General features: G+C 56.8%; 55 protein-coding genes, 3 tRNA genes and 1 rRNA gene (1 of these 59 running past the window's edge). 41 read left to right on the forward strand and 18 right to left on the reverse strand.

What is annotated here, in order from left to right:
* Positions 1-662: the 5' portion of a crotonase/enoyl-CoA hydratase family protein gene (locus KCG46_RS05590; RefSeq protein WP_218404296.1), read on the reverse strand. 106 nt of this gene lie to the left of the window's left edge; 662 of the gene's 768 nt are visible here — the first part of the coding sequence; the start codon lies at positions 660-662; the stop codon falls past the left edge of the window.
* Positions 663-779: 117 nt separating this feature from the next.
* Between KCG46_RS05590 and KCG46_RS05595 the strand changes: the two genes are divergently transcribed.
* The 4 genes from KCG46_RS05595 (at position 780) to KCG46_RS05610 (ending at position 5360) form a co-directional block, all read left to right on the forward strand.
* A complete protein-coding gene (locus KCG46_RS05595; protein ID WP_218404297.1) occupies positions 780-2048 on the forward strand; it encodes an acetyl-CoA C-acetyltransferase in 1269 nt (422 codons plus the stop codon).
* A gap of 11 nt (positions 2049-2059) precedes the next feature.
* Positions 2060-3586 carry an acetyl-CoA acetyltransferase gene (locus tag KCG46_RS05600; protein WP_218404298.1) on the forward strand — a complete coding sequence of 509 codons (1527 nt, stop codon included), beginning with the start codon at positions 2060-2062 and terminating at the stop codon, positions 3584-3586.
* A gap of 95 nt (positions 3587-3681) precedes the next feature.
* Positions 3682-4806: a 4-hydroxyphenylpyruvate dioxygenase gene (gene hppD / locus KCG46_RS05605; protein WP_218404299.1), complete on the forward strand. Its 1125-nt coding sequence runs from the start codon at positions 3682-3684 to the stop codon at positions 4804-4806.
* Entirely contained in the window at positions 4803-5360 is a 558-nt protein-coding gene (locus tag KCG46_RS05610) for a VOC family protein (protein ID WP_218404300.1), read from the forward strand. The genes hppD and KCG46_RS05610 overlap by 4 nt, the downstream gene beginning before the upstream one ends.
* A gap of 130 nt (positions 5361-5490) precedes the next feature.
* On the opposite strand, the gene KCG46_RS05615 is transcribed toward KCG46_RS05610, so the two are convergent.
* Entirely contained in the window at positions 5491-7902 is a 2412-nt protein-coding gene (locus KCG46_RS05615) for a glycoside hydrolase family 3 N-terminal domain-containing protein (protein WP_218404301.1), read from the reverse strand.
* A gap of 84 nt (positions 7903-7986) precedes the next feature.
* Here KCG46_RS05615 and KCG46_RS05620 point away from each other — a divergent pair, with 84 nt between their 5' ends.
* The 5 genes from KCG46_RS05620 to xylA all read left to right on the forward strand — a co-directional run bounded on the left by KCG46_RS05620 (position 7987) and on the right by xylA (position 14108).
* The gene (locus tag KCG46_RS05620) at positions 7987-9051 is read left to right on the forward strand and encodes a LacI family DNA-binding transcriptional regulator (protein ID WP_218404302.1); all 1065 of its coding nucleotides are present in this window, start codon (positions 7987-7989) and stop codon (positions 9049-9051) included.
* 67 nt (positions 9052-9118) lie between these two features.
* Positions 9119-10519, forward strand: a complete 1401-nt coding sequence (locus KCG46_RS05625; RefSeq protein WP_369410170.1) for a sugar porter family MFS transporter — start codon at positions 9119-9121, stop codon at positions 10517-10519.
* A gap of 6 nt (positions 10520-10525) precedes the next feature.
* Positions 10526-11368 carry an aldose 1-epimerase gene (locus KCG46_RS05630; protein WP_218404303.1) on the forward strand — a complete coding sequence of 281 codons (843 nt, stop codon included), beginning with the start codon at positions 10526-10528 and terminating at the stop codon, positions 11366-11368.
* Positions 11368-12795 (forward strand): xylulokinase, encoded by a 1428-nt coding sequence (gene xylB, locus KCG46_RS05635; RefSeq protein ID WP_218404304.1) that lies wholly within the window; start codon positions 11368-11370, stop codon positions 12793-12795. Before KCG46_RS05630 ends, xylB begins: the two co-directional genes overlap by 1 nt.
* Positions 12795-14108 (forward strand): xylose isomerase, encoded by a 1314-nt coding sequence (xylA, locus tag KCG46_RS05640; protein ID WP_439648819.1) that lies wholly within the window; start codon positions 12795-12797, stop codon positions 14106-14108. The genes xylB and xylA overlap by 1 nt, the downstream gene beginning before the upstream one ends.
* Positions 14109-14126: 18 nt before the next feature.
* Here xylA and KCG46_RS05645 read toward each other — a convergent pair whose 3' ends face one another.
* Positions 14127-15596, reverse strand: coding sequence for an alpha/beta fold hydrolase (locus KCG46_RS05645; protein ID WP_218404305.1), 1470 nt, complete (start codon positions 15594-15596; stop codon positions 14127-14129).
* Positions 15597-15760: 164 nt separating this feature from the next.
* Here KCG46_RS05645 and KCG46_RS05650 point away from each other — a divergent pair, with 164 nt between their 5' ends.
* The 5 genes from KCG46_RS05650 (at position 15761) to KCG46_RS05670 (ending at position 18673) form a co-directional block, all read left to right on the forward strand.
* A complete protein-coding gene (locus KCG46_RS05650; protein ID WP_218404306.1) occupies positions 15761-17197 on the forward strand; it encodes a LytTR family DNA-binding domain-containing protein in 1437 nt (478 codons plus the stop codon).
* Positions 17198-17557: 360 nt separating this feature from the next.
* Positions 17558-17968, forward strand: a complete 411-nt coding sequence (locus tag KCG46_RS05655) for a hypothetical protein (RefSeq protein ID WP_218404307.1) — start codon at positions 17558-17560, stop codon at positions 17966-17968.
* 32 nt (positions 17969-18000) lie between these two features.
* Entirely contained in the window at positions 18001-18219 is a 219-nt protein-coding gene (locus KCG46_RS05660; RefSeq protein WP_218404308.1) for a hypothetical protein, read from the forward strand.
* 77 nt (positions 18220-18296) lie between these two features.
* Positions 18297-18518: a hypothetical protein gene (locus KCG46_RS05665; protein ID WP_218404309.1), complete on the forward strand. Its 222-nt coding sequence runs from the start codon at positions 18297-18299 to the stop codon at positions 18516-18518.
* Positions 18497-18673 (forward strand): hypothetical protein, encoded by a 177-nt coding sequence (locus KCG46_RS05670; protein ID WP_218404310.1) that lies wholly within the window; start codon positions 18497-18499, stop codon positions 18671-18673. The genes KCG46_RS05665 and KCG46_RS05670 overlap by 22 nt, the downstream gene beginning before the upstream one ends.
* A gap of 154 nt (positions 18674-18827) precedes the next feature.
* Here the strand turns inward: KCG46_RS05670 and KCG46_RS05675 are convergent, their stop codons facing one another.
* Together KCG46_RS05675 and KCG46_RS05680 are read right to left on the reverse strand one after the other, a co-directional pair.
* Positions 18828-19616: a DUF2189 domain-containing protein gene (locus tag KCG46_RS05675; protein WP_255551782.1), complete on the reverse strand. Its 789-nt coding sequence runs from the start codon at positions 19614-19616 to the stop codon at positions 18828-18830.
* A 22-nt stretch (positions 19617-19638) separates the two neighbouring features.
* On the reverse strand, positions 19639-20322 hold the full coding sequence (locus tag KCG46_RS05680) for an OmpW/AlkL family protein (protein WP_218404311.1): 684 nt from the start codon (positions 20320-20322) through the stop codon (positions 19639-19641).
* Positions 20323-20542: 220 nt separating this feature from the next.
* On the opposite strand from KCG46_RS05680, the gene KCG46_RS05685 reads away from it, so the two are divergent.
* The 11 genes from KCG46_RS05685 (at position 20543) to hemN (ending at position 30917) form a co-directional block, all read left to right on the forward strand.
* On the forward strand, positions 20543-21187 hold the full coding sequence (locus KCG46_RS05685) for a Crp/Fnr family transcriptional regulator (protein ID WP_218404312.1): 645 nt from the start codon (positions 20543-20545) through the stop codon (positions 21185-21187).
* A gap of 316 nt (positions 21188-21503) precedes the next feature.
* Positions 21504-23171: a cytochrome-c oxidase, cbb3-type subunit I gene (gene ccoN / locus KCG46_RS05690; RefSeq protein ID WP_218404313.1), complete on the forward strand. Its 1668-nt coding sequence runs from the start codon at positions 21504-21506 to the stop codon at positions 23169-23171.
* A gap of 11 nt (positions 23172-23182) precedes the next feature.
* Positions 23183-23950 carry a cytochrome-c oxidase, cbb3-type subunit II gene (gene ccoO / locus KCG46_RS05695; protein ID WP_218404314.1) on the forward strand — a complete coding sequence of 256 codons (768 nt, stop codon included), beginning with the start codon at positions 23183-23185 and terminating at the stop codon, positions 23948-23950.
* A complete protein-coding gene (locus tag KCG46_RS05700) occupies positions 23947-24108 on the forward strand; it encodes a cbb3-type cytochrome oxidase subunit 3 (protein WP_218404315.1) in 162 nt (53 codons plus the stop codon). The genes ccoO and KCG46_RS05700 overlap by 4 nt, the downstream gene beginning before the upstream one ends.
* Entirely contained in the window at positions 24101-25042 is a 942-nt protein-coding gene (gene ccoP / locus KCG46_RS05705; RefSeq protein ID WP_218404316.1) for a cytochrome-c oxidase, cbb3-type subunit III, read from the forward strand. Before KCG46_RS05700 ends, ccoP begins: the two co-directional genes overlap by 8 nt.
* On the forward strand, positions 25029-26597 hold the full coding sequence (ccoG, locus tag KCG46_RS05710; protein WP_218404317.1) for a cytochrome c oxidase accessory protein CcoG: 1569 nt from the start codon (positions 25029-25031) through the stop codon (positions 26595-26597). Before ccoP ends, ccoG begins: the two co-directional genes overlap by 14 nt.
* Positions 26597-27052, forward strand: coding sequence for a FixH family protein (locus tag KCG46_RS05715; RefSeq protein WP_369410198.1), 456 nt, complete (start codon positions 26597-26599; stop codon positions 27050-27052). The genes ccoG and KCG46_RS05715 overlap by 1 nt, the downstream gene beginning before the upstream one ends.
* A complete protein-coding gene (locus KCG46_RS05720) occupies positions 27053-29176 on the forward strand; it encodes a heavy metal translocating P-type ATPase (RefSeq protein WP_369410171.1) in 2124 nt (707 codons plus the stop codon).
* Complete coding sequence (gene ccoS / locus KCG46_RS05725; protein ID WP_218404319.1) at positions 29173-29334, forward strand: cbb3-type cytochrome oxidase assembly protein CcoS; 162 nt, start codon at positions 29173-29175, stop codon at positions 29332-29334. The genes KCG46_RS05720 and ccoS overlap by 4 nt, the downstream gene beginning before the upstream one ends.
* Positions 29331-29552: a hypothetical protein gene (locus KCG46_RS05730; protein WP_218404320.1), complete on the forward strand. Its 222-nt coding sequence runs from the start codon at positions 29331-29333 to the stop codon at positions 29550-29552. Before ccoS ends, KCG46_RS05730 begins: the two co-directional genes overlap by 4 nt.
* Before the next feature lie 54 nt (positions 29553-29606).
* Entirely contained in the window at positions 29607-30917 is a 1311-nt protein-coding gene (hemN, locus tag KCG46_RS05735) for an oxygen-independent coproporphyrinogen III oxidase (protein WP_218404321.1), read from the forward strand.
* 219 nt (positions 30918-31136) lie between these two features.
* Here the strand turns inward: hemN and KCG46_RS05740 are convergent.
* A tRNA-Ser gene (locus tag KCG46_RS05740) sits at positions 31137-31227 on the reverse strand.
* A 44-nt stretch (positions 31228-31271) separates the two neighbouring features.
* Between KCG46_RS05740 and KCG46_RS05745 the strand changes: the two genes are divergently transcribed.
* The 4 genes from KCG46_RS05745 to KCG46_RS05760 all read left to right on the forward strand — a co-directional run bounded on the left by KCG46_RS05745 (position 31272) and on the right by KCG46_RS05760 (position 34248).
* Positions 31272-31505, forward strand: coding sequence for a hypothetical protein (locus tag KCG46_RS05745; protein ID WP_218404322.1), 234 nt, complete (start codon positions 31272-31274; stop codon positions 31503-31505).
* 29 nt (positions 31506-31534) lie between these two features.
* The gene (locus KCG46_RS05750) at positions 31535-32434 is read left to right on the forward strand and encodes a DUF1134 domain-containing protein (RefSeq protein WP_218404323.1); all 900 of its coding nucleotides are present in this window, start codon (positions 31535-31537) and stop codon (positions 32432-32434) included.
* 93 nt (positions 32435-32527) lie between these two features.
* The gene (locus KCG46_RS05755) at positions 32528-33709 is read left to right on the forward strand and encodes an amino acid aminotransferase (RefSeq protein ID WP_218405329.1); all 1182 of its coding nucleotides are present in this window, start codon (positions 32528-32530) and stop codon (positions 33707-33709) included.
* Complete coding sequence (locus KCG46_RS05760; protein ID WP_218404324.1) at positions 33706-34248, forward strand: GNAT family N-acetyltransferase; 543 nt, start codon at positions 33706-33708, stop codon at positions 34246-34248. Before KCG46_RS05755 ends, KCG46_RS05760 begins: the two co-directional genes overlap by 4 nt.
* A gap of 265 nt (positions 34249-34513) precedes the next feature.
* Here the strand turns inward: KCG46_RS05760 and KCG46_RS05765 are convergent, their stop codons facing one another.
* Positions 34514-34984 carry an Lrp/AsnC family transcriptional regulator gene (locus KCG46_RS05765; protein WP_218404325.1) on the reverse strand — a complete coding sequence of 157 codons (471 nt, stop codon included), beginning with the start codon at positions 34982-34984 and terminating at the stop codon, positions 34514-34516.
* Between the two features lie 119 nt (positions 34985-35103).
* On the opposite strand from KCG46_RS05765, the gene KCG46_RS05770 reads away from it, so the two are divergent.
* Positions 35104-36111 (forward strand): TolB family protein, encoded by a 1008-nt coding sequence (locus KCG46_RS05770; protein ID WP_218404326.1) that lies wholly within the window; start codon positions 35104-35106, stop codon positions 36109-36111.
* A 15-nt stretch (positions 36112-36126) separates the two neighbouring features.
* Here KCG46_RS05770 and KCG46_RS05775 read toward each other — a convergent pair whose 3' ends face one another.
* The 6 genes from KCG46_RS05775 to KCG46_RS05800 are packed head-to-tail and all read right to left on the reverse strand — an operon-like array spanning position 36127 to position 40063.
* Positions 36127-36750 carry a riboflavin synthase gene (locus KCG46_RS05775; protein ID WP_218404327.1) on the reverse strand — a complete coding sequence of 208 codons (624 nt, stop codon included), beginning with the start codon at positions 36748-36750 and terminating at the stop codon, positions 36127-36129.
* 13 nt (positions 36751-36763) lie between these two features.
* A complete protein-coding gene (gene ribD, locus KCG46_RS05780) occupies positions 36764-37729 on the reverse strand; it encodes a bifunctional diaminohydroxyphosphoribosylaminopyrimidine deaminase/5-amino-6-(5-phosphoribosylamino)uracil reductase RibD (protein ID WP_439648833.1) in 966 nt (321 codons plus the stop codon).
* Between the two features lie 11 nt (positions 37730-37740).
* Positions 37741-38223: a hypothetical protein gene (locus tag KCG46_RS05785; RefSeq protein WP_218404329.1), complete on the reverse strand. Its 483-nt coding sequence runs from the start codon at positions 38221-38223 to the stop codon at positions 37741-37743.
* 51 nt (positions 38224-38274) lie between these two features.
* Complete coding sequence (locus tag KCG46_RS05790) at positions 38275-38997, reverse strand: M48 family metallopeptidase (protein WP_218404330.1); 723 nt, start codon at positions 38995-38997, stop codon at positions 38275-38277.
* Positions 38994-39452: a YcgN family cysteine cluster protein gene (locus KCG46_RS05795; protein WP_218404331.1), complete on the reverse strand. Its 459-nt coding sequence runs from the start codon at positions 39450-39452 to the stop codon at positions 38994-38996. Before KCG46_RS05795 ends, KCG46_RS05790 begins: the two co-directional genes overlap by 4 nt.
* Positions 39440-40063, reverse strand: coding sequence for an SCO family protein (locus tag KCG46_RS05800; RefSeq protein ID WP_218404332.1), 624 nt, complete (start codon positions 40061-40063; stop codon positions 39440-39442). The genes KCG46_RS05795 and KCG46_RS05800 overlap by 13 nt, the downstream gene beginning before the upstream one ends.
* Before the next feature lie 103 nt (positions 40064-40166).
* On the opposite strand from KCG46_RS05800, the gene KCG46_RS05805 reads away from it, so the two are divergent.
* The 3 genes from KCG46_RS05805 (at position 40167) to ssb (ending at position 42174) form a co-directional block, all read left to right on the forward strand.
* Entirely contained in the window at positions 40167-40814 is a 648-nt protein-coding gene (locus KCG46_RS05805) for an ankyrin repeat domain-containing protein (protein ID WP_255551787.1), read from the forward strand.
* Between the two features lies 1 nt (position 40815).
* Positions 40816-41487: a COQ9 family protein gene (locus KCG46_RS05810; RefSeq protein ID WP_218404333.1), complete on the forward strand. Its 672-nt coding sequence runs from the start codon at positions 40816-40818 to the stop codon at positions 41485-41487.
* A gap of 132 nt (positions 41488-41619) precedes the next feature.
* Positions 41620-42174, forward strand: a complete 555-nt coding sequence (ssb, locus tag KCG46_RS05815) for a single-stranded DNA-binding protein (RefSeq protein ID WP_218404334.1) — start codon at positions 41620-41622, stop codon at positions 42172-42174.
* A gap of 61 nt (positions 42175-42235) precedes the next feature.
* On the opposite strand, the gene KCG46_RS05820 is transcribed toward ssb, so the two are convergent.
* Both KCG46_RS05820 and KCG46_RS05825 read right to left on the reverse strand, forming a co-directional pair.
* Positions 42236-42757 carry a YceD family protein gene (locus tag KCG46_RS05820; protein ID WP_369410172.1) on the reverse strand — a complete coding sequence of 174 codons (522 nt, stop codon included), beginning with the start codon at positions 42755-42757 and terminating at the stop codon, positions 42236-42238.
* A complete protein-coding gene (locus KCG46_RS05825; RefSeq protein WP_218404336.1) occupies positions 42754-43275 on the reverse strand; it encodes a ubiquinol-cytochrome C chaperone family protein in 522 nt (173 codons plus the stop codon). The genes KCG46_RS05820 and KCG46_RS05825 overlap by 4 nt, the downstream gene beginning before the upstream one ends.
* A 225-nt stretch (positions 43276-43500) precedes the next feature.
* Here KCG46_RS05825 and KCG46_RS05830 point away from each other — a divergent pair, with 225 nt between their 5' ends.
* The 5 genes from KCG46_RS05830 (at position 43501) to KCG46_RS05850 (ending at position 49290) form a co-directional block, all read left to right on the forward strand.
* Complete coding sequence (locus KCG46_RS05830) at positions 43501-43974, forward strand: outer membrane protein assembly factor BamE (protein ID WP_255551788.1); 474 nt, start codon at positions 43501-43503, stop codon at positions 43972-43974.
* Positions 43975-44033: 59 nt separating this feature from the next.
* The gene (gene hslV / locus KCG46_RS05835) at positions 44034-44594 is read left to right on the forward strand and encodes an ATP-dependent protease subunit HslV (protein ID WP_255551789.1); all 561 of its coding nucleotides are present in this window, start codon (positions 44034-44036) and stop codon (positions 44592-44594) included.
* Between the two features lie 43 nt (positions 44595-44637).
* Positions 44638-45939 (forward strand): ATP-dependent protease ATPase subunit HslU, encoded by a 1302-nt coding sequence (hslU, locus tag KCG46_RS05840; protein WP_218404337.1) that lies wholly within the window; start codon positions 44638-44640, stop codon positions 45937-45939.
* On the forward strand, positions 45939-46337 hold the full coding sequence (locus KCG46_RS05845) for an ACT domain-containing protein (protein WP_218404338.1): 399 nt from the start codon (positions 45939-45941) through the stop codon (positions 46335-46337). Before hslU ends, KCG46_RS05845 begins: the two co-directional genes overlap by 1 nt.
* Before the next feature lie 97 nt (positions 46338-46434).
* Positions 46435-49290 carry a M16 family metallopeptidase gene (locus KCG46_RS05850; RefSeq protein ID WP_218404339.1) on the forward strand — a complete coding sequence of 952 codons (2856 nt, stop codon included), beginning with the start codon at positions 46435-46437 and terminating at the stop codon, positions 49288-49290.
* Between the two features lie 21 nt (positions 49291-49311).
* Here KCG46_RS05850 and KCG46_RS05855 read toward each other — a convergent pair whose 3' ends face one another.
* The 3 genes from KCG46_RS05855 to KCG46_RS05865 form a co-directional block, all read right to left on the reverse strand.
* Entirely contained in the window at positions 49312-51135 is a 1824-nt protein-coding gene (locus KCG46_RS05855; protein WP_218404340.1) for an ABCB family ABC transporter ATP-binding protein/permease, read from the reverse strand.
* Positions 51136-51203: 68 nt separating this feature from the next.
* On the reverse strand, positions 51204-52202 hold the full coding sequence (locus tag KCG46_RS05860) for an aspartyl protease family protein (protein WP_218404341.1): 999 nt from the start codon (positions 52200-52202) through the stop codon (positions 51204-51206).
* 90 nt (positions 52203-52292) lie between these two features.
* Positions 52293-53903 carry a lipopolysaccharide biosynthesis protein gene (locus KCG46_RS05865; RefSeq protein WP_218404342.1) on the reverse strand — a complete coding sequence of 537 codons (1611 nt, stop codon included), beginning with the start codon at positions 53901-53903 and terminating at the stop codon, positions 52293-52295.
* A gap of 608 nt (positions 53904-54511) precedes the next feature.
* Between KCG46_RS05865 and KCG46_RS05870 the strand changes: the two genes are divergently transcribed.
* The 3 genes from KCG46_RS05870 to KCG46_RS05880 all read left to right on the forward strand — a co-directional run bounded on the left by KCG46_RS05870 (position 54512) and on the right by KCG46_RS05880 (position 56357).
* Positions 54512-55997, forward strand: a 16S ribosomal RNA gene (locus KCG46_RS05870).
* A 189-nt stretch (positions 55998-56186) separates the two neighbouring features.
* Positions 56187-56263 (forward strand) — tRNA-Ile (locus KCG46_RS05875).
* A gap of 18 nt (positions 56264-56281) precedes the next feature.
* A tRNA-Ala gene (locus KCG46_RS05880) sits at positions 56282-56357 on the forward strand.
* Positions 56358-56591 lie beyond the last annotated feature (234 nt).

The following is a 56591-nucleotide window of genomic DNA, read 5'->3' on the forward strand; positions in this document are numbered from 1 at the left end:
TAGCGGTCATCCATCGCCCATCCGCGCGAATCTTTGACGATCTGCTTGGAGACTTTGACAGCAAGCGGGCCGTTGGCTGCGATCTTGGCCGCAAGCGCCTTTGCTGCCTCCAACGCCGAGCCTTCGGTCACTTCATTGATCAGACCAAGCTCATAGGCGCGCGGTGCATCGATAAACTCACCGGTCAGCGCCAATTCCATGGCGATCCGTTCAGGGATCTGGTCTGGGAGCATCATGACGCCGCCCGCTGCGGCAACAAGACCGCGTTTCACTTCAGGGACACCGAATTTCGAACCGTTCTTCGCGACCACCAGATCACAGGCGATCATCAGTTCGAGGCCGCCGGCCAGCGCGTAACCTTCGACGGCTGCGATCAGAGGCTTGGCAGGCGGTGCTTGAACCACGCCGCCAAAACCCCGCCCTTCGACCGATGGCGTTTCGCCGCGCAGGAAGCCTTTCAGATCCATGCCCGAGCAGAACGTGCCGCCTGCGCCAGTTAGAATGCCAACACGAAGATCCTCTTCGCTGTCGAGCCGGTCCATCGCCGCTGCGATTCCCTCGGCCGCCGCTTTGGTCATGGCGTTCTTTGCCTCTGGCCGGTTGATGGTGACGATCAATACGCCGTTATCGACTTCGGTCAGGACTTCTTGTGTGTCGGACACTTGTGCTCTCCCTAGCTCAATAGTGATTTCGTTTTGAAACTGAATTCTTGTGCAAGTGGTGAAGGCGGTTTACGGATACGTCAACTGCAATTTCAGCAAGTGAGAGAGGATTCCCCCATGGGCGAGGCATATATTATCGACGCGGTGCGTACCCCGCGCGGCATTGGCAAACAGGGCAAGGGTTCATTGGCAGCGGAGCACCCGCAGCATCTGGCGGCGACTGTTCTGAAAGCCATCGCGGCGCGCAACGGTCTCGACACTTCGACCGTCGATGATGTGATTTGGTCAGTCTCGACGCAGGACGGCATGCAGGCGGGCGATCTGGGCCGGATGGCCGCTCTCGACGCAGGCTATGACGTGACCTCGTCGGGCACGACCTTGGATCGGTTCTGCGGCGGCGGCATTACCTCTGTGAACCTTGCGGCGGCCCAGATTATGAGCGGTATGGAAGACTGCATCGTTGCGGGCGGCACAGAAATGATGAGCCTCACCGCAGCAATGGCCAAAGAGAAAATGCAGGCCGGTCTCAAGCCGCCAATGATGGGCAGCTACAATGAGCGGCTTCAGGCGGTTCACCCGCAATCGCACCAGGGCATTTGCGGCGATGCGATTGCCACGATGGAGGGCTTCACCCGCGAAGACCTCGACGCGGTCGGTTATCGGTCGCAACAGCGCGCTGCTGAGGCGCTCAGCGAAGGCCGCTTTGAAAAGTCGGTCATCGCGGTAACCGATGATGATGGCAATGTATTGCTGGAACAAGACGAGTATCCGCGCCCGCAGACAACCCTCGAAGGGCTGGCGGAGCTAGAGCCTGCCTTCACAAAAATCGCTGACGTTCCTCTGGATGCAAACGGCACCACATTCCGCAAGCTGATCAATCAAAAATATCCTGACCTCGACATTCAGCACTTTCATCACGCGGGCAATTCATCCGGCGTTGTCGATGGCGCGGCGGCTGTCCTCGTCGTGAGCAAAGAGTATGCGCAAAAGCACGGGCTGAAGCCGCGTGCGCGAATCGTCCAGACCGCAAATATGGGCGATGATCCCACACTGATGCTCAATGCGCCTGTCCCGGCTGCCAAGAAGGTCTTGGAGCGCGCAGGTATGACCGTCGATGATATCGATCTGTTCGAAATCAACGAAGCCTTCGCTGTTGTCGCTGCGAAGTTTGTGCGCGACCTCGGTCTCGATTGGGACAAGGTCAATGTGAACGGCGGCTCGATCGCTTTGGGCCACCCGATTGGCGCAACCGGTTCGATCCTGATCGGCACCGTGCTTGATGAGCTAGAGCGCCGCGACCTCAAAACCGGTCTCGTCACAATGTGCGCAGCGGGCGGCATGGCCCCCGCTATCATTGTAGAACGCGTTGACGGTTTCGTAGACTAAGCGAGGCACGAATGGTCGCTGACAACACGCCCGTCATTATCGGGGTCGGACAATATTCGGAACGGGTGGATCAGCCCGGTTATGAAGCATTGTCATATATGGACCTCGCCGGACGGGCGCTGGCGGCGGCAATTGCGGATAGCAGTGCCAGCGAGCCGGTCTCACAAGAGATCGACACGCTGGCCGCCATCCGCGCTTTCGAGATGTCGCGGCCAGATCGCAAGCCGCCTTTCGGCGCGGCAAATAATGTGCCGCGCGCGATTGCGGGCCGCGTGGGTGCTAATCCGAAACGCGCGATCCTGACGACGACCGGCGGACAGACCAACCAAAAGCTGGTTGGCGAATTCGCGCGTGATATTGCTGCGGGTGAGAGCCAATGCGCTGTGGTAGTCGGGTCGGAGGCTATCTCGACGGTGCTGGCGCTTTCCGCGAAAGGCGAAAAGCCGGATTGGTCCGAGGAGGTCGACGGCGATTTTGACGATCAGGGCTTTGGCGTCGAAGGACTGATGGAGCCTGCTCTGTTCGCGCACGGCGCAACGGGCGCAATCCCGCTTTACGCGCTGGCCGAAAATGCACGGCGTGCGAAGCTTGGGAAAAGCCTTGATGAGTATCGCTGCGATATTGGCGAGCTGTTTGAACCCTTCACGAAGGTCGCGGCTGCCAATGTTCACGCTGCGGCCCCTGTCGAACGCAGCGCCGAAGAGCTGGCGACGGTGACAGAGCGCAATCGGATCGTGGCAGAGCCCTATACAAGGATGACCGTCGCCCGTGATCAGGTGAATCAGGCTGCTGCAGTGATCATTGCCAGCGCTGGCCTTGCGCGCAAACTCGGCATTCCTGAACGCAAATGGGTGCATATCCACGCTGTGACCTCGGCAACCGAGCTAATGCTTTCCCAGCGCCCTGATTTGTCCGCCAACCCAGCTTCGCTAGCCAGCGTCGATGTAGCGCTGACTAAAGCAGGGAAGGGCATGTCGGATATAAGGTACATCGATTTCTATTCATGCTTTGCGATCCCGGTCTTCAATCAGATCGACCATTTTGGACTGACTGCCGATGACCCGCGCGGACTGACGCTAACGGGTGGTCTCCCATTCTTTGGCGGGGCAGGAAACAATTACTCGGCCCATGCGATTTGTGAGGCTGTACAGGCGGCACGCGGTGATCGCGGCGCTTACGCTCTGGTCGGCGCGAATGGCGGCTGGATGAGCAAATACGCCACGGGCATATATTCAACCGAGCCTGCCGACTGGTCTGCCAATGATCGCTATGAAAAACTGCCGACAGCTGACGACGCTGTGCCAACAGGCGTGGGCGCATTCGAAAGCGCGACGGTAGAAACCTACACGATCAACAATACGAAGTCTGGGAGCGTCGCCATCTGGCTTGGCCGGAATGACGCGGGTGAGCGCGTTTGCGGCAATGCCGACCTGACACATCAAGCGACGCGCGTAGCGTTTGAGGGAGGCAGGCCGTTTGGCGCAACTCTTTCTGTCACGCAGGACGACAAAGGTCGCAACATTGGCCGCATCGCCTGACACGAAGCGCATACGAAAGCGTCCTCTTGTCAAAACTCCAGCTTTCGGGTATTTAGTTTCAATCGTAACTAAATTGACATATCAGAGGCTACCCGATGACCAAGCACCCCGGCGATCTGTTCGATAATCCAGCTGGCCTTGATGGCTTTGAATTTGTGGAATTCTGCGCACCTGAAAAAGGCGTCCTGGAGCCGGTCTTCGAAGCGATGGGCTTCACTCTGGTCGCAAAGCACCGCAGCAAAGACGTCGATTTATGGCGTCAGGGTGGGATCAATCTGATCGCCAATTATGAGCCGCGCAGCGCAGCTTGGTATTTCGCACGCGAACATGGCCCTTCGGCCTGCGGTATGGCTTTCCGCGTTCGCAACGCTGTTGAGGCTTATGATCATCTGATCGCACAAGGTGCAGAGCCGGTAGCAAACGACCCTGGCCCTATGGAACTTCGCATCCCTGCGATCCGGGGCATTGGCGGGGCAATCCTCTACCTCGTCGATCGCTACGCTGATGAAGCTGGCGAGGGCCTCTCGATCTACGATATCGATTTTGCGTATCTACCGGGTGTCGAGCGTTATCCTGAAGGCTGCGGCTTCCAACTGATCGATCACCTGACCCACAACGTCTATGGCGGACGCATGAAATACTGGGCGGACTTTTATGAAAAGCTCTTCAATTTTCAGGAGATCCGTTATTTCGATATCAAGGGCGAATATACCGGTCTGACCTCAAAAGCGCTCACCGCGCCCGACGGTAAAATCCGCATTCCGCTGAACGAAGAAGGCGAGAATGGTAAAGGACAAATTGAGGAGTATCTGCGCGAATATAATGGCGAGGGCATTCAGCATATCGCCCTGATTTGCGATGATCTGGTAGCGTGCTGGGACCGGCTTAAGAAACACGGCGTGCCGTTTATGACTGCTCCGCCGGAAACCTATTATGAGATGCTTTCTGAGCGCCTGCCCGGCCATGGCCGGGACGAAGCGGAGCTGAAGACGCGCGGAATCTTGCTCGATGGGTCCACAGAAGGTGGCAATCCGCGCTTGCTGCTTCAGATTTTCGCCGAACCGCGCATCGGCCCTGTTTTCTTCGAATTCATCCAGAGGGTTGGAGATTACAAAGACGGCTTTGGCGAAGGCAACTTTAAGGCACTGTTCGAGAGTATCGAACGCGATCAGGTTGCACGCGGGGTGCTCGATACGAAGGCTAAGGAGCCTGCCGAATGAGCGCGGTAAAGCCATCAGGAATTCACCACGCAGCCTATCGGTGCAAGGATGCAAAAGAGACGGTTGAATGGTATGGCCGCGTGCTTGGCATGGAGTACACGACCGCTTTTGCCGAGGATCACGTGCCATCAACCGGCGACTATGATCCCTACATGCATGTCTTCCTTGATGCAGGGAATGACAACATTCTGGCGTTCTTCGAGCTGCCCAATCAACCGGATATGGGCCGCGACGAAAACACGCCTGCATGGGTTCAACATCTGGCCTTTCGCGTTTCATCCGAAGCAGAACTGCTGACCGCGAAAGAGCATGTCGAAGCGCAAGGGATCGATGTCCTCGGCCCGACCCATCACGGGATATTCAAATCGATCTATTTCTTTGATCCAAACGGGCACCGAGTGGAATTGGCAGCGGATATTGGCACCGATGATCAGTATGCCGAGCTAAAGCGTGTTGCGCCGATGATGCTGGAAGAGTGGAGCGAAACCAAAACCGCTCCGCGTCATGCAGATTGGCTGCACGAAATCGCCCGGGCTGAACACGGCAAGAGTTGAACCGGAGTTGGAGCGCGGGAAGGCGCTCTATGCTCTCCCATCGGAGCGATCTGCTGGATTTCCAAACCAGAAAGGGCGCGGGCCATATTGGCGCCGCGCCCTGCTTTTTTCGAAGCGCGCCTATCCGCTCCTATTTGATGACAAGTTCAGTTTCCTTGACGTCGCGGCTGTTGCTGCCTGACATCAGGACAAATTGACCGGGTTCAACCACGCGCTCCATCCGATCGTTCCAGAGGCTAAAGTCGCTAGGCGCGAGTTCGAATTTCACGGTCCGCGTTTCGCCTGGTTCAAGTGTGACCCGTTCAAAACGGACCAGTTGTTTTACGGGTGTGGTGACGGAAGCATGCACGTCGCGCAGGTAGAGTTGAACGACTTCGTCGCCTGCGAAACGCCCCGTGTTGGAAACGCTCACTTCGACTGAAACCGGTCCGGTCGTCGTATGCTGCTCGCCCAATACATTTGGAGCCGAAATTTCGAAACTCGAGTAACTCAATCCGAATCCGAACGGGTAGAGCGGCTTGATAGTGTCGAACAAGTAACCTCGCCGCGCTTGCGGCTTGTGGTTGTAGAAGACGGGAACCTGCCCGACATTGCGCGCGACGGTTACCGGCATTTTCCCCCCGGGATTGGACTTGCCGAATAGAACATCTGCAACCGCGTTTCCTGTCTCCTGACCGAGATACCACCCTTCGATAATCGCGGGTGCGGTATCCTGAAGTTCAACAATGGAAAGTGGGCGGCCATTGAGAAGGAGGGTGACCACAGGTTTGCCGGTAGCCAGCATTGCCCGGGCAAGCTCCATTTGTTGCCCGACGAGCGTGATGTCGGTCCTGTCGCCTAGATGTGTCGTTGCCCAAGCTTCTCGGCTTGTCTGCTCGTTCCCGCCTATCACCAAGACAATCGTGTCCGCACTTTCCGCCGCTTTCACAGCTTCGGCGATTAATCGGCTATTCTCTTCTTCCGGCACCAAATCGACAGGATCTGCGGCCCATTCACGGCTTTCTGTAATTCTTACACCTTCTGAATAGGCGACGTCGAATTTGCCTTTGGCAGCGTTCTCGATGCCTTCAAGGACGCTTACGACCTTGCGCGGCACATCGCTGTACCCACCAAGAGGCGTGTCTTTTGCATGCGTGCCGACGACCAATAATTTCTCGATCTTATCTGCGTTTAGGGGGAGCAGACCGTCGTTTTTGAGCAGAACCATTGATTTGCGCGCCGCTTCAAGGGCGAGGGCGATTGCCTCTGGATTTGCTTCGATGCGTTCAGCATGGTCGGCATCGGCATATGGGTTCTCAAACATCCCGGCGATGAATTTGAGCCGCAATATGCGGCGCACCGCATCATCGATAAGGGCGCCATCAACGCGGCCCTCTGCAACCAATGACGGCAGTTCTTTGAATGCGTCCGCATCGGCCATCTCACTATCCACACCGGCCTTGATTGCGCGCTCTGCTGCCTGTTTGGCGTCCGCCAGCATTTGATGTCTGGTTACCATTTCGCGGATCGCAAAATAATCACTTACTACGGCGCCATCAAAGCCCCATTCGTCTTTCAATATGTCATTGAGCAACCAGCCATTGGCGTGGCTGGGTACGCCTCCAATTTCGTTGTACGAAGGCATGACAGATAGCGCGTTACCCTCTTTGATAGCGCGCTCGAATGGCGGGAAGAAATATGTCCTGAGTGTGTGCTCGGTCAACTCCGCAGGGGCGACATTGGTGCCGCTTTCGGGTTGTCCGTGGCCGGTCATATGTTTCAAAGTGACCAGCACTTTATCATCCGCAAGCGGAAGGGTTTGGCCCTGAAAACCGCGAATGGCAGCCAGGCCGATCTCGGAAACAAGATACGGGTCTTCGCCATATGTTTCCTCGATCCGGCCCCAGCGCGGATCGCGTGCGATGTCGACCACCGGTGACAGAGCAATCTGAGCGCCCCGAGACCGCATTTCGCGCGAGGCCACGCTGTACACTTGCTCAATGAGGTCTTTATCCCACGTGCTGGCTAGGCCAATCGCTTGAGGAAAGCTGGTCGCGCCTCTGGCGACATACCCGTGTAGACCTTCTTCATGCATCAGGATCGGAATTCCGAGACGCGTTTCGTTTACGGCCCAGCGCTGCGCGGCGTTCACATATTCGACCGTTTCTCGGGCGGTGCGATTGCGCGCGCCAGCGGAAGCACCGGCATCACCGCTATTTGATTGGTCGACGCCGCGAAAATCCGAAGGCCTGGCGATCATACCAATGCCGTGCGGCCATACTTCACTCGCTTTGGCCGGATCGAAGTCGCCTTGCGCGGTCTGGACCTGTTCTTTCTGCTCCCAAATTGTGAGCATCTGAGCGACCTTTTCTTCAAGGGTCATCCGCGAAAGCAAATCTTCGATACGCGTGTCTATCGGAGCGGCTGGGTCCTTATAGATCGCAGGAGCGCTGGATTGGACTTCTTGCGCCGCCGCTGCTTGCGTTAGAACGGCCCCTGCCGAGAAAAGCCCAATCGAGGCAATTGCAACCCATCCTGATGCACTCCGTGAGCCAATACGCATATCTTTCTCCGCCCTAATGGTAGCGCTACCATAGAATGCTCTAGCGACATTGCAATGGCTTGCTGGCGCAGCTACGGTTTGAGTGTGAAAAAGCAGATGACGCGAACAAAGAGACGCACGACCCAGGCGGTCAAGATTGATGACGTGGCGCGGCAAGCGGGCGTTTCGGCCATGACTGTTTCGCGCGTGATGAATCGGGAAAGCGGCGTTCGCGAGGGTACGCGTGACAAAGTCCTGAAAGCGGTAGAGGCACTGAACTACCAACCCAATCGATCGGCTCGGCGACTGGCAAAAGGCGCGGAAGTGCACATCGGATTGATTTACGCGAACCCATCGGACAATTACCTTGGGCGGTTTCTGCATGGTGCGCTTGGCGCGGCTCAGCGTTCGGACAACCACCTGATTGTCGATATCTGTGATGAGAACCTGCCAGCATCTTATGTCAGTTCTGCATTGCGCTTGGCGAAGGCCAATATTGCGGGCGTTATCCTGCCGCCGCCCATATCGGGATCGGATGAAATTCTCTCCGTGTTTCAAGAATTGCAGATACCCATCGCGACCGTTGCGAACGGCAAAAAATCCCAGAAATTCAACGATATCAGCATCGATGACGAGGGGGCAGCAGCAAAGATGACCCGCCACCTTATCGATCTTGGCCACCGGCGCATTGCGTTTATTCAAGGCCAGTCTGATCAGAATTCCAGCGCACTGCGCGAACAAGGTTTTCGTCGCGAGATGCGAGCTGCAGACCTGATTGTTGACCCAGCATTCGTTGCGCCGGGGCAGTTCACTTATCGCTCTGGTGTTGAGGCGGCCGAGTTTTTGTTGAGCTGCGATGAGCGGCCGACGGCGATCTTTGCCAGCAATGATGACATGGCCGCAGCGGCGATCGGTGTTGCCCATAGGCATGGTTTATCGGTGCCTGATGATCTCAGCGTGGTTGGCTTCGACAACAGTCCTTCTGCAATTTCAGTCTGGCCTGAACTGACCACGATTGATCAGCCGGTTAGTGCGATGGCCGCCGCAGCGTTCGAGCTGGTCTTGAGCCAGATCAATGACGCGGCAGATAAGGAGCGGGGGCAGACAGATAGGGGTCTGGAAGACTGTCAATTGATCGTCCGCGGATCATCAGGCCCCTGCCGAGAATAACTTTGAGCTAGATTTTCTTTTCGTTAGCGCTAACATTTAGATCAACTGCTACGAGGGAGAGATTCGAGTGGCTCGCGAAAATTCGCATAACACGCGCTTTGTCAGCTTGATTGTGTCGGTCGCGACACTTGGCGGCTTTCTGTTTGGTTTCGACAGCGGGGTTATCAATGGCACGGTCGACGGGCTGCAAACTGCATTCGACTCAACTTCGATTGGAACCGGCTTCAACGTAGCATCCATGTTGCTCGGTTGCGCTATTGGCGCCTTTATCGCGGGCCGACTATCGGATGTTATTGGCCGGCGCGCGGTCCTTTTGATCGCAGCGGTACTTTTCCTCCTCTCGGCATGGGGATCTGGAGTGGCCACTGACGCTACGACCTTTGTCATCGCGCGAATTCTTGGTGGTCTTGCGGTTGGCGCGGCAAGCGTGATCGCGCCAGCCTACATCTCTGAAGTCGCACCCGCTGAACGGCGCGGGCGCCTGTCCTCCATTCAACAGGTGATGATTATCGTCGGCCTGACCGCTGCATTCCTGTCGAACTATTTTCTTGCTGAATTTGCCGGTGGAAGTCAGGCGGAGTTCTGGGGAGGCTATGCCGCATGGCGATGGATGTTCTGGGCTGAACTGGTGCCAGCCGCGCTCTTCCTGATCTTGCTGTTCTTTATACCTGAAAGCCCTCGCTATCTTGTCGCGAAAGGGCGCGATAACGAAGCTCAGGCAACTCTTAGCAGGCTTCTTGGCGAAGAAAGCGCCGGCGCAAAACTGGCAGAGATCAAAGCCAGTCTTGCTGGCGACCACCAGCCGCGACTTTCCGATCTTGTTAGCAGCGCAACAGGCAAAGTGCGCACAATCGTTTGGGTCGGGATCGGTCTTGCCACATTCCAGCAGCTTGTGGGTATCAATATCGTTTTCTACTACGGCGCGGTGCTGTGGCAGGCGGTTGGCTTCACAGAGAATGATGCCTTGAAGATCAATGTGCTGTCGGGCGCGTTGTCTATCGGTGCCGTTTTCTTTGCAATCGCATTGATTGACCGCATCGGGCGAAAACCGCTTTTGTTTGCTGGCTCGCTCTTGATGACTGCCGGACTGGCGGTTGTCGCCTTGTCATTCGCAACCGGATCACTGGTTGATGGAGAATTGGTGCTATCCGACGGTGCAGGGCTTGCCGCTCTGATCGCGGCGAATGTCTATGTCGTGGCTTTTAACTTTAGTTGGGGGCCGGTCATGTGGGTGATGCTTGGCGAGATGTTCCCCAATCAGATCCGCGGTTCTGGCCTCGCTGTGTCCGGCTTCGCACAATGGACAGCCAATTTCCTGATTATCATGAGCTTCCCTTGGCTGCTCACGAACGTAGGGCTGCCAGTAACCTATGGATTCTACGCGGCGGCCGCGCTGATATCGGCTTGGTTCGTCGCAAAGCTGGTGAAGGAAACGGCTGGGCGCGAGCTGGAAGCGATGACGGGCTGAGCCGTGTTGACGCTCCGGTCAGATACTGTCGAAGTGGTCATCGATCCGTGGCGAGGCGGCGGCATTCTAGCGTTCAAATGGCGCGGCATTGATGTTTTCAGACCTCACAATGGCGGCGACAGCCCACTGGATTTGGCGTGTTTCCCGTTGATCCCTTTTTGCAACCGGATCGCCAAAGGGTGCATCTCTAAACGAGGGCAGCTTCGCACGCTTCCTGCCGCTTCCCGATGGGGTGAACCAGTGCATGCTTTGCACGGCACGGGATGGATCAGCCCATGGGCAACGAAGCGTGTCGAAACTGATTTGGCTGTACTGACATTTAGTGGTGACGGGGTTCTATGGCCGTGGGTATTTGACGCTGAACAGCATTTTCAAATGCATAAAGATGGCTTCACTCAATCGATCTCGATCACAAATCGAGATGACGTCGCAATGCCAGCTGGGCTTGGACTGCATCCATACTTCTCTCGCGCCGGAGCGACTTTGGAAACCGGCGCGACGGGATATTGGGCAACCGGCCCGGACCGGTTGCCTGAGACGCATCGCAGTTTGAAAAAGGAGCCGCGCTGGTTCACCAAAGACTGGTTCGATGATTGTTTTACCGGGTGCAACGATCCGGTGCGATTGCGGTGGCCGACCCACCAGCTCGCGATACACGCTTCCCAAAACTTACCTTTCACGCACATCTACACGCCGCGAGGCGAAGACTATTTTTGCATGGAGCCCGTTAGTCATATCCCAAATGCAGTGAACAGCACACTCGATAGCGACGAGACTGGAATTGCGAACCTTGAACCTGGCCAGAGCATGAAAATTGACTGCCGGTTTCAACTGGAGGAACCGAGCTGATGTGGCTGGGAATTGATCTGGGCACCTCGGGTGTCAAGTCTGTCATCGTCGATGAAGATGGGGCTGTTCTGTCGCAAAGCACCGCAGCGCTTTCTGTCCAGCGGCCCAACCCATTGTGGTCAGAACAGGCGCCTGCGGCATGGTGGGAGGCGACAAAGGCCTCGATCATCTGTCTACCAGAAAAGCAAAGAGCAAGCGTCAAAGGCATCGGGCTTTCCGGTCAGATGCACGGTGCGGTATTGCTAGATAAGACTGATGTGGTTCTGCGCCCTGCTATCCTTTGGAACGATGGCCGCAGCGCACCATATTGTGCTGCTCTTGATCCGATGGCTCGAAAGTTCACCGGCAACCTTGCGATGGCTGGGTTCACTGCGCCGAAGCTTTCCTGGGTTCGTGAGAATGAGCCGGAGATATTTTCTGCGACCCGCAAGGTGTTGCTGCCGAAGGATTATTTGCGGCTTTTGCTGACGGGTGAAAAGGCCAGCGAGATGTCCGATGCTTCTGGAACTCTGTGGCTTGATGTCGCGGAGCGCAGATGGTCGCCCGAAATGCTTGCAGCTACCGGAATGGATGAACGCTATATGCCTGCTCTCGTTGAGGGGGCTGAAGTGTCGGGGAAACTGCGCCGCGCGGTCGCAGATGAACTGGGTTTGCCGGTCGTCCCCGTTGCAGGCGGTGCAGGCGATCAAGCTGCAGGGGCGATCGGGGCAGGGGTAACAGATCCTGGGCAAGCGTTCCTAAGTCTGGGAACATCCGGGGTTGTGTTCGCTGCATCCGGCGGATTTGAACCGGCACCCGAAAACGGTGTGCACGCATTCTGCCACGCCCTGCCAGATCGCTGGCATGCAATGACTGTGATGCTTTCGGCTGCGGCATGTCTGGATTGGGTCACCAGGCTCACCGGTTTTACCGACGTGCCAAGTGCGTTGGAAGCCGCTGCGTACAACGACACGCCAGCTTCGAAACTGCCCTTGTTTCTCCCATACCTTTCTGGCGAACGCACGCCGCATAATAATCCGTCAGCAAAAGGCGTTTTCTTCGGCATGAGTCAGGAAACAGGACCGGCTGAGCTTGTGCGATCAACGCTGGAAGGCGTCGGATTTGGGCTGCGCGACGGGCTAGATGCGATGGCGTCGAAGCCGGATCAGTTGTCAGTGATTGGCGGCGGTGCTCAATCTGAACACTGGGCCCAAATACTGGCAGATATACTCGTGGTGCCACTCATCTACCGCGACGGTGCAAGTGTCGGCCCGGCCAACGGTGCAGCGCGCCTTGCACGCTTGGCTGTCACTGCCGATTCCGTCGCCGATGTCTGCACGCAGCCACCAGAGCAATCGCGCTTCTGTCCAAAATCCAACCAAGACGATCGGTTTGCCAAGTTCCGGTCGCTCTATCCCGCACTCAAATCCAGTTTCGGAGAATTTTGATGAGCTACTTCGCTGACATCCCGTCCATCGCATTTGAAGGGACAGAAAGCCGAAACCCGCTTGCCTATCGTTTCTACGATGCGGATCGCGAAGTGCTCGGGAAATCGATGCGAGACCATTTACGCTGGGCGGTTTGTTACTGGCATACATTTGCATGGCCGGGTCACGATATCTTCGGCGCGGGCGTTTTCGAACGACCTTGGAAACCAGGTGAACCTGTCACCGCTGAACATGCCCAGATCAAGCTTGATGCGGCATTTGATATGTTCGCGAAACTTGGCGCACCATTCTATTGTTTCCACGATGTGGATGCGATGGCCGACCACGATGACACGACCAGCTACTCACGGGAACTGGATGCGATCGTTGGTAAAATGGAAGGCAAGATCGCCGAAACCGGTGTGAACTTGCTTTGGGGAACAGCCAACCTGTTTAGCCACCCACGCTACGCTGCAGGCGCGGCCACCAATCCCGATCCTGATGTATTTGCCTGGGCTGCGCATCAAGTGCGCTCAATGCTGGAAGCGACAAATCATCTCGGCGGCGAGAACTATGTGCTGTGGGGAGGCCGTGAGGGCTATGACACTATCCTCAATACGAACCTTGGACACGAGCTCGATCAATTGGGCCGGTTCATGAACATGGTTGTGGAGCACAAACACAAGATCGGTTTTGACGGTCCAATCTTGATCGAGCCGAAACCGCATGAGCCGACCAAACATCAATATGACCGGGACACCGCAACCGTTTATGGTTTTCTAAAGCGTTACGGGCTTGAGGACGAGGTTAAGGTCAACATTGAGGCAAACCATGCAACGCTCGCCGGAAACAGCTTCGAGCACGAAATCGCGACTGCCAACGCGCTGGGCATCATGGGGTCGATCGACATCAATCGCGGTGACCCGCAGAATGGATGGGACACGGATCAGTTTCCCAACAACGTTCCGGATCTGACGCCGGTATTGTATTACATCATTCAAGGCGGTGGCTTCAAAACCGGCGGCTTCAATTTTGATGCAAAGGTTCGTCGCCAATCCGTCGATGCCGAAGATCTCTTCCACGCACATATTGGCGGCGTCGATGTCCTCTCGCGTGCTCTGTTAGCGGCTGCATCCATCATCGAGGAAGGACAGCTGGATCAGTTTGTATCTGACCGATATTCCGGTTGGAATGAAGCTTTCGGTCAAGATGTCCTTTCAGGAAAGATCACGCTGGAACAGGCTGCAAACCACGCAGTCGAGAACAACCTGCAACCCAGTGTTCGATCAGGGCGGCAAGAATTTCTGGAAAACCTGATTAGTCGCCACAGCTGAACGTCCTAGGCAGTCGGGTCAGCCGCCCAGATCGGGCAGCTTCGAAAAGTCTGGCGCTTCAACGGTAATCCGGTCGGACTTCACTGCTTCGCCGCGCATAAAGGTGTGCATCGCGTCTTGAACCTCAGATGAGGTCATGAAGAGATTGTGTCCGGCATTCTCGACAGTGATGTGCTCGACTTTGCTCAATCCTGCTGTCGCCTCGATGTGACCTTCGGGATAGGTTCGTCCGTCCAGCGTACCCGTTAACATCAGAACGGGTGTGTCTCCGAATGGCCCGTCACGGAATGCTGGGCCAATGTCGACCTCTTTCAACTCATCAAGAATTTGCGGCATCGGGAAGTTCATATACTTACCTACCGGGGATGAAGATGCTTGTTGTTCAAACGCCTTTAAGCGGGCCGGAGTGATACCAGAGGCCCGGTCCATCGCGAGCGACATTGCGGAAAAGGTGATCGGCTCATCAGGGCTCCAGAACCGCTGCAAAATGAACGTGATCATCGTTGGATCACCTTCGTCCAGTTGGCGATACATCATCAGCAGCACAGCCGCATATTGCGGGTCCGAGATCAGTCCTCCGCTGAATTGCTGCAAATGCCTTTTTTGAAGCAGCAGGTCATAACTGCCACCGTCTTTCGTCGGTACAATAACGGTCATGGGATTTGCATCGAGCTTCGCATGCACACGCTCGATCAACCCCAGGATATTGGGATAAAGCCTCGCGGCTTCGGGTTGCGCATCTACGGCTGCCTGTAAACGGCCGAAATAGCCAAGCGTTCGGCTGGGCAGTTTGACTGTCTGATCAAGCCCCTCTGTCGCGGCCATGATTACGCGGTCAAGTTCGTCCGGGATTGCTGAAAGCGCTGCCAAAGCGAGGTGGCTGCCATAGGAAATGGACCATAGAGAGATCTGACCTGCGCCAAGATGTTGGCGTAAATCGGACAGATCCTGTGCGCTTTCGGCGGTTGTAAAGCCGCGTAGGTCGACGCCGTTCTCTTTCCATTGTGCTGCACATTCACGCGTCGCCAATTTGTACCGCTCGGCATGTTCGGCGTCACTTATGCGCTCCATTTCGCCAATCTCGACGCTCGAGACGCAAGGGGCAGGTTTATCAGATTGGCCGGTGCCGCGTTGGTCGAGGGCAATCACATCGCCATGCTGGCGCATTGCCATAAACAAGGGAAAACGCGGCCCCTTCGCAGTTCCGATACCTGATCCACCAGGCCCGCCTGACAGATAAACAATCGGGTTGCCCGGAGTTTCGGTTGTCGCTGGGAAGCGGACATAAGCAACCTTGGTGGTGCCGCTGTCCGGATCGCTCCTGTTCATCGGAACCGTCAGAAACCCGCTATACGCTTCAACCGTTTCGCCAGTGCGGGTTTCAAAGGTGATTGCCTCCTCGTTCGGCGCTGTATGGGCCATCGCGGGTGCGAAAACGGGAATGGCCATCGCGAGTGCTAAGGATGTGAGGATTGTTGATCTGGGCATGGCGCTTCTCTCCGATTGATGTGCGTTCCGATCCGAAACAGAGGAATTTCAGCGCAGTGAACAGAGGGTGTTCTGTTAGCGGGGGGTTCTGATCGGTCAGCGGCGGGACTTACCGTTCATCGGAAGCTATAGGTTTCTCGGTGCTGCGCTTCCTTCTCCTTTTCTTGTCGCTTCTGACCCTTCCTGCTGCGGTAAGCGCGCAGCCATACCAGAGCTTCATCGATCATCCCGTCCGCGTCTGCGACGCCGCAGCAGGATCAGACACACCGCCAGATTTTGAGCAGAGCCTTTGTGAAACGACGCTTTTCTATCAAGCCGACCCACAAGACCGCCTGATATGGATCATATTTGAGTTTGAAGCAGAGCCAACCTTGGTTGAAGGTGATCAACCGCTCGGTTTGTTCTTGAGCGCAAAGGCATCAAGCGAAGTCTTCCTCAATGGAGTCGCGCTTGGCAAAAATGGGAAGCCGGGAGCATCTCCGCTTAGCGAAGATGCAGGTGATATGGATGCCGTATTCTTCGTTCCCGAGGATACATTGAAAGCGGATACAAACCGGCTTGTTATGCGGATGTCCTCAATGAATGGCGGCATCACACTCAATTCGCCGATGCACAACATCTCGCTGGCTCCCTACCGAGATCCGCGTAAACCGGGCCCTGCTACGTGGTTTGCGTTGGTGACCTTTGGCCTGTTTGTCGCGGCGTTCGTCTTCTTTGGGGTTAGCTCCTTGCGCGGCAGCGACAAAGAAGGCTCCGCGTTGATCGCCGCAATATCTTTGACGGCTGCATTGCAGCTCGCGGCGGAGGCAACGCGCGACATCCTCCCCTATCCTTATCCGCTGCATGATCTTCGGCTATCTTTGATCCTGACTTTCGCAATCTGTCTGGGGCTGAGCGCCGCCGCGTACGTGCTGCTTCGTTTGTTTCAGCCATTTGCGAAGCGGCGTTTGCTCGCGCTGGCGGGCTTGCTCGCGGTAATGCTGCTGATCAGTGTTCTTCAGCCTGGGTTTGATCTCAAGACCGGACTTGTTTTCATTGCTGCATCTGTGGTCGGCGCAATTGGCGGCGTCATCGCTGACTTAGGCGGCAACCGGAATGGCCGGTGGATTGCGTTGGCATCATTAGCACTCGCGGCCTCGATTTATTGGCTCGGCGGACTGTTTTTAGACACCGTTCTCTATCTGATTGTAGCGGTCTGCGTGCTTTGGTTGTTCTTTAGCCGGGCAAGGGCGGGCAATCTGTTGGCCGAACCTGCAGATATTCAGGTCCTGCCCAAACGCATCGAAATTTCTAACAATGGCAGGATCGAATTTGTCGACTGCAATGATGTCGTCCGCTTCAGCGGAGCTGGAGATTATGTTGAGGTCTTTCTCAAATCCGGGCGCAGCGCATTGCATAGTGCGACGCTATCAGCCTTGGAATCTGAACTGTCGGATGGTTTTATCCGGGTTCATCGCTCGCATATTGTGAATGCTGAGCTGGTAAAATCACTCACTCGCGAAAGCGCAGGGACCGGCGAATTGCAAATGTCAGATGGGTCAGTTGTACCGATCAGTCGGCGCAACTTGGCCAGCGTTAAGGCCGCGCTGAAGAGCAACTAGTTGGCTCTCAAGCGCCCAAGTGTCTCTTGGCGTAACCTTTCTCGGCCATTCTCCGGATCGCTCAATAGGGAGTGTCAGAGATGAACTTACGTGATCTGGAATATGTCGCAGCGATCGATCGTTATCGCAATCCTTTTACCCCTTGGCCCGTCTTTCACCAATTTTGGGAAAGAAAGGCAGCACGATGAAACCTTCAATCACTCGCAGCGGGATCCTGACCTCAGGCCGCTTGCTTCTTACATCTTCTTCTATCGCATTTTTCGCAACGGGCGCTGCCCAAGCGTAAGAAACTCTTAACGACGGCGATAATGCAACCGTTACGTTTGCAGCCGATGGTGAGGCTATTTCACAGCTGCTGGCTTGACCAGCACCGTTGATGGAGCACCAATCGTTGTTGTCGCCAACCATGATGTGACCCTCGAAAATGCTGGTACCCTTCTGACTACAGGTGTGACGCAGACTGTCCGAGTCAATCAAGGCACAACCTGCGCGACGATCAAAAACGCCGCAACAGGCCGAATCGAAGCAGCACCGCGCGGCGTAAACTTTGTCGGAACCTATGAAGTCCTGAACAATGATGGCGTCATCATCGGAACCGGCAGCCAGCGCAACGGAACGGTCGATGCTGATGGTACTGCCAATAACTTCACCTTGAACAATATCATTGTTATGGATGCAGGTGTCGCGGGATCGGCTGTTCCATTGCAACTCGGTACGGCTGATGGTGATGTCCGTAGCTGCACTGCCGTGAACGATGGCACGCTCGCTTGAAGGTAACCTAACAGCCAATGGTACGCTTGCATTTGATCTGGGGGGGGGGCTCGCTCGAGGTCAATGGAAACACTGTTCTGGGTGAACAAGGCATCGTGAACGTCGCCACCACGCAGATCGATCAAGGCGACATTGGTTCAACCTTCGATGTGCTGACTGAAATTGGAATTTTCACCCACAACGGAGCGACGGTCAATGTGATCGATAACGAATTCCTGATCGATTACACAGTCAATCTTGGATCGGTCTAGGTCACGGTGGGAGTAACTGACCTTGGCGCGGTATCAGCCGATGCTAATGTTAGCAGCCTGACCTCGATCTGGCCTTTGTGAACTCCGAAGCCGGTTACTCGGCGATTTCGGTCGATAACAGCCGCACTGTGCTGGGTTCGCCGATCACAGGCGAAAGCGATATGGACGGCCGCTATGGTAGCCTCAATATTGGCTATGATATTGAAGCTGGCGGCGTGGTACTCACACCGAAATCGGCAGCCTTGACCCGACGTTGGACAGTGACAGTGCCGAATTCTTGGAAGCACGTGTCGGCCTGAGGGTTGTGGGTGATGCCGAAACCAGCCTGATCCCTTTCGCAAGCGTCGACTTTGTGAACGAAGGTGGCCTCTCGATCTGTGCTGAATATCGCGGGCGTTTTGCTTCGGATTACCAGTCGCATTCAGGCGGTGTCCGAGTTCGTTTGGAATTCTAAGTAGCTCCCACTTGGGCTGCCTAAGCCAAGGGAAGCCGGCTGATGTCTTGGACATCGGCCGGCTTTTTCTTTGGTCTTGGGACTGCACGGCCATTTTGGTCAGTCCGTTCGAGCCATTGTCGAATGACGCAAACTGGTAGGGGCAATACGGACATCAATGAATGGGAAGTATGGTCCTGCGGTAGAGGTGCCATGTCGCGTGCCCCAGCACGGGCAAAACCAGCAGTAAGCCTACGAACATTGTCAGCACGGCGATAGCCAACATAAGGACAATCATAATTGCCCAAACGATCAGCACGCGCGTGTTCTCTCGAAACGCCTTGAGGCTGGCAAATATGGCGGTGAGAAAGTCGACTTCCCGATCGACCAACATCGGTAGGCTGACGAGTGTAATCGCGTAAAAAGCAAGCGCAATAAGGCCGCCAATCGCACCGCCCACCGCCAGCATGGCCATCCCTAACGGAGTGAGCAAAAAACCAAGACTTTCCGCACCAGCGCCCGCCTCGGCCGTAAAGATTGCAAAAACCAGATGCGCGATGATGACCCAAAAACCAAAGGCGACAAAGATAATGACGCTCATGCTCAGGATTTGCTCATCCCCGCGCCCTTTCACCGCGCCCAAAATGGCACTCCAACTCATCGGCAGGCCGGCTTCCCTTCGGCGGCTGACTTCATATAGGCCGACAGCGGTGAAAGGGGCGAGCAGCGGAAAGCCCGCTGCCGCCGGGATCAGCCAAGAAACCTGCCCCTGCACAAGCAAGACATAGGCAAGCACAATTCCGGCACCAGCAAAAACCACACCGAAAAACAGACCGAACCCCGGGAACAAGCGAAAATCGCTCCAACCGGCCCTCAAGGCCGCTGTCAGATCGCTCCATTTGAGATCGTCTGCGACCTTAAAGGGTGCTTGTTGGTTAGAGTCTATTTCGCTTGATACTGGCAAATTTCTTGTCCGGTTGATGGGCTCAAAAGCGATAGGTTATGCCAGCGCTCAGCACCCATGGGTCAAGGTCATGGTCGGTTTCGATGACAAGCGTATCGCCGGCAAACCAGCGCGCAGTGGTGCCAATAAAATAGCGCTTCGCATCGATTGTTAGGCCAAAGCCTTTGTCACCCAGCGGCACATCTGCACCCGCTTGCAGCACAAAGCCAAACTCATCGGAAAGCTCGGTATCAGTTACGCCTAGGGGAATAGTAGCGGCGCCCGGATCATCGCTGAGCCAGATGAAGTAAGCACCCCCTACGCCGACATAGGGTTTGACACCCCCTGCATCGAAATGCGCCTTTACCGTAACAGTTGCAGGCAACAAGAGCGCGTCCGACACCAGTTCAGTTCCAGCAGCAAAGCCTGAGACCGCATCAACATCATGCTGAGTGGTGCCGGCGATCGTCTCGATCGAGAATGTGTCCGTCACGAAGTATTCAACTGCCACGGTCGGCACATAATTGTCGTTCGCGGCCGTGTCTGTTCCCGCAGGCAAACCGACCAGATCGACATTCACCGCATCAATTTCGCCATCAGGTAAAACGGCAGTCCCCAAAAGCTTGATCTGCACATCTCCTGCCTCTTGCGCGGATGCGGGAGAGGCCATCGCTGCAATTGCCACGCCTACAAACCCAAGATGGGCAATCGCGAATACACTCTTCATTATTCTTCCTTCGTTGCAGCAGCGGCCATCCTTCACGGCCAAGGGTTTTTGCTGCGAGACGAATAATGTGAGGCTCAAGCCGTCGGCGCATTGATCCAGATCAATGTGCTCTGTGGGTTTGGGGTCCAGATGCGGTGGTGTCGGATCAAAAGAAGGCGGACCTTGCATGACATTCACAAATCTCTTTGACAGGTTCGCAAGCGGCATTTTGTCGCTTAGCATGACAGAGGCAACGCGGACGAAGCTTGAGGCCGCCGCCCGCTATGCCAGTGCGCTTAGCGGCGACGCGCCCATTGTTGGCAATGACAAAGATCAAATTGTCTTTGTCGGAAGCGGAAGCGTCAAATTGGTCGCGCATGCCTCCGCGGGTCGTGAGCAAGTGGTGGCATTCCAATTTGCAGGCGACCTTGTTTCGGTTCCTGCCACAAGGGCCCACGCTTATTCTTTGTCAGCGCTTGATGATTGCGAGTTGATCTCTTTCCCAGCAGACGAGTTTTTCAAGCTTGTTCAACAAGAAGAGGGCATAATTCTGGAGGTGCTTAAATGCTCCTTAGTCGCCCTTGCCAATTGCCGGGAAAAAGCGATCACCCTTGGGCGCAAGACCGCGCAGGAACGTTTGGCAAGCTTCCTAGTATCGATGGCCGAACGCGGTGGTACGCCTGTCGATCGGGGGGTCGAATTACACCTCCCAATGTCGCGCAGCGATATGGGTGATAGCCTTGGCCTAACGATTGAGACGGTTAGCCGTCAATTGAGCGAGCTGCGCGCTTCCGGACTTTTGATAACGCCAAGCCGTTCAAAATTTCTACTTCTTGATCTCGCTGGCTTGCAAGCGCGCGCCGGCCACATCCGCGCCGCCGCCTAATATATTTTCGTAAATTGATCTGGATCAATGCGGCATGAAATTGCCGTGGTTAAAGATTGTCAACTTTGTTGGACAGTCATCGTCTGTCCAACAGACAATGGGATCGAAATTGTAAAATACATAATGGCTCTTCTGCGCTGAAAGGACGGTTCAGCAAAGAAGGCAGTCCAGCTGATTTGTTAGGCCGGGCTGTCAATCGATTGGTTCGTTTAAACGGTTCAGTTTGACTTGAGTCAAATACTGAAAATTTCCGCCTTGCTAAGTGGACGACGATTGTCGGCCGACACAGGCAGGCCGGAACAAGGGGATCGAAATCATGGAATCAACGCTTGGACGGGCCGGCATCTGGGCTGTTGTCTTATTGCTCGCCATTGCTGGTGCGGTGGGTGCGCAAGATAGCGGCTTTGCCATACATATGGGGATTATCGGCGCGGTTGCCGTGCTGCTAGCGGTGATGACGCTCGTCAGATTTGACCCACTGGCCAAAGCGCAAACTTTTTTCAAAATGCCTCCTGGTCCGGCGCGGTATGACGATGATGTTGTGCGCTGGGGTGTGATTGCGACGATGTTCTGGGGGCTTGCGGGATTGCTGGCTGGCCTGTTCATCGCGTTGCAATTGGCGTTCCCGGTGCTCAATCTAGAACCCTATTTGAGCTTTGGCAGGGTGCGTCCGCTGCACACCAGCGCCGTCATCTTTGCTTTTGGCGGAAACGCCCTGCTCGCGACCAGTTTTTACGTGGTGCAGCGCACTTGCCGCACGCAACTGGCGCTGCCTTCCCTCGCGCGGTTTGTGTTCTGGGGATACCAGCTGTTTATCGTGTTGGCCGCGACCGGATACCTCCTCGGCATTACTCAATCCAAGGAGTATGCTGAGCCCGAATGGTATGTCGATCTTTGGCTAACGATTGTTTGGGTTGCTTATTTGGTGGTGTTCGTCGCCACGCTTTTGAAGCGCAATGAACCACATATCTATGTCGCCAACTGGTTCTACCTAGCCTTTATCGTGACCGTGGCCATGCTGCATGTGGTCAACAATTTGGCGGTTCCCGTCAGCTTCCTGGGGTCGCGTTCATACGGCGCTTTTGCGGGGGTTCAGGACGCTTTGACGCAGTGGTGGTACGGCCACAATGCGGTTGGCTTCTTCCTGACAGCCGGGTTCTTGGCGATGATGTATTACTTCGTGCCCAAACAGGCGAACCGTCCTGTCTATTCCTACCGGCTTTCCATCATTCACTTCTGGTCGCTGATCTTCCTGTATATTTGGGCGGGTCCCCACCACCTTCATTACACCGCTCTGCCTGATTGGGCGCAGACACTTGGCATGGTGTTTTCGATCATGTTGTGGATGCCCAGCTGGGGCGGAATGATAAACGGTCTGATGACGCTGAACGGCGCATGGGACAAGGTGCGCACCGACCCGATTATCCGCATGATGGTGATGGCGCTTGCGTTCTACGGGATGAGCACATTTGAAGGTCCGATGCTGTCGATCAAAGCGGTGAACAGCCTCTCGCACTATACCGACTGGACGATTGGCCATGTGCACTCAGGCGCGCTTGGGTGGAACGGGATGATCACCTTTGCGTGCGTTTATTTCCTTGTGCCCAAGCTTTGGGGCCGAGAGCGGCTTTATTCCTTGCGCATGATCAACTGGCACTTCTGGCTCGCGACTTTGGGCATCGTTTTCTACGCAGCCAGCATGTGGGTGGCGGGCATCACACAGGGGCTTATGTGGCGCGAATACGGGTCTGACGGGTACCTCGTAAACAGCTTCATCGACACAGTCGTAGCGCTTCACCCGATGTATCTGATGCGCGCCTTTGGCGGGCTCCTCTACCTCGCTGGCGCCGTGATCATGGCATACAACGTTTGGATGACCATAGCGGGCCGCGTCCGCACGGAAGCGCCGATGGGAGACATGTCATACGACGAAGAGGCCGACCGGCCGATTGTCTCCAACCCTCAAGCGCAGCCCGCAGAATAGGAGCCTTACTCATGAGCAAGAACTCACCCGATCAAGGCGTCTTCGAAGGCCACAAGAAGCTCGAGAAAAACGTAACGCTTCTCACTGCATGCACTTTGGTTGCAGTTGCGATTGGCGGGATTGTCGAGATCGCACCGCTCTTTTGGATCGACAACACGATCGAGAAGGTGGAGGGCATGCGGCCTTACACCCCGCTCGAACAAGCAGGGCGCGATATCTATATTCGCGAAGGTTGCTACACCTGCCACAGCCAGATGATCCGCCCGTTTCGCGATGAGGTGGAGCGGTATGGTCACTACTCGCTGGCAGCCGAGAGCATGTATGACCACCCCTTCCAATGGGGCTCCAAACGCACTGGACCTGACCTTGCGCGTGTTGGCGGGCGTTACACCGATGATTGGCACGTTCAGCACTTGAATGATCCGCGTAGCGTGGTGCCGCAAAGCATTATGCCAAGCTATTCATTCTTGTCGAAGACTACCCTTAAGGTTGCCGACGTGTCCGGTCATCTCACCGCTTTGCAAACGGTTGGCGTGCCATACACCGCAGTCGATATCGAAATGGCGGAAAATGACCTCTATGCGCAGGCCAATCCAGAACTGGACGCAGGCGATTTGGAGGAACGCTATCCCAAAGCGCAGGTGCGCGATTACGACGGTGATCCTGCCCGTGTGACAGAGATGGATGCGCTGGTCGCCTATCTCCAAATGCTTGGCACGCTTGTTGATGTCGAAAGTGCGGCTGCTCAAGCCGAACTTGCAGAGGAGCGCGGCCGATGAGTTTTTACGAAGTCTTTCGCCACTTTGCCGACAGCTACGGGCTGATCATTATCTTCGGCCTCTATCTCTTGCTGTGCGGCTGGCATTTCCTTCCGCGTTCGCGGGACGGGGTTGAACGGGCCAAGCATTCGATTTTCCAGGAGGACGACAATGTCTGATAAATTGCACATTGACGAACCTACAGGCACCGAATTTGTCGGACATGAATGGGACGGGATTCAAGAACTGAACACGCCTCTGCCGCGATGGTGGCTGTGGACCTTCTACGCGACGGTAGTCTGGGCGATCGGCTACGTCGTACTCTACCCTGCATGGCCTTTGGTAAGCCAGGCGACGGAGGGAACGCTGGGCTGGTCAAGCAGAGGCGATTTAGCACAGGAAATGTCCGCGGCCGAAGAGGCGAGAGCCGCCACGTTTGAGCGGATTGCAGCGACTGACATCACCGATTTGGCGGATGACCCGGCGCTCCTCAACCAAGCGATTGCAGGCGGTGCCTCGGCCTTTAAGCAGCATTGTGTCCAGTGCCATGGCGCGGGCGCTGCAGGGTATGAGGAATATGGCTACCCTAATTTGAACGATGACGATTGGCTCTGGGGCGGATCGCTCAACGATATCGAGTATACTCTTACCCACGGCATCCGCTGGGAGGGATCGCGTGAGACGCGGCTTGCTTTTATGCCAGCCTTTGAAGGCATTTTTTCGAGCGCTGAAGTCGACGCTTTGGCGGGCCACGTGCTTTCCTTTAGCGGCGGCTCGCAAAGCAGCACGCGCGGGGCTGAATTGTACGAGCTAAATTGCGCGGCGTGCCACCAACCATCGGGCGAAGGAGATCGCATGCAAGGCGCGCCTGCTCTGAACGACGCGATCTGGCTTTATGGTGACAGCCGCGCAAACATTCGCCAGCAGATCCTTGCCCCCCGCCATGGCGCTATGCCTGGTTGGAGTGACAAGCTTGATCCGGTAACGATCCGGATGCTGGCCGTATACGTCCACTCGCGTGGAGGCGGCGAAGCAGAGGCAATTCCTGAGGAGCCACAGATCTCGGATGAGGTCGCAGCCGCTTCGACGGAAGAGGGCAATGGGAACAGCTGACGCCATCACCGCGACGCCTGAGAAGGGCGGACGCGATTGGGGCGAAGCGCTGCACACTACAGTTGCGCCCGGTCTAGAGCGTGATGCGGTCGCGGCATCACAGCGCAAAGCAGCGGGCCCGCCCCCTAAGATAAAGCTCTATGAACCGCGCAAAGCGGTCCATAACAAGCGCATTGATGGGCCCTTTCGCCGGTTCAAATGGCTAGTGATGCTGGTGACGCTTGCAATATATTACGTCACTCCCTGGATCCGCTGGGACAGGGGGCCATATGCGCCCGATCAAGCGGTGTTAATCGATCTGGCGGGGCGCCGCTTCTACATGTTCGATATCGAGATATGGCCGCATGAATTCTACTTTGTCGCGGGTCTTCTGATCATGGCGGGCATTGGCCTGTTCCTGGTTACAAGCGCTGTGGGCAGGGCATGGTGCGGCTATGCCTGTCCGCAAACGGTTTGGACGGACGTCTTTCAACATGTCGACCGCTTCTTTGACGGCGATCGCAATGCGCGCATTCGCCTTGATAAGGCGCCTTGGGGTGTGGCCAAAACCTCGCGGAGGCTGAGCAAGTGGGCGGTATATCTGCTGATCAGCTTTTGGACGGGCGGTGCGTGGATCATGTATTTCGCAGACGCCCCCACGCTCACTTACGAATTTTGGCGCGGTGAGGCTGCCATGGTTGCCTATGCAACCGTTGCCATCCTGACCTTCACAACCTTCTGGTTGGGCGGTTTTATGCGCGAGCAGGTGTGCATCTACATGTGCCCTTGGCCGCGCATCCAAGCTGCAATGCTCGATGAAAAATCACTCATTGTTACATACAAGGATTGGCGCGGAGAGAAGCGCGGCAGCGTTAAGAAGGCAGCCAAGGAACCGGAGAAATACGGCGATTGCGTGGACTGCCTCCAATGTGTGGCGGTATGTCCCACTGGCATCGACATCCGCGAAGGCCAGCAAGTCGGTTGCATCACTTGCGCTTTGTGTATCGACGCGTGCGACAAGGTGATGAAAGATTTAGGGCGCGAGCGCGGCCTCATTGATTATGCGACGCTCGAACAATGCGAAGCCGAGTCTGCAGGCGCGCCCGCAACCCCGGCCTGGAAAGCGCTTTTGCGCCCTCGCACCATTGTTTATTGCGGGATCTGGGGAGCCATTGGAGCGGCTTTGTTGTTTGCGCTGGGCACCCGGGCGCACACTGACCTCACTGTGTCTCCGGACCGCAACCCGCCTTTCATGCTGATGAAGGATGGCTCGGTGCGCAACTCCTACACTTTGCGGCTGCGTAATATGGAGTCGCGGCCGCGCGAGATGGAAGTGGCGCTTGTTGGCCTGCCAGAGGGCGCGGTTCTGTGGACTGACCAGATTGGCCGCGATGATGCAGCCCCTGCACAGACCCTGCAGGTTCCCGCCGATGAGACCCGCGTGGTGCGCGCCTATGTGGTGGTGCCCGCAGCCAGCTCCAATGTTGAACGATTTGCATTTCAGCTCACCTCGCTGGATGCGCAAGGTGAACAAGACACCGAAGAAACCACTTTTGCGAACCCCGGAGGCCAATGATGCGAGAAACCCCACGCAAGCCCTTTACCGGACGTAGTATGGCAGCCGTTATGGTCGGCGGCTTTGCTATTGTGATTGCGGTCAATTTCTACATGGCGAGCCTTGCTGTGGGCGGCTTTCATGGGGTCGTCGTCGAAAACTCGTATGTCGCGAGCCAAAAATACAACGACTGGTTGGCGCAAGCCGAAGCATCGAAAGCACTGGGCTGGGAGGCGAAACTTTCGCGCGATGAAACGGGCCACGTTCTGGTGCAAACCATCGGCGCTCCCGAGGGGGCCATCGTGCGGGCTGAAATGCGCCGCCCCATTGGCGAGCACGCTTTCGCCAGTCTCTCTTTCACAGCTCTAGGTGACGGTCTCTATCGTTCCGGCGAACCGGTCGACGAAGACCGATGGACGGCGCGTGTCTCCGTCGAAGCGGGCTCAGACATCTGGGCTGAGGAAAGCGAACTTTAAGTGAACGCTCCTCCGCTCTCGATCGCTCCTGATAAAAGGACCAATGTCAGCACGCGTTTCACGGTGCCTGGCATGCGCTGTGCAGGCTGTATAGCCAAGATCGAAAGGGAGCTGCCAAAGGCCTCGGGGATTGTGGCGGCCCGCGTCAATTTCTCGGCCAAGCAAGTCGCTATCGAGCATGATCGTACGCTTGATGAAGCCGGCTTAGAAGAAGCGCTGCTCAAGCTGGGGTTTGAGGCGCATTCGATTGCCGAAAACTCGCTGGGCGATGAGCCAAAAGAGCGCAAAGTCTTGCTGCGCGCGCTGGGCGTTGCTGGCTTCGGTATGATGAATGTGATGCTGTTGTCGGTCAGCGTGTGGTCCGGCGCAGACGGGGCAACTCGCGATTTGTTCCATTGGCTATCCGCCATGATTGCCATGCCGGTGATCGCGTACTCTGGACGGCCTTTCTTCGCCTCTGCTTGGATGGCGCTCAAATATCGCCGCACAAACATGGATGTGCCCATCTCAATCGGTGTGGCCCTTGCAACAGCCCTCAGCCTTTATGAAACGATCACCGGCGGCCCCCATGCTTATTTTGAGAGCGCCGTGATGCTTCTGTTCTTCCTGCTCGCTGGCCGCGTGCTCGACGCCGAGATGCGCGAGCGCACCCGGGCTGGGATTGGCGCTTTGCTCGGGCGGATGGGGAAGAGCTCATCTGTGATCGGTCCCGATGGATCTGTTGCTCGCATTCCCGCAAGCGATCTGGAACCCGGCATGCTGGTGCTGGTTGCCGCCGGAGAGGCCCTTGCCGCCGATGGCGAAATTGAGGAAGGCGTAAGCGCAATCGACAACGCAATGCTCACAGGGGAGAGCACGCCAGTTTCCGTAGGCGTTGGTAGCGTGGTTCACGCCGGCGCGATCAATCTCGGCGCCCCCTTCCGAATGCGCCTGACCCGCACTGCAGACGATACAGCCCTGGCTGAAATTGCGCGGCTAATGGATGAGGCAGGCCAATCGCGTAGCCACTATGTGCGGATCGCAGACCGGGCCTCTCGCCTTTATGCGCCGGTTGTCCATACTTTGGCGCTGCTCGCCTTTGCCGGCTGGATGATTGCAGGCGCTGGTTGGCACCAGTCTTTGATAATTGCGATTGCAGTGCTGATCATCACTTGCCCCTGCGCCATGGGTCTCGCCGTGCCAACTGCGCAGGTTGTGGCTTCTGGTGCGCTTCTCAAACGCGGCGTTCTTGTGAAAGATGGCAGCGCTTTGGAGCGGCTCGCTGAGGTGAATACTGCGGTGTTCGACAAAACCGGCACGCTCACTTTAGGCGAGCCGCGCGCGGATATCGCGGGGCTCGATGACAAGGCGCGCGGCGTGGCCCTTGGCCTTGCCCAAGCCAGTCGGCATCCATTGAGCAAAGGCTTAGCCAATAGTCTGCGCCAAGCGGGCGTCACCGCTGCGAACATCGAGGCGATCGAAGAAACGCCTGGTGAAGGGATTAGCGGGCGCTGGGACAATATGCCTGTCGCGCTTGAAAAGCCTGATGCAGCCTCAGGAGACCTTGCTTCTCTCCTGCGCATTGGCAGCAAGGCGCACACCATCACATTCGCCGATCCTTTACGTTCAGACTGCGCGCAGGCTCTGTCCGAGCTGTCCGCATCCGGGATCAATGCCACCATCCTCTCAGGTGATCGCGCCGCGCCGGTGCAGGCAGTGGCAAATGAGCTGGCCATCACCGCTACAGCCGAGGCTAGTCCGGCTGACAAGCTCAGCGCCCTTGCAGCTCTGCGCGATGCAGGAAAACTTCCGCTTATGGTGGGCGACGGCCTTAACGATGGTCCAGCGTTAGCCAGCGCTCACGCCTCCATTGCACCGGGCACCGCTAGTGATGTCAGCCAACAGGCCGCTGATGCGGTGTTTATTGGCGAAAAACTGATGCCGGTGGCGCTTGCCGTCCGCGTCGCGCGGCGCACCATGGCCATCGTGCGCCAAAACTTTGCCCTAGCGATTGGCTACAACGCGCTGGCTGTCCCTCTGGCGCTGTTTGGTTATGTCACGCCGTTGATCGCCGCAATTGCCATGTCGCTCAGCAGCCTATTCGTTGTTGCAAACTCGTTGCGTCTTGCTGGAGCTGCCAAATGACCGGCCTTGCTTTTCTTATACCCATCGCTCTTGGCATGGGGCTCTTGGGGCTTGCTGCCTTCTTTTGGGCGATGCGGTCCGGCCAATATGACGACATGGACGGTGCGGCTGTGCGCGTTCTGATCGACGATGAAAACGATATCGAGGGAGATACATGATGAAGGCGCTCGCACTGATCGCCTTGATCCAACTTGGCCTCGGCCCGTTGCAAGAGGACGAGCGCACACTCACTGTCAGCCTGTGCCTTGGAGGCGAAATCACCATTCCTATCGGCGACGAAAAAGATCAGCGCAAGCGCGGCTGCCACCAAAGTGCATGCCATGCTGGGAATCCGCGCGAAAAAGCAAACCCCAGCCCCAAATGTCGCGGTTTTTAGGCCACTTGATCTAGGTCAAAGACGGATGCGAACGCCTGCGCTCTAAAGGCTGGCATGTGGCCTTTTCATCCTGACCTGCTCGATACGCCGGCACCGCGCTATACGAGCTATCCGACAGCTGCGGATTTTTCTGCGGTCTCTCCCAAAGCTCTGTCTGAACAGATCGAGCAGGCTAGCGGCGACATATCGCTCTATCTGCACATCCCGTTTTGCGAAAAGATTTGCTATTATTGCGGGTGTAACACGGGTGCGGCGGGGCGGCGCCAGCGGGTTGAGAGTTACCTCAGCGCGCTTCAACAAGAGATCGAAACTGTTGCGGCATTGCTTCCCAGAGATGCGCGAGTGCGACGTATCGCCTTTGGCGGGGGAAGTCCCAACGCAATCGAGCCTACTGAGTTTCTCGAGCTGATTGATGCGATCAACCGCAAATTCCGTCTCGCTGAAACACAATGGTCAATCGAACTCGATCCGCGCTCTATGAACAGTGTTTGGGGCGAAGCGATTGCGGAGGCTGGCATCACTCGCGCTAGTCTAGGCGTGCAGACCTTTGCGCCGCACTGCCAAAAGGCGATTGGGCGCGAGCAAGGCGATATCCTTATTTGCCGCAGCATTGATTGGCTGCGTTCAGCAGGGGTCACTTCGCTCAATTTTGACCTTATGTACGGGCTGCCGGGTCAAACCGCTGAAGATCTGGACGACAGCCTCGAATACACAAAGCTGCTTGGCGCGGACCGCGTCGCATTGTTCGGCTATGCCCATGTGCCTCACATCGTGAAGCGGCAAAAGGTCATCGATGAAAGCGCGCTGCCTAACAAAGACCAGCGTTTTTCTATGGCGGAGCAAGGCTTCAAGACGCTAACTGATGGTGGATACCGGCCGGTGGGCTTTGATCACTTTGCGCTTACCCGGGATCCGCTGGCTATTGCGGCAAAAGAGGGCACTTTACGGCGCAATTTCCAAGGGTTCACCGATGATCAAAGCGAAGTTCTCATTGGCCTTGGTTCAAGTGCGATTAGCGAATTTCCCAGCCTGATTGCTCAAAACGAAAAGAACAATGGTCGTTACCGTATGATGGCTGGCCAAGGCATGCTCACGGCATCTCATGGCATTGTCCGAGACGCTCAGGATCAAATGCGCAAAGCGGTTATTGAGAGCTTGCTGTGCAAAAGTCGAGCAGTGCTCACACCGTGTCTTTATACGCAGACCCGTGCCAGCCTTGCCCGCTTTGCCGAGCGCGGCCTTATTCGGCGGGAGGGTCTTGAGCTTGTGATCGAGGCAGAAGGCCTGCCCTATGCTCGGGTAATCGCCGCAACTTTTGATCGATATAGAGAATTGAGCAAGCAGCGCTTCAGCTCAGCGATTTGACCTGCGAGTTGTGTTCCGAATTGCTGGTCTTGAGTCCGCTACCGGGTCGATCACAAGGTTGATGCTGTCCGTTTCGGAACCGCGGAAAATGGCATTCCGCTGATGCTCAAACCTAAGACTAGACGAAGTCGCACTGAGGACACAGGGCTGCCTTTAGCCGCGGCGTCATTCCGGCAACAAAGCCTAAGTTCACCAGAAATCCGTATCTTCTGTGAAGGGTGGCGGAGACGGAGGGATTCGAACCCTCGATACCCATAGTAGGTATGGTTCCTTAGCAGGGAACTGGTTTCAGCCACTCACCCACGTCTCCGCACGTCGCGGCATGGTCATGCCTTATGCGAGAGGCGCGCTATAATGGGGCATCTGCGCACCGGCAAGGTCGGATACTACAAAATTTGCATTGCAGACGCGTTCTTTCGTGTTTTCGCTGACGTCAGGTTCGCCGGAGGTTCAGCCAACACCGCATATTACAACCTACAGACGGTGCGCGCCTTCACCCTGCCGCATTTTCGATTCGCCTCGCCGCGTGCGTCCTTGCCTGATCCGCGGTTAGCGACTCTTCTGCCCGATGCGGCGCTGCGTGCCTGATACAATTGAAGGCTGAACGGATAAGAATTATGAATCTACTAGCCACCGGAACGAAAAGCTCAATCTGGAGCAAGCTGGTTGCAACGGCGATCGGGACAGTTGCCTTGCTTGCTGTGCCAGTCAATGCGCAAAGCGTAGGGACGTTTGATCCCGATGAAGCTTTTGAAACAACGCAGCAGAATGCCTCTGACGCTGCGACTGGCGCGGTGCAAGATGCGGGCACGATCGATGCAGATCTTGTACAGCCAGAACTTGGCAGCGTGCCTAGCGTGGCGCCACCGATCGAGGGTCCGCAGCCAGTCCGCGTCGATGACGCTTCAGCGGTCGAAACTGATCCTGTCGCCCCCAGTGTTTTTGATGAAGAATTCGGCGCCTATGGCGAGAACGCTGAGCCAAATGCGGCGGATGCTGGCGAGGAAGTTGTCACTACCGCTGCAGCCGATTCCAAGACTTATGGCGAAGATGATTTGATCGGCGCTGCTGAAGGTGTGTTCGGTAAGGGCGCAGAAGGCCTCGCACGGATGATCGAAGACCTCTTGAAGGAACAAGGCGAGCCCAACGGCTACATTGTCGGACGCGAAGCGGGCGGTGCATTTATTATTGGTGCGCGTTACGGATCGGGCACGCTCTTTCATAAGGTCGAAGGCGAACGGAAAGTCTATTGGACCGGCCCGTCTATCGGATTGGATGCCGGGGCCAACGCGGCAAAGACGTTTGTCCTCGTATACAATCTATTCGATACCGAGGACCTCTACACCCGCTATCCGGCTGGCGAGGGGCAAGCCTATCTGATAGGCGGGATGCACGCGAGTTACATGCGCAAAGGTGACGTTGTTCTGATACCGATCCGATTGGGTGCGGGCGTCCGGCTTGGCATCAATGCCGGATATATGAAGTTTTCCAAGAAGCAGCGCTGGCTGCCCTTCTAGGTCGCATTTCGACCTGCGAAAACGTGGGCGAATACGAATGATTGTGAAAAGGCGGTTGCGGCGCATGCGATGGCGCGGCATGCGACTTTCATGATGCTTGAACGACTCGATGAACAATCGCCCGACGCGCTGCTTGCTCTGATCAAGATGCATGCGGCTGACCCCCGCTCTGACAAGATCGACCTTGGCGTCGGTGTGTACCGAACCGACGAAGGCGGCACGCCAGTGTTTGAGGCGATCAAGCGCGCAGAACAGCAGCTGGTCGATGAGCAGTCATCTAAAAGCTACCTCGGCCCAGAAGGTGACATGGGCTTCGTCAACGCGCTGATGCCGTATATTTTCGGTGAAGACGCGACCATGGGCGGGCGTATCGCAGGAATGCAGACGCCGGGCGGAACGGGCGCGGTGCGACTTGCGGCGGCGCTGGCGCAAAAGGCCGGCATGACCAAACTTCACATGGGCACCCCAAGCTGGCCTAACCACGCCCAGATCCTGGGCGATATCAGTTTGGAAATGGCTCCATTTGACCACGCCAATCCCGATGGGACCGCCAATGTCGAAGCGGTGCTTGCTGCGATCCGCGGCGCGGGGTCGAACGATGGTATCCTGCTTCACGGCTGCTGTCATAACCCAACCGGCGTCGATTATTCGGATGAGGATTGGGCCGCGATTGGCGATGCGATTGCCGAAACCGGTATTTTCCCGATTATCGACACTGCCTATCATGGGCTCGGTCACGGGCTTGAGGAAGATGTAGCGGGCCTGCGTAGTGTTCTGGCCAAAGTGCCTGAGGCATTCATCGCCTATAGCTGCGATAAGAACTTTGGCATGTACCGCGACCGCGTTGGCGCTTTCTACATTCTGGCGAACGGTCAAGAGACGCTCGATACGGCATTCTCCAATGCCAACGCGCTGGCCCGTGCAAGCTGGTCCATGCCGCCCGATCACGGCGCTGCGGCGGTCCGTTTGATCCTGCGTGACAGCGACCTCACGAAGGTTTGGAAAGATGAGCTTGAGCAGATGCGTAACCGCATGCGTCAGGTTCGCGATCGGCTGGCCGAGGCCGGTACGCAGGGCAGCGTCGATATGGTGCCGCTGGGCATCCAGAACGGCCTGTTTTCGGTTCTGCCGGTTAGCAAGGAACAAGTGGCGCAGCTGCGCGAGGATCACGGCATCTACATGGCCGGTTCCGGACGGATCAACATTGCCGGTCTGACGATGGGCAATATTGATAAGTTCATTGGCGCCATTGCCGAGGTAACAGGCTCCGATTGAACCGCCAGCCGGTCCTTGAAATCGAGCGGCTGCTGATCAGGCCGCTTGAGGAAAGCGACTGGGACGCGCTGTTCGCCGTTGCGAGCGATCCGGCGGTCTGGGAACAGCACCCGATGCATGACCGGTGGCGCGAAGACGTGTTCCGCGAATTCTTTGATGACGCCATGGCCAAGCGCGGTGCGCTGGCCATAATCGACAAGTCCAAGGACGAGATCATCGGATCATCGCGGTATCAGGCGCATGATCCAGATGACGGCGGCTCGGTCGAGATTGGTTGGACGTTCTTTGCGACCAAATGCTGGGGTAAGGGTATCAACCGTCAGGTTAAGCGCCTTATGCTTGCCCATGCTTTCGAATTTGTAGAGCGCGTCGATTTCCGGGTGGGTGAGACAAACTACCGATCCCAAATCGCGCTGGAGAATATCGGAGCAGAGCGCACCCGCCGCACTGAACTGGCCCGGTATCAAGGGGCGCGGGTGCTGCACCGGGTGTTCGAAATTACCCGCGAAGGGTTCGAAAACGGGCCTCTCGCAAAGTAGGAAACGGGTGACACATTCCCCAACATGTCATGCGTGTCCTACAGGGTTAAGTTTCTGAAATACTTTGATAAGCGGTGTGTAGGGCACAGGTGACAACTGTCCAACTTTGGGCGTAGGTCTGCCAAACGCGCCTATGAGCCAAATTGCAGCGACAACGATGGCAAAGAGCTGTTCTTTTGATAGAGCAGTACGGCGGTGTAGGAAATCTCCCAGTGTAAAGAGGGAAATCGGAAGAAATCCAATCGATGGTCTGCTGGAAGACAAGCTAAAGTTCGATTGCAGTTTCAAATTTTACGCGTGAATAGACCACGTGACTGGTGCACCGCTTGACCGCTTGATCCTCAATTATGTTGGTCTCGATCCAATTCTCAAAGGTTGCCATGTCGGGCATGTGAACATGCAGAATTAGGTCGGCATCGCCAGTCACGCTGTAGCATTGTGTAATTTGAGGCGAGCGGCGATAGATACGCTTGAGCCGGTCATATTCAGGGCCGCGTTCCTCGTTCAGGCTAACCATCACAATGATGTCGATGCCCAACTGCCCGTGCCTCACCAATGCTACCTCTCGCTCTATCACACCGCTTTCGCGTAAGCGTTTTAGCCGCCGTCGATAGCTGGAAACCGATGTTCCGGCGGCTTCGGCGATTTCGTCCGGTGAGCGACGTAGATCATGCTGTATTTCCGCGAGAATGCGGCGATCACAAGCGTCCAAGGGGGTTTGCGCGTTTTCGATCATTCGTATCTATTATATGCCAAATATCAGTCAGTCGATGGTCAATTTCGCGCGCTACGAAGCGAGGGTTAGCGTTATAAATTGAGACTGTATTAGAGATCGCCAATAGAGGTTTTTACGCAATGAAGTCTTTCGCAAAGCGCATTATCGGGCTGTCAGTTTCGGCTAGCGTAATCGGGGCCGGCGTCCTTGCGATGCCTTCGTCGGGTGAAAGACCATTGGAAGGCCCGACTCTTTTTGCTGCCAACGATCTGCAACAGGCGGGGCGAGTTACCCTTTCGCCTGCCTTTTCTCCCGATGGCGGCACTATCTTCTTCACGCAGGCCGATTGCGATCGGATTTGGAATTGCCCTCAGCTCTTGATGCGATCATCGCGTACCAGTTCTGGCTGGTCCCACCCGCAAATTGTCAAATTGCCACAAGAGGCGCGGGCGGATTGGCCCAGCGTATCGCCTGATGGCGGCACACTCTATTTTTCTTGGGCACCAAAGCGTGCACGGCATGCTGGTGAAGGTGTCGACGTGGACTTCGATCTTTTCCGGCTGGACTTGACCGATCCGAGTGCTGCGCCGGAGGCCTTAGACGAACCGGACATAAATCGCATTCGTGGGGGCGCGATCGCCAAAACCCGCTATGTAAACAATGAAACCGCTCCGGTCATCACGCACAACGGTGATCTGTATTTCTGGTCGGAACGGCTCGACGGTGCTGGATTGCGCGATATTTACGTCGCTCGTTCGGATGGAGATGGAGGGTTCAAGCGCCCCGAAATTCTTCCCGATCCAATCAACAATGACGGCGAAAATGATGGGTCTTGGGTGTCGCCTGATGGCCGTCTGATGCTGCTAACCACCAGCAAGCGGGGCACTCGGGAACCAGGCAATCTGCATGTCTCTACTCTCAAGGACGGCAGATGGAGCACCCCCAGAGTCTTGGGAGATAGCGTCAACTCTCGCCATTCTGATTTTGCAGGACGCGTGACCCCTGATGGTAAAACTCTAGTCTTTACATCGGACCGTCCTGTGGACGGTGGGGAGGCCGGATTGTATCAGATATGGCAGGTGCCGGTCGCTGAAATTCCTGAGTTGGTCGAGGCTATCGAAAGCGTCCGCGACCGAGAGCAGCAATAAGGCATTAGTTTCGCCTCACCCCGCCGCAGCCAACCCTTGCATCCGCTTCAAATACCGCGCCAGCACGTCGATCTCGAGATTGACCTGATGGCCCACATCAAGCGCACCAAGCGTTGTCACTTCGGCGGTGTGCGGGATGATATTCAGCATGAAATCGCAGGTTTTGTCCGTGCGATCCCGCACATCGTTGACGGTTAGCGACACGCCGTTGACCGTGATTGAGCCTTTTTCGGCGATAAAGGGTGACATTTCGGCGCGGGCACGGATCACCAATTTCCAGCTGTCGCCAGTCTTCTCCGCGAGCACAACTTCACCGATGGAATCGACATGACCGGTTACGATGTGACCGCCCAGTTCGTCGCCCACACGCAGGGACGGTTCGATATTGAGGGTTTGGCCCTCTGTCCACATGTCCTTGACCGTCCGCGCGACTGACTCGCCAGAAATATCGACATCGAACCATGCATCGCCTGCTTCGCCGCCGCGATCGACCACGGTCAGGCATACGCCAGAACACGCGATGGAGGCACCGATATCGATGCGCGCCGGGTCAAGCGGGGCCGCAATGCGCGCGCGCAGATCGCCGCGTTGCTCTGCTTTGGTAATGGTGCCGATGGCGGTGACAATTCCGGTGAACATTTAGACGCGGCTCCTAGTTGCGGGTTCGCAGATAGGCGGTGAATTCGTCGCTGCCAAGCTGGCCGCGCTGCGACAGGTGCCAGCGTCCATGCGCGCCCGGTAAATCTGTAATGCCAAGGTCACCGATACCGGGGCGGCCTTCGCCGATCAGGATCGGTGCCCGGTAGATATGCAGTTCGTCGACCAAATCTTCGCGCAGGAAGCTCGCCGCGGTCTCTCCGCCGCCCTCAACATAAAGATACTGCACACCATCAAGGGCGGCGATTTGTTCGGGCTGGTTGATGACAGAGACCCCGTCAGGCGCAACGCCGCGTGTCAGCAACACGCGTTTCGGGCTGCGGGCTTCGAGACCGGGCAGTCGCACATCAAGGCGCGGCTTATCGGCCCGCCATGTGCCGCCGCCCACAAGGATCGCATCATTTCGGGCGCGTTGCGTGTGGACATGCGCGCGCGCAGCTTCGCCGGTGATCCACCGGCTTGTGCCATCAGCGAGCGCAATACAGCCATCGAGCGACACAGCGAGCTTGAGAGTGACATAGGGTCGCCCGAGGTTTCGCCGGGTTAGGTATCCGGCAAGACTTTTTGCAGAGGCGGCATCATCAAGCACGTCCACCGCAATCCCTGCGCGTTTGAGGCGTGCAATGCCTTTGCCAGCGGTTCGTGGATCGGGGTCCTGTTGGCCGATGATAACCCGCGCAGGTCTGGCCTCTGCAATCACCTCAGCGCAGGCGGGGCCGCGCTGCGATTCATGCGCGCAAGGCTCCAGCGTCACATAGAACGCCGCGCCTTTGGCGCTGCCTTCCAATTGATCAAACAGATCAGCTTCAGCGTGGGGGCGTCCGCCCGATTGGGTCCACCCGCGAGCAACAACGCAGTTATCGCGAACGAGCAGAGCAGCGACACCGGGATTGGGGCTGCTCGCCGGACGGGCGCGCATCGAAAGCCGCGCGGCGGCCTCCATCCAATCGCGGTCAGTGATGGGAACAGCGCTTATGGGTTTGTGCCTTCAACCGTAGCGTCTTCGGAAGATGCAGCATCTTGGCCGTCACGGCCAAACAGCTCGGCGCGGCGCTCTGCTTCGGCGGCTTCTTCCGCAGCGCGGCGGGCATCTGCCTCGGCTTCGATCTCGTCGACATCCATACCGGCGGCTGCGCCCAATGCTTTGTAGAGATCACGCTTGCGCTGGGCGATCTCTTCTTCGCGTGCCTTGCGCAGGTCTTTCACTTCCTGATTTTCCTCGTTGCTGGCGATGATATCGGCATCGCTGCGGTCGGGATCATAGGTGGTGATATAGGTGATCTGCGGACTTTCGGGGGCTTTGTAAGCCGTCTCCGAGGTGACCCAGAAATACATCAGAACAAGCGGCATGGTCGATGCAATCAGGATCGGAATGCGCAGCGGGTTAGGCTTACGAAATTCGTGCCAGAAATCGAGAACGCCGGTCTTAGGATTGAAGCGTGAAGCGAAGGACATAGGCGCAATATAGGGGTTAGAGACGGATGACGCCAGATAGAAGCTGACGGTTTAACCGAAGCTTGCGTAAAGGCTGCGCCCGTTCGTTTTCAGCCAGCGATCCGCCTCGCGGATGTCGCCCTCATACAGCTTGCCTAGCAAAGCGTGGAAAGCGGGGCTGTGGTCGAAATGGACAAGGTGGGTTACCTCATGCGCGACGACAGAGCGGCGGACGTGATCGGGTGCCTGGATCAGCCGCCAGTTCAGCCGGATGCGGTTTTTCTCCGAGCACGAACCCCAGCGTTTCTGTGCGCGTGAGAGCCCGACTGGAACAGGGTCAAGCCCCGCGACCCCGCAATAATGCAGCGTCTCTGCCTCGAATATGCTCTGCGCTTCACGCTCCAACCAGCGCCGGATGCGGGTTTCGAGCCCTTCCAGCGGCCCGCCGACGCGCAGATCGGACCCGCTGAGTGTTGGGCGTCGGGGCGCTTTCTCTTCCCATATCACCGTGACCGTTTCGCCGCGGATCGTCAGCTCGCTGCCCGGTGCGATGACAGCTTTAGAGGGGACTTTTGCGCGCTGTGTTGCAAGCCATTCTGTTCGCGCGCGGGCAAAAGCGATTGCTTCATTCTTATCGCCCCAGCGGGGCAGCGTAATCCGCACTTCGCTACCATCTGGGGCAAGCCGCATGGTCATCCGTTTGGCCGTGTGATGGCGGCGCAGAACAATCGGCACGGCTTCGCCGTCAATCTGGATCTCGGGTTCTTGAGCGGTGCGTTTGAGCCAGTCGATCACGCCGCACCATCATCCGCTGCATCCCAATCGACGATGTGATGCTCCATCGGCCCCGCATCTGTTTCGCTCACCACGCGTCCTGCTACCGAAACGCCTGCGTGCTTCACGGTCTCACGGTCACCGCTGATCAGATAATGCCAATCGTGCAGCGGCTTGTTTTCCGCACGCAGCCTGTAAGCGCAGGTTTTGGGCAGCCACGGCACATCTTCAACAATAGCCAGCGTCAAACGCAGGCAATCGGGCACGAACGCCTTGCGATTGCGATAGTCGCTGCATTGCGCGCTGCCGGTGTCGAGCAGCAGGCAGGCAATGTTGGTGTCTTCGATTGCGCCGGTGTCAGCGTCTTCGATCTTCTGCAGGCAGCATCTGCCGCAGCCATCGCACAGGGCCTCCCACTCGGCCCGCGTTAGCTTGGCGAGGGGAAGTTCCCAGAATTGATCTCTCAGCTCACCCATTTGTCGATTTCAGCCGCCACTGCCTCTGCGCCCAGATCGGTCGGCAACGTGGCGAGCGGTTCACCCGATGGACCGAAAAGATAAGCGATGTTGGAATGGTTCATCAGATACTGGCCATTGTCCAAATCTTCGCCGCGCTCGTAATAAACGCGGAACGTATCGGCGGCGGCCTTCACCTGCTCTGGAGTGCCGGTCAGGCCGATGAATTTATCTGAGAACGCGGAAACAAACTCGCCGACTACTTCGGGTGTATCGCGCTCGGGATCGATGGTGACAAACATCGGCTGGATCTTCGCAACCTTTTCCGCGTCGGTTTCTTCAAGCGCTTTCAGTCCGCGTGCAAGCTGGCTCATATCGTTCGGGCAGATATCGGGGCAGTAGGCAAATCCGAAATAGACGATCCGATATTTCCCTTCGAAATCGGCCCACCGTACCGTTTCGCCATCGCTGCCGGTCAACTCGAATTCTCCGCCGATGGTCGCACCGGTCAGCGGCGGTTCCTCAGGCTGCGCGTCAGCGGCAGTGCCTCTGCATGCGGACAATGCAAATGCGGCTGGCAAAATGAGCGCCGCAAAAAATCGGGTCGTTGAAGGCTTGGCGTGGTGGTTCATGCTCTGCTAACTGTGCTTCACCCAAGAGGGCGATTGAAACGGGGCTCTCAAGACATAATGTCTGTCACGCATTTGGCAGACAATACAGGAGGATCAAAGCGCGTTGGCTTATCTTTTGCGCAAATTAGGAACCGTACGGGCAATCGCCAGTGCGATTTTGGCAAGTCTGATTGCGGTAGCGGCGGTATCACCTGCTGCTGCTCAGCTGTATTCTCCGGGATATCAATTCCTCGAAGCGGTGGATGAGCGGGATGGCGATGCCGTTACCCAAATGCTCAACGAACCGGGCGTGGGAAAGACGCTGGTCAACACGCGTGACATCACAACCGGCGACACTGGCCTGCACCTTGTGACGACCCGCCGCGATACTTTGTGGATCAAATTTCTGATCCAGCGCGGTGCCGATCCGAACATCCGCAACAAAAAAGGTATCCTCCCGATCCAGATCGCAACGCGTCTGGGAATGATTGACGGTGTGGAGCAGCTTATCAAAGGCGGCGCGCAGGTAGACGTTGCCGATCGTCAGGGTGAAACCCCTCTGATTTCGGCGGTGCATCAGCGTAACACGCAGCTCGTCGCGCGGTTGCTTGCGCAAGGCGCGAACCCTGACCGGAATGACAATTCTGGCCGGTCGGCGCGCGACTACATGGAATTGATGTCGCAGAACACGCTGCTCAAGCTGGAATTTGAAAAAGCCGATAAAGAACGCGGCGAACAGGGAACCCAAAAGCAATACGGGCCTTCTTTCTGATATGGATCAGACACAGCCCGATTTCGCCGACATGACTTTGGACGAGCTGCGCATTGCGCTGGCTCCGGACATCGCAGCCTCAGCGATCTTTGACGGTTGGAATGAAACCGCGCTGGTCGCAGCGGCAGAAATGGCAGGCGCGGATGTGGACGTTGCCAAGCTCGCATTCAAAGGCGGGCCCATGGAAATGATCGAGGCATGGGTGACCAGCGTCGATCAGGCGATGGAAGCAGAGTGGCCGCAGGAACGCCTTGCCGAGCTTAAAATCCGGGAGCGGATTCGCACTTTGGTCGCGTTCCGGCTGGAAGCGGTCGCCGATATTGACGAGGCCGTGCGCCGCGCCATGGCGATCATGGCGATGCCGCAAAATGCGCGCCGTTCGCTGAAACTCGGCTGGCGCTCGGCTGATATTATGTGGCGGCTCGCCGGTGACACCGCGACAGATTACAACCACTATACGAAGCGCACGATCCTTGGCGGGATTTACAGCGCGACATTGGCCGTGTTCGTCAACGATGACAGCGAAGGCAAGGCCAAAACCTACGAATTTCTCGACCGCCGGATCGACGGCGTGATGAAATTTGAAAAGGCGAAAGCGCAATTTCTGGGCGGCGACCGCGAAATGCCCAGCCTGACACGGTTCCTAGGCAGGCTGCGTTACCCAAGCCGATAATCGGCTGAAGCGACAATTACATAAGTGGATAATCTGGTCGGCGGGTCGCAACCCTCGGCCCGCTTCCCTATGACTTAAGAGAATCGCGGCTCCTGAGTCGCGCATGCAGTTTCATTTGTAAGGGGTATTTCGATGGCGGGTTCGCTTAACAAGGTCATGCTGATCGGCAATCTCGGGGCAGACCCTGAAATCCGCAGCTTTCAAAACGGCGGCAAAGTCGCCAACCTGCGTATTGCGACCAGCGAAACCTGGAAAGACCGCAACACCGGAGAACGTCAGGAACGCACCGAGTGGCACACCGTCGCGATCTTTTCAGAAGGTCTGGTCGGCGTGGTCGAACGCTTCCTTAAAAAGGGCTCTAAAGTTTATATCGAAGGCCAGCTGCAGACCCGCAAATGGCAGGATCAGAGCGGCAATGATCGCTACTCAACTGAAGTCGTGATCCGCGGCCTCAACGGCTCGCTGACCATGCTTGATGGCGCACAAGGCGGCGGCGGAGGCGGCGGTGCCCGTTCCGGCGGCGGCGGATATGGCGGCGGCGGTGGCGGTCAGGGCGGCGGCTCAGGCGGCGGAGGTGGCGGCTGGAACCAAGGCGGCGGAGGCTCCGGCGGCGGCGGCGCTGGTGGTTCGGGCGGCGGCGCAGCAGGCGGCGGTTACGACGATCTGGATGATGACATCCCGTTTTGATCGTCCAAAACACTCACTAGATCACGAAGGGGCCTCGCAGATCACTGCGGGGCCCTTTTATTTAGCCCTTCTTCAGCGCGGCCAGCGCTTCTGCCAGTGGGCCGTCTTGTTGTCCTTCTTCCGCGATACCGGCGGTTTTTCGCGCTGCATCGGCGTTTGGCCCCTCGGCGTAAGGATCAATCGCGAGGCCTAAAGTCTGCGCGACTGCCTCGCCCAGATCGAACGTGTCACCGGAATACTCGATCTCGTCGCAATCGTCCGCTTCGAGCTCGATTTCTTCATCGTGCTGCTCGGCCAAAGTTCCTTTGGGTACAAAGCGCAAATCGAGCGGTTCGGAGATGGTGACAGGGAAGTCTTTGAATGAGATCGCGCAGGCTTGGGTGAAACTGGCTTTCACGGTGCCGGTCGCGCGGATGGTTTTGCCTTTCTCTTCGAGCTCAATTTCGGCCCGCAGCGCTTCGATCGAGGTGAGACTGAACCGGCCAGCCAACCTGCGGCGCTCGGTTTCGTCTGCTTTGATAGTGACAGTCCCGCCCGGCAAGGGCCGAACCTTCATCAGGCGCGAAAGTTCTGGTTCAGTCACTTGATTGCGCTCGCCTCTAACATCGCCTCGTCGCTGTATCCGGCAAGGCGCTCTGACAGCGCGATCAGTTTGTTCGCGACGCATTCCGCGCCCGGATTATCTTCATCGGCAAAGTTTACATTGCGAGAGATCGCCGCAGTCAGCTTTTCTCGGTCATTTTCCACCAGCGCGCTGCGATAGGCACCCAGCCTGCCGCCAAGCACGCTCATCAATTTGCCGACATGCTTACCGACAACAACATCATTGATGCCAAGTTCACGCAATTGCGCATCCATGTCTTCTACGAACAGCTCGGCCAGCAAAGCGCTTTCGGCCCGCATGTCGGTCGCCTCGACACGGACCATCACCGTGCAAAGTATCGCGGTGATCAGATCAAACCGCCCGTTTACCGAATCTGCGACACCGCACTCCGAATAGAACGAGGGCTCACGCGCAAGCTCAATCACGCGGTGCCACAGAGGACGTACGCCCTCGCGTGGGTCAGGTGCGGTACCCAGAAGCTTGGAAAGGAATGACATAGGCGTTTTGATCTTTCTGACAGGCTATGCCCGGTACAACCCGCAATTGTACGGGGTGTTCCGCACCAAATGCGAAGCATTCATCCGCAATTCAACCGGTTCACCCCAGTTCGTGGACGCAGCGACATTGCAAGGCCGGTGGCTTCGCCTTAAGGCCGTATGCAACATATATAGTATGCAGCTTCACAGCGGCAACGAAAGATCAGACGGGAATAGACGGGCACCATGAGCCAACCAAAACGAGTATTCGGTATCGCTGGCAAAGCGGCACTTATGGCAGGCGCGCTGCTCGCTCTCGGGGCGTGTTCCTCGATCCGCGAATCGCGCGGCTATGTGGTCGATCGGGTTCTGACCCAGGCGATCCAGCCGGGCATCGATAACCAGCGGTCTGTCGAAGGCACATTGGGCCGCCCAACATTCACCAGCCAATATGGCGAACCGACCTGGTATTACATTTCCAGCGTTACGGGGCGTAAGCCGTTTGTGCGCCCGCGCATCCGCACACATTCCGTGCTTGAAGTGAAGTTTGACGAGGCAGGCAATGTCGCCTCCGTCAATCGCAGCGGCGTTGAAAATGTCGTCTATCTCCAGCCAGATGGCGATAAAACGCCGACATTGGGCCGGGAACGCGGCTTCCTCGAAGACCTGTTCGGCAATATCGGTCAGGTCGGCGGCGCTGGCCCTGCGCCGGGTGGCTAAGCATTACCTGACCGAGCGAAACGCTTGATCCGAAAAATTCATGGCCCATATTGCCGGGCATGAGCAATGATACGGCAAGCCACGGCCTGACCCAGTGGCACGGAACAACCATCGTAGGTGTGAAGCGCGGTAAAAAGACCGTGATCGCGGGCGATGGACAGGTTTCGATGGGCAACACCGTGATGAAACCGAACGCACGCAAAGTGCGACGGATCGGCGAAGGCGGCAAAGTTGTCGCTGGTTTCGCGGGCGCAACCGCCGATGCTTTCACTCTTTTCGAACGGTTAGAGGCGAAGCTGGAGCAATATTCCGGCCAGCTGATGCGCGCCGCTGTTGAACTCGCCAAGGATTGGCGGACTGACAAATATCTCCGCAATCTCGAAGCATTGATGATTGTAGCGGATGATGAAAGCCTGCTGGTTCTAACCGGCAATGGCGATGTGCTGGAGCCCGAAGGCGGCATTGCCGCGATTGGATCGGGCGGTAATTATGCTCTGGCTGCGGCCCGCGCTCTAGTCGAATATGAAGACGATGCAGAACAAATCGCGCGCAAAGCGATGGCGGTTGCCGCCGATATCTGCGTCTTCACCAACGGCAATGTGACGCTTGAGACTGTTTGATCGGTCGCGCTGAACCACTGCACTTTAGAAATTTCAGGACAATATGACCGATAACCTCACCCCAAAGGCGATCGTCGCCGCACTTGATGACCACATCATTGGCCAGAAAGACGCCAAGCGCGCAGTCGCGGTTGCTTTGCGAAATCGCTGGCGTCGTCAGCGGCTCGGCAATGATCTGCGCGATGAAGTCACGCCTAAGAACATCCTCATGATCGGCCCAACAGGCTGCGGTAAAACCGAAATCAGTCGGCGCCTAGCAAAGCTGGCCGAGGCACCCTTCGTCAAGATCGAAGCGACCAAGTTCACTGAGGTCGGCTATGTTGGCCGCGACGTTGAACAGATCGCCCGTGACCTCGTCGAAGAGGCAATCCGGTTGGAAAAAGACCGCCGCCGCGATGCTGTGCGCGAAGCCGCCAGCGAAGCCGCGATGGAACGATTGCTCGATGCGCTGGTCGGCCAGAACGCCAGCGAAGCCACCCGCGAAAGTTTCCGCCAGCGGATCGTCGACAATTCGATGAACGAAACAGAGGTCGAAATCGATGTGACCGAAGCCCCTGCCATGCCGTTTGATATGGGCGGTGCGGGCGGCAATATGGGCATGATCGACCTTTCCGATATGCTCGGCAAAGCGATGGGCAAAGCCCCGACCAAAAAACGCAAACTGCGGGTGCCCGATGCGTGGGACAAACTGGTCGAGGAAGAAGCCGAAAAACGGATGGATCAGGATGATGTCGCCCGTGTCGCTCTGGAAAATGCAGAGACCAACGGCATCGTTTTCTTGGACGAGATCGACAAAATCGCCGTCAGCGATGTGCGCGGCGGCTCTGTTAGCCGCGAAGGCGTGCAGCGCGATCTGCTGCCGCTGATCGAAGGCACCACCGTCAGCACCAAATACGGCCCGATGAAAACAGACCACGTGCTGTTTATTGCCAGCGGGGCGTTCCACCTTGCCAAGCCTTCTGACATGCTGCCCGAATTGCAGGGCCGCCTGCCGATCCGGGTTGAGCTGCGCGCGCTGACCGAAGAGGATTTCGTGCGCATTCTTTCCGAAACACGCGCCAATCTAGTTGAACAATATCGCGCTTTGATCGGCACAGAAGACGTAACGCTCGAATTCGGACAGGACGCCGTTCAGGAAGTCGCCAAGATTGCCGCAACGGTGAACGAAAATGTCGAGAATATCGGCGCGCGTCGCTTGCAGACGGTCATGGAGAAACTGCTCGAAGAGATCAGTTTTGAAGCCGAAGATCACACTGGCGAGACGATCACGATTGACGCCGCCTATGTGCGTGAGCGGCTGGAAAGCCTCGCGGGCAACACCGATCTTTCGAAATACATCCTGTAATGAGCACGCCGGTCAGCGATCTTCAGGGAATGCTGGCTGGTATGGAGCCGGAGCTTCGCGAGCGGCCTTTTCGGTTTGTCGAACACGGGCCGGATAACGATTTTATCGACCTGCTCGGGACGATGTTCGCCTTTATTCGCGAAGATGAAGGTGCAAGCCTCGTCATTCACGCCAAGGAAGATCACCCCGGTCCGCTTTTTGCCTGCATCACGCTTCGGGTTCATTCCGATTTGGAAGGCGTTGGATTGACCGCAGCAGTTGCAACCGCACTCGCCGAAGCGGGGATCGCTTGCAATGTCATTGCAGCGTTTCATCACGATCACCTCTTCGTGCCGTGGGGCAAGCGCGCCGCTGCACTCGCGATTCTGACGCAGCTTTCGCAAGACGCGCGTCGATAATTTTCGGCGCTTTGCAGTGGTAATCCCCAAGCCCTCTTGAGTGCGGCGTGCGCACACGCTCTAACAGTGTGGGCAAATACCAACGGGGACTGACATCATGAAAACCACCTGGACGCTGGCGGGCGCAGCCGCCGCTGCTTTGATCACTGGCACACCGGCTTTGGCCGATGACCATGTTGCTGGCGAGACAGCCGAACTGACCGCCCCGAAAATCGAATACACGATGTGGACGCTGGAAAATGGTTTGCGTGTCATCGCCATTCCGGATGACACGACCAGCACCGTAACAACCTCGCTATGGTACGATATCGGATCGAAGCTCGACCCGGAAGGGCGCAGCGGATTTGCCCATCTGTTTGAGCATATTCTCAGCCGTAAGACCGAGAATATGCCGTACAATATGATCTACGGGCTGACGGCGGATATTGGCGGCACGCGCAATGCCTCCAACTGGGTCGACCGCACGAATTATTACGAGCAGGTGCCCGCCGCTTATCTCGAAACCATGCTGTGGACGCACCGTGAACGGATGGCGAAGGTGGTCGTCGACACAGAAGTGTTCGAAACCGAGCGCGGCGTGGTGAAAGAGGAGCTCCGTCAGCGCGTCCTCGCGCCGCCTTATGGCCGCCTGCAACGCTTTGTGATCCCTGAAAACGTCTATGACACGATGCCGCATCGCCGCCCCGGCATTGGCTCGATTGGGGATCTCGACAACGCGACGCTGGACGATGCGCGGGCATTTTATGAAGCCTATTACGGCCCTGATACCGCGACGTTGATCGTGGCAGGCAATTTCGAAATGGGCAATCTGCGCGGTCTGGTCGACGAATATTTCGCCGACATCGCGCCGCGCGCCAATCCGGTTGATCTGGCAATTCCGGAACGTGAAGGCGAGCTGACCGAGCCGCGTGAAGTCAATGCGACCGCGCCGAACGTGCCGCTACCCGTTGTCGGCGCGGTGTGGAAAGCGCCGCCGGTCACCGATCCCGATGCCGCCGCTCTCGAAGTGCTGGAAGCTATTCTGGTGCGCGGAGACAACAGCCGCCTCGACAATGCGCTGGTGCGCAGCGGTCAGGCGGTGCAGGCGGCTGCCAGCATTCTTATGTTCCGAGAAGCTGGCCAGATCGCGGCCTATGCCGTGGTGTCGGGCGAAGACAAGATGGACGCTGCCGCTGGCACGCTCGACGCGGAGTTGGAGCGTATCCGGACGCAGCCAGTAACCGCTGCCGAGCTTGCCGAAGCGAAAAGCGAGATTGTTGCCAGCACTCTGCGCCGCCGCGAAACCGCACGGGGCCGCGCGTTCGAGCTGGGCGAGGCGCTGGTGTCCTCCGGCGATCCCGAATTTGCAGACAGACGTCTTGGCGAGATCACAGCTGTGACAGCCGAGGATGTGATGCGCGCGGCGGCGAAATATCTCGATCCGGATAGACGCGTGACCATCACGTATACGGCGGGCGAAGATGATGCGTTCTCTTACGCCAACCCTATGCCGATGCCCGAATTTCGCACTTTGCCGCCTGCCAAGGGTGAAATCCGCGAGGTAAAACCGGAAGACGAGCGTATGGCCCCTCCAGGACCGGGCGCATCGCCAGAGGTCGCCGCGCCTGAAATCGTGGAAGGCACTTTGTCCAACGGGATCAAAGTCGTCGCGGTGCAAACCGGCGATGTCCCGATTGCGACGATTTCCATGCTGTTCTCCGGCGGCAGCAAAACCGATCCACGCGATAAAGCGGGCATAGCGCAGATGGCCGCAGGGCTTGCAGACAAGGGCGTGCTCGGCATCGATGCGCAAAGCATTGCGGCCAAGTTCGAAAGCCTTGGCGCGTCATTCGGCGGCGGCGCGGGCAGCGACGGGACAAGTTTCAGCCTGACCGCGCCGGTCGCGAATTTAGGCGAGGCAGGCGATATGGCAGCGCGCATTGTGCGCTATGCCACCTATCCGCAGGACGCATTCAACCGAGAGCGCGACCGCGCGGTCAACGGCCTGCGTGTCTCCATGAAGGAGCCGGGCGGATTATCCCGCTTTGTTGCGCGCGTGGCGATGTATGGCGATGCGCCTTACGGCTCGCAGCCGGGCGGAACGTCGGAAAGTCTCGCAGCGATTACCCGCGAAGACCTGACCGCGCACCGCGCCGCCTATTTCCATCCCGATGCGATGCAGATTGTCGTCAGCGGCGGTATCTTGCCGGAAATGGCGATGAAGGCCGCAGAGAATATGTTCGGCGACTGGGCGGTAGACACACCCGCAGCCGATGTTCCGGCAGAGGCCGCTGGCGATGCGCAGCCGGTCCGCACCATCGTGATCGATATGCCAGACGCAGGTCAGGCGTCTGTTATCGCTGCTGTTCGCGCGCCATCGCGCACGGGTGAAGATTTCTACGCGCTTGAACTGGCCAACAGCGTGCTTGGCGGTGGTTCCAGCGGGCGGCTGTTCGAGGAAATCCGGACCAAGCGATCATTGAGCTATGGTGCGTATTCGGGCTTTGCCGACCGCAGGGACGAATCCATCCTTCAGGCCAGCGCGCAAACCAAGAATGAAAGTGCCGATGAGGTTGTGCAGATATTCCTGGACGAATTTGCCCGCCTTGGCAGCGAAACGTTGCCTGATGAATTGCTGGCGAAGCGCCGCGCCTATCTTTCGGGTTCTCACGCCCGTGCATTGGAGACCAGCGGCGGGTTCAACCGGATCGTTGCGACCTTGCTTCAACAAGGTCTTGAGCCAATGGAAGCTGTGCGATTTGCGCGGAAACTGGATGGCGTAAATGCGGCAGCAGCCAGCGCGGCTGCGCGGGAGTATATCGACCCAGCCAAAGCGACGATCGTGATTGTTGGCGATGCCGACAAATTCATCGAAGAGATCCAGTCTCTGCGTGACAATGTCGAAATCATTCAAGCGGACTCGCTCGATTTGTCGAGAGCCGATTTGTCGTTGGCGGAAACCATGCGCGAATAACAATTAGGAGCGGGGCGGCTCTTACGCCGTCTCGCTCTCTTCGCTCTGTTCAGCCGCCTGCTGCGCCCACATCTCGGCATATAGGCCGTTTTGCGAGAGCAGCTCGCCATGCGTGCCGCTTTCGGCAAGCTCACCGCTATCCAGCACCAGAATACGGTCGGCATCGGCCACTGTTGAAAGCCGGTGCGCGATGGCGATTGTGGTGCGTCCTTCTTCAAGCCGTTTAAGCGTGCCCAGAATTTCGCGTTCGGTGCGGGTGTCGAGCGCGCTGGTCGCCTCGTCAAGCAACAGTATAGGCGGGTTCTTCACCAGCGTTCGCGCAATTGCCACGCGCTGTTTCTCACCGCCGGACAGTTTCAGCCCGCGCTCGCCAACGGTGGTGTCAAAGCCATCGGGCAGCCGTTCGATCAGCGGCATCAACGCCGCGTCTTTCGCGCCCTGTGTCACCTGCTCTTCGCCGGCATTTTCTGCACCATAGGCGATGTTGTAGCGCAGCGTGTCATTGAACAACACGCTGTCTTGCGGAACGATCCCGATAGCAGCGCGCACGCTGTCCTGCTGAACGCTGGCAATATCCTGACCGTCGATCAGAATGCGCCCGCCTTGGGGATCATAGAACCGAAACAGCAGCCGCCCGATTGTGCTTTTGCCTGCGCCCGAAGGGCCGACAATGGCGAGTGAAGACCCGGCGGGCACTTCAAAGCTGAGACCGTTCAGGATCGTGCGGCCATCTTCATATTCAAAGGTGACATTGTCGAATGTGACGTGCGGCTCATTGACGGCGAGGGCGGGGGCATCTGGCGCATCGCGCACTTCGACATCGGTATCCATCAACTTGAACATCTCGGCCATATCCACCAGCCCTTGGCGGATGGTGCGGTAGACCCAGCCCAGCAGATCAAGCGGACGGAAAAGCTGCATCAGATAGGTGTTCACGAACACCAGATCGCCGACAGTCAAATCGCCCTTGCTCCAGCCCCACACAGTATAAGCCATGGCGCCCGCCATCAGCGAATTGGTGATGAGCGATTGGGTGATGTTGAGGAGACCGAGCGAGTTTTCCGATTTGATCGCCGCTTCTGCGTAAGCTTTCGCCGCACCTGAATACCGCTCTTCCTCGCGGTTCTCAGCACCAAAATATTTAACGGTTTCGAAATTCAGCAGCGAATCCACTGCGCGGTGCAGAGCCTGCCCATCGAGATCGTTCATCTCGCGGCGCAGCTTGGTCCGCCATTCGGTGATCCAGCGCGTTATCGCGATATAGGCGACCACGGTAACGGCGGTTGCCGCAACCAGCTCCCATCCGAAATTGATGTAGAAGATGATTCCGACGGCGATCAGCTCGAAAAATGTCGGCGCGATGTTGAACAGCAAGAAATAGAGCATGGAATCGATGCTCTTCGTGCCGCGTTCGATAATCTTGGTGACTTCGCCCGTGCGCCGGTTGAGGTGGAACCGCAGGCTAAGCCGGTGAAGCCGGTGGAACACATCCTGTGCCAAAGCCAGCGTCGCGGCCTGACCAACCCGTTCAAATGCGATGTTGCGCAGATTGTCGAACAACAAGGATGTGAATCGGCCCAGTCCATATGCCGTGACAAGCGCCAGCGCGACCGTCAGCCCGTCGCCAACCGGCCCGGCCATCGCATCGGCGGCTCCCTTATAGGCGAAGGGGAGGGCGAGAGTGACACCCTTGGCCCCGAGCACGAACACCATCGCAAGGATAATGCGGCGGCGCAGCGGCCAATTTCCGGCCGGCCATAGGTAAGGGAGGAAACGCTTGAGCGTTGCCCAACCTTCGGCGTCTGGCGCGGTCGGTCTGTCGGAATTGGCTGTATCAGGCGGCATTGCGCCGCTGCATGTGGGCGCGGCCTATCAATTAGGCAAGTCGAGCAGTTCTATCGCATCCGATAGTGTTACCTGTTGAAGGGCCGGATCGCCCCTTCGCGTTTGCTCTTTCTAAGCGCACGGGCAATGTCGCGCGGAACATCAAACATGATACGTTTGTTCGCGAAGTCGATCGCGACCCGATCAAATATCTTGAGATGTTGCATGCCAAGTGAAAGGACCGGTTTGTCTTTAAGGCCCAGCGCTTCGAAAGCGGGGGCATCTGCAAAGGCAAGCGGGACATTGGTGAGCGCCAAACCTTGAATTTTCAGCGAGCGGATGTTGGCTACATCGCCAACCATCGTGACCCCGTTCACATCCATTGTTGTTACTTCTTGCGATCGCCGGGCCCGGATCCGGTCGCGCAAAGCGTTGTTCGCGAGGCTCGATTGGGCACCAGTGTCTATAATCACGGTTGCCCGTACACCTTCGACCACAGCATCGGTGATCAAAAGCTGACCCAGTTTCTGTCTGGCTTTGACGATGATCTCAAAGCCAGAGCGCGACTGCTTCTTTGTCATATCCTCAAGCGCGATAGTCTCATTGCGGAAATCGATCAGGACGCGAAAGTCCTGAAGGCTATCGAGACCGATAATCCCGTCGGCGCCGACATGACTGCTGTTGAGGACTGGTGCCGTGAGATTGTGAATTGTGTGAGATCCGACCACCAGATTGTTCACTTCTACGAGATTGACCGGACGGCGGCTTGCCATACCAACTAGGGTCGCCGTTCCCAGCGGTGTCAGAGAGAGGCTATCATTGATCTTGTGAGTGACAGCGGTGGCCTGACTGCCTGTGTCAATCATGAAATCGTAAGGGCCCGCGCCCTCAATCGTTACCGGAATGGTCAGGCGGCGATGGCGCTCTTCTTCCAGCGGAAGAATTTCGGTGTTGGGATTGGCCAGATCAGGAGCAATGGATTCCTGCGTAAGCGATTTGATCGGGGCGGGCGGCTCAACCGTGTTGGCATGTGATGCGGCGGTGACCAACGCCAACGGCATCGCTGATAGAGCCAATAAAGTACGCATTTTCGAAAAATCCCTCTCGCTTAAGATCGCGAGAGTACCAGACGAATGCCAAGCCCCCAAACAGGTTCGGCAGAATTCTCTGCGAAACCGCTACCCAGCGCCACCGATAGCCTGCGGCATTCCGGCTGTATCGCGTTGGCGCAACATTGCCCAAGTCTCACGCACCAATGGGCGGAAACCGAACCAGAACGTAGCCGCGTAAACGGCCGCTCCGACAAAGCCGCTAAGCGCCAGATCGAGAATTGGTAGGTCCAACTGGATATAATGCTGCACTGTCAGAACACAGGCCGCCATCGCCGCGCAGGCGAGCGCGATCGGTGCAAGCTCGCGCAGCAATGCGAAAGCGGACACGCCGATACGCGGCAATGTCATCGTCAGAGTGACAATAAGAAGCAACGGCGCAGCCACCCACCATGCGTGGACCAATCCCAGCGCGCCAGTCTCGCCGTCAAAGAAGCCTCCACCCACACCCCATATATAGGCCGTTGGCATGATGATCGCGCCGCAGATCGAAGTGAAAAGGTAAACGCGCGGGCGGCCCATGGCATTTGTGACCGGCGAACAGATCAATTGCATCGCAAAAGCGGGCATTACCAATGCAAGGCCGCCGACGATGGGAATCATGGCGGCCCACTTGTCACCAAACAACGTCAGGATCGCCGGTTCGCTGGTGAGCGCGAGGCCTACATATATAGGCGCGCTGACCGTCATCACCATTCGCGCAGTCTTCAAGAAGTATGGCCCTAAAGGCTTTTGGGCGCGGTGCAATTCGGAATAGGCTGCAAGCGCGACCTCATTGATCGGCGGGATAAATCGCCCTGTTACGATAAGGGTTAGGAACAGAGCCTCTGAATAGAGGCCCAGATCATATGTCGAGAGCAGTCGGCCCGCGATCACGATGTCGCTCTGGCTCTGAATGATCCAGAACAACTGACATAGAGTAAGCGTCCCGCCGAATGTAAGCATATCCCATGCCCCGCGCGGATCGAAGATCGGTTTGACGCGCAGGCCCGAGGCAATGGTTAGGCCAATCGCACGCGTTACAAACATGGCAATCGGCGCATAGACCAACGCCCATACCCCAAACCCAAGCCAAGCAAGCAGGAGCGCAAGAACCGCCCCCACGATCGCAGCTGTGATGTTAACCTGCCCCTGACGGCGGAACTGCAGTTGCCGAGCCATCCATTCTGAAGGCAATGCGATAAAAGGTATGGTGAGAAAGATGATCGCCTGCACCCTTAGAAGGTCGGCGACCAGCGGTTCCCCAAAATATGCCGCCGCAAGCGGGGCCGATAGAAATTGCGTGATCGCCAGCACGCTGTTGGCGATCAGCAACATACCAAACACCTGTGCGACCCGCCGCTCATCGATACGGTTTGTTTGCACTATAGAAGTCGCAAAGCTTTGGCCGTTTAGAAAGGCGAGGGCGGTGATCACCACCTGGCTCATAGCGAACAGGCCATAATCGCTTGGATCAAGCAGCCGCACGACAAGTACGGTCGAAGTCCATGTTATGATCTGCGCGGCAACCTGTGTGCCCCAACGCCATGCTACGGCTGAGCGGACGCGCGAGGCGAATCCGTCATCCCCGTCTGTGTAAGAGGCATGCGACGCCGCAGCCGTCCCCGACTCAGGGGAACGCTCTGATTCGCCGGCATTTGAAGCGGCGAATGAATCAGAATCGGGTGTCTTCGAACTCATAAGCAGGCGGATAAGGGCAAAAGGTGAAGATTTGGTCGGTTTGATGCACCGATTCAGGTGGGAATCAGCGCTCTAGGCGGGGCCTAATCGTTAATGACCCCTTGTAATTGGGCCCCTAAGCCCCATTTCCATGATGTTCTGACGGGCGGGAAGCCGCGGAATTCTGGGAAAAATACGCTTCTTTGAAATAAAAGTTCAAAAAGGCGTTGACCGAATCTCCGACCCCGCCTAGATGAGCTCCACCGACGCGGCGATGACGGTTTCTAACCGGCTCGCAGCACTCGGTCGCCAACATATATCGGATAGCCGGTCCCCCGGTGTAAATCGGGGATACCATTGCTGTCCGCTACTTTATGTTGGTTGGCTCTTTGACATTGTTAGTTTTTGATGAAGGGACATGTGGGCGACGGCGCCCGGTCCGAGGGTTTTAAGGCCTCGGATACCGGATAATTTATGCCGATTGCCACATCCTAGCTGGGCACCACGCTCGGCTTTGATGAGCATGTTCATTCGTATCCATTACGTTTGACAAGCAGGTAATCGGCTCCTTGAAGCTCATGCCTAGTTGGTTAGCGATCCTCGGATCGTGCCGACTTAGTATGTGACACAAACTTGAGAGTTTGATCCTGGCTCAGAACGAACGCTGGCGGCATGCCTAACACATGCAAGTCGAACGAACCCTTCGGGGTTAGTGGCGCACGGGTGCGTAACGCGTGGGAACCTGCCTTTAGGTTCGGAATAACTCAGAGAAATTTGAGCTAATACCGGATAATGTCTTCGGACCAAAGATTTATCGCCTTTAGATGGGCCCGCGTTAGATTAGATAGTTGGTGGGGTAATGGCCTACCAAGTCGACGATCTATAGCTGGTCTGAGAGGATGATCAGCCACACTGGGACTGAGACACGGCCCAGACTCCTACGGGAGGCAGCAGTGGGGAATATTGGACAATGCACGAAAGTGTGATCCAGCAATGCCGCGTGAGTGATGAAGGCCTTAGGGTTGTAAAGCTCTTTTACTAGGGATGATAATGACAGTACCTAGAGAATAAGCTCCGGCTAACTCCGTGCCAGCAGCCGCGGTAATACGGAGGGAGCTAGCGTTGTTCGGAATTACTGGGCGTAAAGCGCGCGTAGGCGGCTATTCAAGTCAGAGGTGAAATCCCAGGGCTCAACCCTGGAACTGCCTTTGAAACTAGATAGCTAGAATATTGGAGAGGTGAGTGGAATTCCGAGTGTAGAGGTGAAATTCGTAGATATTCGGAAGAACACCAGTGGCGAAGGCGACTCACTGGACAATTATTGACGCTGAGGTGCGAAAGCGTGGGGAGCAAACAGGATTAGATACCCTGGTAGTCCACGCCGTAAACGATGATAACTAGCTGTCCGGGCTCATAGAGCTTGGGTGGCGCAGCTAACGCATTAAGTTATCCGCCTGGGGAGTACGGTCGCAAGATTAAAACTCAAAGGAATTGACGGGGGCCTGCACAAGCGGTGGAGCATGTGGTTTAATTCGAAGCAACGCGCAGAACCTTACCAGCCTTTGACATCCTAGGACGGTTTCTGGAGACAGATTCCTTCCCTTCGGGGACCTAGTGACAGGTGCTGCATGGCTGTCGTCAGCTCGTGTCGTGAGATGTTGGGTTAAGTCCCGCAACGAGCGCAACCCTCATCCTTAGTTGCCATCATTTAGTTGGGCACTTTAAGGAAACTGCCGGTGATAAGCCGGAGGAAGGTGGGGATGACGTCAAGTCCTCATGGCCCTTACAGGCTGGGCTACACACGTGCTACAATGGTATCTACAGTGAGCAGCGATCCCGCGAGGGTTAGCTAATCTCCAAAAGATATCTCAGTTCGGATTGTTCTCTGCAACTCGAGAGCATGAAGGCGGAATCGCTAGTAATCGCGGATCAGCATGCCGCGGTGAATACGTTCCCAGGCCTTGTACACACCGCCCGTCACACCATGGGAGTTGGTTTCACCCGAAGATAGTGCGCTAACCTTTTAGGAGGCAGCTAGCCACGGTGGGATCAGCGACTGGGGTGAAGTCGTAACAAGGTAGCCGTAGGGGAACCTGCGGCTGGATCACCTCCTTTCTAAGGATTGATACGAAAGCGTCTGGCCTCGTGCCGGAAAGTGCTTCGTAACTTTTCAAAGAACATTGCCGTCGTCCTCATGTCCTTTCATCACTGGAGATTGCCCACGGGCAGCTGTATAGCTGTGCGTGAGGTAAACACCTGAGCTGGCTCACGCCCCTCGCGGTCTAACGGCCGCTCGAGGAGTGTAGGTCCGTAGCTCAGTTGGTTAGAGCGCACCCCTGATAAGGGTGAGGTCGGTGGTTCAAATCCACTCGGACCTACCAGTTATTGTCTGGTCTTTAGGGGCCTTAGCTCAGCTGGGAGAGCACCTGCTTTGCAAGCAGGGGGTCATCGGTTCGATCCCGATAGGCTCCACCAGACAAAAATCGTACTCCAGGATGAAAAGAAAGAGATCTCGCCCGAGAGTTTACTTGGGCCGAGTAGGCGACATTGGTCGCCGAACGTTTGACATTGTGAATGGGTTTTTAAATCGATGCCGTGGCGGTATCGTCGCAGGGTTCTGACCTTAGGGTTAGAGATCCGTACGCGACTGATATCACTACAAAATCAATCAAATAAATTATCTAGCTGAGATAATTTCTCCTCATCATC

Origin of the sequence: Erythrobacter crassostreae, from assembly GCF_019204045.1 — a bacterium.
Lineage (GTDB): Bacteria > Pseudomonadota > Alphaproteobacteria > Sphingomonadales > Sphingomonadaceae > Erythrobacter > Erythrobacter crassostreae.

What these genes read in the sequence shown, in the direction of transcription:
- KCG46_RS05845 (WP_218404338.1), top strand. Translation starts at nt 45,939, where the DNA reads ATGAGCACGCCGGTCAGCGATCTTCAGGGAATGCTGGCTGGTATGGAG.
- KCG46_RS05765 (WP_218404325.1), bottom strand. Translation starts at nt 34,984, where the DNA reads ATGATCGAAAACGCGCAAACCCCCTTGGACGCTTGTGATCGCCGCATT.
- KCG46_RS05600 (WP_218404298.1), top strand. Translation starts at nt 2,060, where the DNA reads ATGGTCGCTGACAACACGCCCGTCATTATCGGGGTCGGACAATATTCG.
- hslV (WP_255551789.1), top strand. Translation starts at nt 44,034, where the DNA reads ATGAGCAATGATACGGCAAGCCACGGCCTGACCCAGTGGCACGGAACA.
- KCG46_RS05855 (WP_218404340.1), bottom strand. Translation starts at nt 51,135, where the DNA reads ATGCCGCCTGATACAGCCAATTCCGACAGACCGACCGCGCCAGACGCC.
- hppD (WP_218404299.1), top strand. Translation starts at nt 3,682, where the DNA reads ATGACCAAGCACCCCGGCGATCTGTTCGATAATCCAGCTGGCCTTGAT.
- KCG46_RS05825 (WP_218404336.1), bottom strand. Translation starts at nt 43,275, where the DNA reads ATGTCATTCCTTTCCAAGCTTCTGGGTACCGCACCTGACCCACGCGAG.
- KCG46_RS05770 (WP_218404326.1), top strand. Translation starts at nt 35,104, where the DNA reads ATGAAGTCTTTCGCAAAGCGCATTATCGGGCTGTCAGTTTCGGCTAGC.
- KCG46_RS05730 (WP_218404320.1), top strand. Translation starts at nt 29,331, where the DNA reads ATGATGAAGGCGCTCGCACTGATCGCCTTGATCCAACTTGGCCTCGGC.
- KCG46_RS05595 (WP_218404297.1), top strand. Translation starts at nt 780, where the DNA reads ATGGGCGAGGCATATATTATCGACGCGGTGCGTACCCCGCGCGGCATT.
- KCG46_RS05750 (WP_218404323.1), top strand. Translation starts at nt 31,535, where the DNA reads ATGAATCTACTAGCCACCGGAACGAAAAGCTCAATCTGGAGCAAGCTG.
- KCG46_RS05715 (WP_369410198.1), top strand. Translation starts at nt 26,597, where the DNA reads ATGCGAGAAACCCCACGCAAGCCCTTTACCGGACGTAGTATGGCAGCC.
- KCG46_RS05700 (WP_218404315.1), top strand. Translation starts at nt 23,947, where the DNA reads ATGAGTTTTTACGAAGTCTTTCGCCACTTTGCCGACAGCTACGGGCTG.
- KCG46_RS05745 (WP_218404322.1), top strand. Translation starts at nt 31,272, where the DNA reads ATGGGGCATCTGCGCACCGGCAAGGTCGGATACTACAAAATTTGCATT.
- KCG46_RS05680 (WP_218404311.1), bottom strand. Translation starts at nt 20,322, where the DNA reads ATGAAGAGTGTATTCGCGATTGCCCATCTTGGGTTTGTAGGCGTGGCA.
- KCG46_RS05755 (WP_218405329.1), top strand. Translation starts at nt 32,528, where the DNA reads ATGCTTGAACGACTCGATGAACAATCGCCCGACGCGCTGCTTGCTCTG.
- KCG46_RS05685 (WP_218404312.1), top strand. Translation starts at nt 20,543, where the DNA reads ATGACAGAGGCAACGCGGACGAAGCTTGAGGCCGCCGCCCGCTATGCC.
- KCG46_RS05830 (WP_255551788.1), top strand. Translation starts at nt 43,501, where the DNA reads ATGAGCCAACCAAAACGAGTATTCGGTATCGCTGGCAAAGCGGCACTT.
- KCG46_RS05865 (WP_218404342.1), bottom strand. Translation starts at nt 53,903, where the DNA reads ATGAGTTCGAAGACACCCGATTCTGATTCATTCGCCGCTTCAAATGCC.
- KCG46_RS05800 (WP_218404332.1), bottom strand. Translation starts at nt 40,063, where the DNA reads ATGAACCACCACGCCAAGCCTTCAACGACCCGATTTTTTGCGGCGCTC.
- ssb (WP_218404334.1), top strand. Translation starts at nt 41,620, where the DNA reads ATGGCGGGTTCGCTTAACAAGGTCATGCTGATCGGCAATCTCGGGGCA.
- hemN (WP_218404321.1), top strand. Translation starts at nt 29,607, where the DNA reads ATGTGGCCTTTTCATCCTGACCTGCTCGATACGCCGGCACCGCGCTAT.
- KCG46_RS05810 (WP_218404333.1), top strand. Translation starts at nt 40,816, where the DNA reads ATGGATCAGACACAGCCCGATTTCGCCGACATGACTTTGGACGAGCTG.
- KCG46_RS05860 (WP_218404341.1), bottom strand. Translation starts at nt 52,202, where the DNA reads ATGCGTACTTTATTGGCTCTATCAGCGATGCCGTTGGCGTTGGTCACC.
- ccoS (WP_218404319.1), top strand. Translation starts at nt 29,173, where the DNA reads ATGACCGGCCTTGCTTTTCTTATACCCATCGCTCTTGGCATGGGGCTC.
- KCG46_RS05795 (WP_218404331.1), bottom strand. Translation starts at nt 39,452, where the DNA reads ATGGGTGAGCTGAGAGATCAATTCTGGGAACTTCCCCTCGCCAAGCTA.
- KCG46_RS05615 (WP_218404301.1), bottom strand. Translation starts at nt 7,902, where the DNA reads ATGCGTATTGGCTCACGGAGTGCATCAGGATGGGTTGCAATTGCCTCG.
- KCG46_RS05610 (WP_218404300.1), top strand. Translation starts at nt 4,803, where the DNA reads ATGAGCGCGGTAAAGCCATCAGGAATTCACCACGCAGCCTATCGGTGC.
- ccoO (WP_218404314.1), top strand. Translation starts at nt 23,183, where the DNA reads ATGAGCAAGAACTCACCCGATCAAGGCGTCTTCGAAGGCCACAAGAAG.
- KCG46_RS05645 (WP_218404305.1), bottom strand. Translation starts at nt 15,596, where the DNA reads ATGCCCAGATCAACAATCCTCACATCCTTAGCACTCGCGATGGCCATT.
- KCG46_RS05775 (WP_218404327.1), bottom strand. Translation starts at nt 36,750, where the DNA reads ATGTTCACCGGAATTGTCACCGCCATCGGCACCATTACCAAAGCAGAG.
- xylB (WP_218404304.1), top strand. Translation starts at nt 11,368, where the DNA reads ATGTGGCTGGGAATTGATCTGGGCACCTCGGGTGTCAAGTCTGTCATC.
- ccoN (WP_218404313.1), top strand. Translation starts at nt 21,504, where the DNA reads ATGGAATCAACGCTTGGACGGGCCGGCATCTGGGCTGTTGTCTTATTG.
- ccoP (WP_218404316.1), top strand. Translation starts at nt 24,101, where the DNA reads ATGTCTGATAAATTGCACATTGACGAACCTACAGGCACCGAATTTGTC.
- KCG46_RS05850 (WP_218404339.1), top strand. Translation starts at nt 46,435, where the DNA reads ATGAAAACCACCTGGACGCTGGCGGGCGCAGCCGCCGCTGCTTTGATC.
- xylA (WP_439648819.1), top strand. Translation starts at nt 12,795, where the DNA reads ATGAGCTACTTCGCTGACATCCCGTCCATCGCATTTGAAGGGACAGAA.
- ccoG (WP_218404317.1), top strand. Translation starts at nt 25,029, where the DNA reads ATGGGAACAGCTGACGCCATCACCGCGACGCCTGAGAAGGGCGGACGC.
- hslU (WP_218404337.1), top strand. Translation starts at nt 44,638, where the DNA reads ATGACCGATAACCTCACCCCAAAGGCGATCGTCGCCGCACTTGATGAC.
- KCG46_RS05785 (WP_218404329.1), bottom strand. Translation starts at nt 38,223, where the DNA reads ATGTCCTTCGCTTCACGCTTCAATCCTAAGACCGGCGTTCTCGATTTC.